This window comes from Pararhodobacter sp. (assembly GCF_036802785.1).
Lineage (GTDB): Bacteria > Pseudomonadota > Alphaproteobacteria > Rhodobacterales > Rhodobacteraceae > Pararhodobacter.
On sequence record NZ_DAIRVN010000022.1, the window covers coordinates 1 to 55,782 of the forward strand.

The window sequence follows — 55,782 nt, forward strand, 5'->3', positions numbered from 1 at the left end:
CCCGGCGCCGGGGCTGGCGCGGGGACTGGCGCCGGCGCCGGCGCGGGCACAGGGGCGGGCGCAGGGGGCGGCGGCGCGGGGCGCGGCGGTGGTGCAACGGGGGCAGGTGTCGGCGCGGGTTCGGGTGTGACCGCGCGCGGCTGACTCAGCGCCTCGAATTCCTGGGCCGAAACCAGCGACACATCGGTCACGGCCGGTGGTGGCCCCCCTTCAGGTGCGGAAAACAGGTCAAACAGCATGACCCAGAGGATCAGCCCGCCATGCAGTACCGCAGAGACCTTGTGCCCCGTGTTCATCGTGCCCTTCATTCCATGCACCCCGGCCCGCGCGCCTTACTCGCTGCGCTCAGAGCCAAAGCCGGGCCCGCCGCTTTCGGTCACCAGACCGATGTTGCGAAACCCGCCGGCATTGAGCGCACCCATAACCTGCACCACCCGTTCATAGGGAATGGCACCGTCGGCACGCAGAAACACCTTGTCATCACGCCGCTCCTCGGCAATCGCCCGCAGGCGCGGGATCAGATCCTCGGCGGCAATCTGGGTATCCTGAACCATCACCAGCCCGTCCGCTGTCAGCGTAACGCTCAGCGGCTCTTCCTGTTCCGAAGGAAGCGCGCCCGCCGCCGTGCGCGGCAGCTCGATCGGCACGCCGACGGTCAGCATGGGGGCGGCAACCATGAAGATGATCAGCAGCACCAGCATGACATCGACAAAGGGTGTCACGTTGATTTCGGACATGCGGGCACCGCCACGCGCGCGCCGCCGCCGCGTGCCTGATCCACCCGTCCGTTTCATGAGTTGCGCGCCCATGTCAGCTGTCCAGATTGCGCGACAGAAGGGTGCCGAACTCATCGGCGAACTGCTCGAACCCGCTGGAGATATGGTCGCTGTCATCCGAGAGCTTGTTGTAGAAGATCGTCGCCGGGATAGCGGCCAGCAGCCCCAGGCCGGTGGCCAGAAGCGCCTCGGCGATACCCGGCGCCACAACGGCAAGGTTGGTCGATTGCGCCAGCGCGATCTCTTCAAAGGCGTGCTTGATGCCCCAGACCGTGCCGAAAAGACCGATGAACGGGCTGGCCGAACCGACCGAGGCAAGGAAGGTCAGCCCCTGATTGAGCTCGCGCACCTCGCGCCCGATGGCAACATCCATCGAGCGGTCGATACGCTGCGCGGCACCGGGGATCAGCGCGCCGTCCTGCCGGTGGGAGCGCTGCCATTCGGCCATACCGGCGGCAAAAACCCGCTCGGGCGCGCTGCCGGGGGTGGCGCCGACGCGGCTGTAAAGCTCGTCCAGCGGCTCGCCCGACCAGAAGGCGGCATCGAATGCCGCTGCCTGCCGGCGGGCACGGCGAAACACCAGATGCTTCTGAATGATGATGGCCCAGGACCAGAACGAGGCGACGATCAACATGATCATCACCAGTTTCACAGTCAGGGTTGCGCGTGCGAAAAGCGCGAGAAGCGAAAAATCGATTTCGCTCGCGGCAGCAAGTGTTGTCGTGTCCATGGGCCTTGGTCCTGCTCGGTCGTCGGGGCGGGCTTGTCAGATTTTGCCGCCATTAGCGCCGATTCTAGCCGCTTTCCAAGTCAAAGGCCAACGAAACCACGCGATTGTGACGCTCAGGCGCGTATTGTGTCAGCCAGCCCCGCCAAAGCCTGCGGCAGGCGCTGCGGCCTGCCCTTTGCATCCAGACAGACAAGGGTTGCCAGAGCGGCGAAAAGCCTTGTTTCAGAACGGAAAACTTCCTGTCGCAGGGTGATGCGGGCGGGGCTGATGGCGATGGGCGCGCTGCGCACCTCGATCACGTCATCGAAATATGCCGGGCTCAGGTAATCGGCCTCGATCCGGCGGACGGCAAAAACCCGCCCGCTGTCGCGCTTCATCGCCTGCTGGTCAATGCCCAGTTCACGCACCCATTCCGAGCGCGCACGCTCGATGAATTTCAGGTAGTTGGCGTAATAGACGATACCGGCAAGGTCGGTATCCTCGTAATACACGCGAAGGGTGAAGCGATGGGTCATGGCGTTTCTCTTTCCCGGGGTCAGCAACCCCCGCTCAGCCCATACGCGCCGCCAGCCGCAGGGCGTGGCTGGGGTCGCGCGCGACAGCGGGCATGACCGGATCATAGGCCGCCCGGATCAGCGCCGCCAGTTCCGGGCGCAGCACCGTCACCCCGTCGGCACCGCCTGCGCGCGCCACCGGCGGGCGGGTGGCAAAGGCCCGGTCCGACCACAGCACGATCACCTGCACCGCCTGAACCAGCGCCAGATCGGCGGCGGGCACCGCGGCCAGCGCCTCATCCATCCGCACGAAGACAAAGGCCGCGCGGATTGTGCCGTTGGCGTCAAACCGGAAGTGGCGGTAGAGATTGGCCCCGCGCGCCTTCAGGTCGCTCACCATCGGCCCCAGCCCTTCAACCAGCCGGTCCAGATCAGGGACCAGAAGCAGTTCCTCCCAGTCACGGAAGAAGAACAGCATCAGGTTGGCGCCCATTTCGGGGTCGGTCTCGGCCATGTGATGGCCCGCAAGCGCCACCACGGCCTCCACTGCGCCCTTGATCACCGGCAGGGTGGCGTCATCGACGCCGAACACCACCGGCACAATGGGCCGCCCCCAGCGGGCGAACAGATAGCTGCCGTCAGAGCGGGTGAAAAACGCCTCAACATCGGCCGGATTGATGGTTTCAGAATGCGGCAGTTTCATGCGGCCTCCTTCAGACTTGCAGGTATTCTGGGGTAGAACAGCGCCATCGTCACCCCGCGCGTGGCATTCAGGACCATATAGGCGGCCCAAAGCCCGTGATTGTCCCAGCCCCGGAACACCCACAGCGCCAGTGCATAGAACGCAACGGAGATGAGCATCGCCCTGAGCATGTCGCGCGTGCGGGTGGCGCCGATGAACACGCCGTCCAGCATCCAGCCCGCGATACTGATCATGGGCGCGGCGACAACCCATGGCAGATAGAGGCGCGCGGCTTCGCGCACCTCCGGCGCGGTGGTCATGACATCAATCACCATGGGGCCGGTTGCCGCGAAAAGCGCCGCCATCAGGACCGCGCCGCCCAGCCCCCATGCCCCCGTCAGCCGCACAGTGCGCCGCAGCGCCGCCACCCGGCGCGCGCCGACCGCCTGCCCCACCAGCGTTTCTGCGGAAAAGGCGAAGCCGTCCAGCAGATAGGCCATCACCTCAAGAAACTGCAGCAGGATCTGGTTGGCGGCCAGCGTGACATCGCCCTTGCCCGCCGCCAGAAAGACGAAACTGGTGATGGAGCCCTGCAACAGCACCGAGCGCAGCATGATATCGCCATTGACCGAGGCCATGCGCCGCAGTTGCGGCCCGTCAAACACCCTGCCCTTCGGCCCGGTAAAGGCAGACCGGCACAGCCAGAGCGCCAGCGCCAGCCCGGTGTATTCGGCCACCAGCGAGGCCGCCGCCACCCCTTCAACACCCCAGTCCAGCCCCAGAACGAAGACCAGATCGAGGCTGACGTTGATCAAGTTGATCACCAGCTGCACCACCAGAACGCCGCGCGTGCGCTCCAGCGCGATCAGCCAGCCGGTCAGCGCATACAGGGCGATGGTGGCGGGGGCGCCGTAGATGCGGATCGCCAGATAGCTGCGGGTCAGATCCTCGACCGCGTCGCTGGCCGGTGCCAGCCGGAACGCGCCCCACAGGAAGTGCGTCTGAAGGGCGATCAGCGTCAGCCCGACCGCCCCGGCAATCAGCAGGCCGCGCTTGAGGATCGCGCCGGTCTCGGCGATGTCACCCGCACCAAAGGCCTGCGCGGTCAGGCCCGTCGTGCCCATGCGCAGAAAACCGAAGATCCAGTAAACGGCGGCCAGAATGACCGCCCCCAGCCCCACCGCCCCAATCGGCGCGGCCTGCCCCAACTGGCCCACCACCGCCGTATCGACCAGCCCGATCAGGGGCACGGTGACATTCGCCAGCACGATAGGCAGCGCGATCCGCAGGACGCGCCGGTTGGTCAGGGCCTCCATGGTGCTCAGCCTGCGGTATCGCGGATGCTGTCGCGGGAAGGGATCAGGAAATGCCCGGTCGCCTGGGCAAACAGCCGCGAACGGTTGTCCTGCCATGCCTCGACATGGACCGAGGCATAACGCCGCCCCGAACGGTTAACACGGGCGCGGGCATAGGCATCGCGCGGCAGGCCCGAGCGCAGGTAATCCACCGTGAAATCAATGGTCTTTGGCAGGCGTGGCAGATGCTTTGCATCCAGCTTCGCCGGGTCCAGCTTGCCGCTTTCCATCTCTTCCCAGAGCATCGACCAGCTCAGCTCGATAATCGCGGTGATCTCAAGGAAGGCCGAGGTGACGCCACCATGCAGCGCAGGCAGAAACGGATTGCCGATCAGCTTTTCGTCAAAGGGCAGCAGTGCCGTCAGCTCATCGCCGCGCCGGTCAAAGCGGATGCCCAGAAACTGGCTGTAGGGAATGCCGTTCACCAGCGCGGCCAGCGCATTGTCGCGGCGCTGCTTGATCACCTGAACGGGCTCAGGGCGTGCATGGCTCATGCCCCGGCCTCCGCCTTGGGGGTCTTGCTGCCCGGCTTTTTGCTTTGCGCGTCCAGCGTGAAGGCGCCGGTGGCGCTGGCCACGGGCAGGCCATCTTCGGCAAGGCTGCTTTCGTCATGCGCAACGGCGCGCACAAAGGCGACCGTGCGGGTGGCGTGGAAACATTCGGCCCGCGCAATGATCCGCTCACCCGGGCGGGCGGCGCGCATGTATTCGATCCGCAGGTCAAGCGTGGCCGTTGCACCCGCGCCGGGTTTGGCCAGCACCGCCGCGCCGCAGCAGGTATCCATCAGCGCCGAGACCGCGCCGCCGCTGATCACACCTGTCACCGGGTCGCCGATGAAGCGCGCGTCATAGGGCATCGACATCACGGCCTTGCCGTCGCCGATGGTCTCCAGCGTCATGCCCAGCGCCTTGGCATGGGGGATCGCCTCGATGAAACGCTGTGCGGGATTGGGTTCTGACATGCGCATTCCTCTGGTTGGCAGACCTGTCGCAAGCGCTCTGCACGACAACCGGGCGGGTTATGACAGCGCGGGCAGGCACGCGTCAAAGGATTTCTTTCTCAACCTCCGGGGCTTGTTGCGCCTGCGGCATGAAGCGCATAGGCTGACATCGTTCATGACGCCAGGAGGAGCGCGATGAGCGACCCGAAGCTGACCTTCAAGGAAATGTGCGCCCGTTTTGACGTGACGCCACGCACCTTGCGGTATTACGAGTATATCGAGCTTCTGCGCCCTGAAAAGGACGGTCGCAACCGGCTTTACGGCCCGCGCGAGGTTGCGCGCATGATCCTTATCCTGCGCGGTCGTCGCTTTGGCTTCAGCCTTGAAGGCATCCGCCAGTGGCTGATGATCTATGAGACCAAGGGCACCCGGCCGCAGATGGAATCCTGGATCGAAGGCGCTGACCGGCAGCTCAGGGAGCTGACGCGCCAGCGCGAAGAACTTGGCCAGACGATCGAGGAACTGCGCGCGCTGCGCGACGAGGCCGTGCGCTTTCTGGACGACGGCGACACCGGCCATTGAGACCCACGCGCCGCTGCTTTCAGCGGGATGGTGCGACCCTGCGTCACAAATGTAAAATGACGCCACGTATGTCATTACGTTTACGTCAACTTTACTGATACCATTGATTTCATGCCCTACATGGATGCCAGGCCAGCGCTGAACAGCCGTCGGCCGGGCACCCCAGCCGAGGTAACGCATGACGAGCGAACTGATGACAATCCGGCAGATGTGCGACGCGTTCGACGTGACGCCGCGCACCCTGCGTTTCTATGAGGCGAAAGAGCTGATCTTTCCGCTGCGCAAAGGCCAGACGCGCCTTTATTCCAAGCGCGATCGCGGGCGGCTGAAGCTGATCCTGCGGGGCAAGCGATTCGGCTTCAGCCTTGAAGAGATGCGCCAGCTTCTGAACCTCTATGACCGTGGCGATGCACAGGAAGAACAGCTGACGCGCACCTATGCCGTGGCGCGCGAGCGGCTGGCGCAGATGGAGCGCCAGCGCGACGAACTGGTTGAAGCCATTGAAGAGCTGCGCGGGCAGCTGGAATGGGGGGCCGACATGATCGCCTCCTTCCGTCGCTCCGCCGCCGAATAAGCTGAAGCGCGCCCCTGCGGCGCCAAAGGGAGAGAGAGATGCCCATCTATACCGCCCCCACCAAAGACATGCAGTTCATCCTGCATGATATGCTCAAGGCCACCGAGACCGGCATTCCCGGCTATGACGACCTTGACCGCGATTTCACCGCCGCCATCCTGGGCGAGGCCGGGAAACTGGCCACCGACGTTCTGGCACCGCTGAACGCCTCGGGCGATGCTGAGGGGTGCCGGCTGGAAAACGGCATCGTTTACACGCCCAAAGGCTTCAAGGCGGCGTTCGAGGCCGTCAAGGAAGGCGGCTGGAACGGGCTGGACCTGCCCGAGGAATTCGGCGGCCAGAACCTGCCCTATGTCATGGGCTGCGCGGTCGGCGAGGTGTTCTGCTCAGCCAATATGGCGCTGAACATGTATCAGGGCCTGACCCACGGCGCGATCAACGCGCTGGTGTCGCATGGCACAGACGCGCAGAAGGCGACCTATCTGCCGAAAATGGTGTCGATGGAATGGACCGGCACCATGAACCTGACCGAGCCGCATTGCGGCACCGATCTGGGCATGATCCGCACCAAGGCCGACCCGCAGGAGGATGGCAGCTATCTGATCACCGGCCAGAAGATCTTCATCTCGGCGGGCGACCATGACATGGCCGAGAACATCATCCATCTGGTGCTTGCGAAGGCCCCGGGCGGCGGTGAGGGCACCAAGGGGATCAGCCTGTTCGTGGTGCCGAAATACGTGATCAACGACGATGGCACCCTTGGCGAGCGCAACGGCGTCAGCGTCGGCAGCATCGAAGAGAAGATGGGCATTCACGGCAACGCCACCTGCGTGCTCAACTACGACGGCGCGCGCGGCTGGCTGGTGGGTGAGCTGCACAAGGGCATGCGCGCCATGTTTGTGATGATGAACGAGGCGCGGCTGGGCGTGGGCCTTCAGGGCTATGCACAGGCCGAAGCCGCCTATCAGAACGCGGTCGCCTATGCCAAGGACCGCCTTCAGGGCCGCGCCGTGACCGGCGCTGTCAACAAGGATGGCCCGGCCGACCCGCTGATCGTGCATCCCGATATCCGCCGCAGCCTGATGGACCAGAAAAGCTTTGTCGAGGGCGCGCGCGCCTTCACCTTCTGGGGCGCGCATCTGATCGACCGCGCGCACCGGCTGGGCGACAAGGAAGCCGACGCGATGATCTCGTTGCTGACGCCGGTGATCAAGGGTTTCCAGACCGATATGGGCTTTGACATGGCGGTGCAGGCGCAGCAGGTTTACGGCGGGCATGGCTATATCGAGGAATGGGGTATGTCCCAGTTCGTCCGCGATGCACGGATCGCCATGATCTATGAAGGCGCGAACGGGGTTCAGGCGCTTGACCTTGTGGGCCGCAAGCTGGCCGTCGATGGCGGCAAACCGGCGATGGCGTTCTTTGAGATGGTCAAGAGTTTCATCAAGGAAAACGAGGGGCAGGAAGCGCTGAAAGCCGATTTCCTTGAGCCGCTGAAAAACGCCTCCAAAGACCTGCAAACCGCGATGATGTACTTCATGCAGAACGGCATGAAGAACCCCAATGCGGCGCTGGCGGGCTCCAATGACTTCATGCACCTGTTCGGCCATGTCTGTCTGGGCCTGATGTGGGCGCGCATGGGCCTTGCCGCGCAGAACGCGCTCGACGCCGGCACCGGCGACGCCGCGTTTTACGAGACGAAGCTGGCCACGGGGCGCTATTATATGGCGCGCCACCTGCCCGCCACCGGGATGCATCTGGCGCGCATACAGTCGGGCGCGGATACGGTGATGGCCCTGCCCGCCGAGGCTTTCTGACAGACGCGCCGCGCCCCTGCCGGGGGCGCGGCGCGAAACCCCAAGGAGACCGGGAATGCCCAAACGCCTGCGCCTGACCCGCCGCTTCCCCGTCGCCATGTCTGAGGACGGCTACCGCCGCCTGAAGCGTTTCGCGCAGGAGGCCGGGCTGGACGAGGGTGAGGCGCTGTCATTCCTTTTTGAACATTTTGACAGCGTCACCCACCGCGAAAACCTGGAACACAGGTTGAGACTATTCAATTCTGAGCTGGAGGCGCGCAAGCGCTGACAGGCTGCTGCCGGGTCTTGGGAGGGACCAAAGCATGACATTTCCGCTGATCGCATCGCCCTGGATGACGGACGAGCACAGAATGCTCGAAGAGATGACCCGCAGTTTCATCACCGAGAAATGGATGCCCCAGTATGAGCGCTGGCGCAATCAGGGCGAGATGGACCGCGACAGCTGGAATCAGGCGGGCGAGATGGGGCTGCTCTGCGCCTCGGTGCCTGAGGAATATGGTGGCGCGGGCGGGGATTTCGGCCATGAGGCGGTGATCTATATGGAAGCCCCGCGCCAGAACCTGTCCAGCTGGGGCAATGCCATCCATTCCGGCATCGTGGCGCATTATATCCTCGCCTATGGCACCGAGGAGCAGAAAAAGCGCTGGCTGCCGAAAATGGCCACCGGCGAGATTGTGGGCGCGCTGGCGATGACCGAGCCTTCGGGCGGCTCGGACGTTCAGAACCTGAAAACCCGCGCGGTGCGCGATGGCAATGTCTACCGGCTGAACGGCTCCAAGACCTTCATCACCAATGGTCAGCACGCCAACCTGATCATCGTCGCCGCCAAGACCGACCCCAATGCCAAGGCCAAGGGCATGTCGCTGGTGGTGGTGGAAACCGAAGGGGCCGAGGGCTTCCGGCGCGGGCGCAACCTTGACAAGGTGGGGCTGAAGGCTGCGGATACGTCGGAGCTGTTCTTTGATGACGTTCCGGTGCCGCCCGAAAACATCCTCGGCGGGCAAGAGGGGATGGGTTTTTACCAGATGATGCAGCAACTGCCGCAGGAGAGGCTGATCATCGGCTGCGGCGCGGTGGGGGCGATCGAGGGCGCGGTGGAGCGCACGATCGCCTATTGCAAGGAGCGCGAGGCCTTTGGCCAGCCGATCATCAACTTCCAGAACACCCGCTTCAAACTGGCCGAATGCAAGACCAACGCCGCCGTGGCCCGCGCCTTTCTGGACAGCTGCATCGTGGCGCATCTCAAGGGTGAGCTGACGGTTGAGATGGCGGCGATGTGCAAGTACTGGCTGACCGATCTGCAATGTTCGGTGATTGATGAATGCGTGCAGCTGCATGGTGGTTATGGTTTCATGACCGAATATGCGGTGGCCGAAATGTGGACCGACGCGCGGGTGCAGCGCATCTATGGTGGCACCAACGAGATCATGAAGGAACTGATCGGGAGATCGCTGTGATCGCGCGCGCGGCGCGAGATTGCCGGACGGGGGAGCGAGGGGCTGCGCGCCCCTCGCGCTCCCCCGCCAAGGGGGACGCACGCGCCCCCCTTGGATCCCCCGTTGGAAAAAAAGATGCGTATTTGGGGCAAGATGAACGGGCCCGGGTACAATGGGAACGGCACAAGGGCACACCCCTTCCCGCCTGTGCATTGCGCTCTCGGACGGGTCGGGGTGGCTTCACCTTGCGCGGTCATCGGCTCGCCAGCCTGTACCGCGCCTGCCAGGTTAGCGGACGTTGGTTAATGAAGCCTGAACGCGCCCCTTCATCTTGCCCCAAATACGCAAAAAAACCTGCCATGCCCACAAGCGCCAGGCTGAAGAGGATCGCGCAATGACCGCCACGCTTTACTGTTTCGGTGAATCCGGCAATGCCTACAAGGCCGCGCTGACGATGCAGCTTTCGGGTTATGACTGGACCCCGCGCTATGTCGATTTCTTCAACGGCGAGACGCGCCGCCCCGAGTTCCGCGCGATCAACCCGATGGGTGAGGTGCCCGTGCTGGTGGAGGGCGATCTGGTGCTGACGCAGTCGGGCACCATCCAGAACCATGTCGCCGCGCGCGCCGGCACACTGGCCGGGGTCGAAAACCCCGAGGTTCTGCGCTGGCTTTTGTGGGACAATCACAAGCTGTCCGGGCAGGCCGGAATGACCCGCTTTCTGGCCAATTTTCTGCCAGAGGACAAGCGCCCCGCCGAAGTGATCGGCTTCATGCAGGGCCGTCTGAAGGCTGCCTATGCCACGCTCAACGGCCATCTGGAGGGCCGCGCGTGGATTGTGGGCGATGCCCCCTCCATCGCCGATACGGCCTGCTGTGGCTACCTCTATTACCCGGAGCCGTTTGGCTTTGAGCGCAAAGACTGGCCCCATCTGGACGCCTGGCTGACGCGGCTCAGTGCCCTGCCCGGCTGGAAACACCCCTATGACCTGATGCCCGGCTCACCCGCCGACCGCATCTGAATGAAGGAGAAACCAATGACCGACGCTTATATCTATGACGCCTGCCGCACGGTGCGCGGCAAGGGCCGCAAGGACGGCGCCCTGCACGAGGTGACCGCGGCGCGCCTGTCCGCGATCGCGCTCAACGCGATCAAGGAGCGCTCTGATCTGGACACCACCGCCATCGAGGATGTCATCTGGGGGAATGTCACCCAGGTGGGGGAACAGGGGGCGTGTCTGGCGCGCACGGCGGTTCTGGCCTCGGATTTCTCGGAATCGGTGCCGGGGCTGAGCGTGAACCGTTTCTGTGCCTCGGGCCTTGAGGCCGTCAACCTTGCCGCCAATCAGGTGCGCGGCGGGGCGGGCATGGCCTATGTCTCGGGTGGTGTGGAATGTATGAGCCGGGTGCCAATGGGGTCAGATGGCGGCGCGATTGCCGTTGATCCGCAGATCGCCTTTGACAACTATTTTGTCCCGCAGGGCATTTCCGCCGATATCATCGCCACCAAATACGGCTTCACCCGCGATCAGGCCGATGCCATGGCGGTGGAAAGCCAGCGGCGGGCCAAGGCCGCCTGGGATGCCGGCCGTTTCAACGGATCGGTGATTACAGTCAGGGATATCAACGGCCTGACCATTCTGGACCGTGACGAATACATGCGCCCTGAGACCGATATGCAAAGCCTTGGCGGGCTGAAGCCCTCGTTCAAGGATATGGGCGAGGTCATGCCGGGTTTCGACAAGATCGCGCTGATGAAATACCCGGAGCTGGAGCGGATCGAGCATATCCACCACGCGGGTAATTCATCGGGCATCGTCGATGGTGCGGCTGCCATTCTGATCGGCAACAAGGAATTCGGTGAGAAATACGGGCTCAAACCCCGCGCCCGCATCCGCGCCACCGCCAAGATCGGCACCGACCCCACCATCATGCTGACCGGCCCGGTGCCGGTCACCGAGAAAATTCTGCGCGAGAGCGGCATGTCGATTGACGACATTGACCTGTTTGAGGTCAACGAGGCCTTTGCCTCGGTCGTGCTGCGCTTTGAGCAGGCCTTTGGCGTTGATCACGCCAAGGTCAATGTCAACGGCGGCTCCATCGCCATGGGCCACCCGCTGGGCGCAACTGGCGCCATCATTCTGGGCACGCTGCTGGATGAACTTGAGCGCACGGGCAAAAGCACCGGCCTTGCCACGCTGTGCATCGGGTCCGGCATGGGCGCGGCCACGATCATCGAGCGGGTTTGAGGAGGATATCATGACCGAATTTCACTATTCAACCGACGCAGACGGCGTTGCCACCATCACATGGGACGTGCCCGGCAAGTCGATGAATGTCATGTCCATCGATGGGCTGCGTGAACTTGACGCATGTATCGACAAGGTGCTGTCGGACCCGGCGGTCAAGGGCGCGATCATCACCTCTGGCAAGGAAGACTTCGCCGGCGGGATGGACCTGAACGTGCTGGCCGCGCTGCATGATCAGGAAAGCGACAACCCGGCAAAGGCGATCTTTGACGGCGTCATGTCCACCCACCATATGCTGCGCAAGATCGAGCGCGCGGGGATGGACCCCAAGACGCTGAAGGGTGGCAAGCCGATGGTGGCGGCGCTGCCGGGCACGGCCATGGGCATCGGGCTGGAACTGCCGCTGGCCTGCCACCGCATCTTTGCCGCCGACAACCCCAGGGCGCGCATCGGCCTGCCGGAGATCATGGTCGGCCTTTTCCCCGGCGGCGGCGGAACCATCCGTCTGGCCTACAAGCTGGGGGCCATGGCGGCCTCGCCCTTCCTGCTGGAAGGCAAGGCGCTGGACCCGCAGAAAATGAAGGCGGCGGGCATCATTGATGAGGTGGTCGCGCCCGATCAGCTGCTGGCCCGCGCCAAGGAATGGGTGCTGGGCGCGAAAGATGCCGATCTGGTGAAGCCGTGGGATGCCAAGGGCTACAAGGTGCCCGGCGGCGCACCCTATCATCCGGCAGGTTTCATGACCTTCGTGGGTGCCTCGGCCATGGTTCATTCCAAGACCTTTGGCGTGTTCCCGGCAGCCAAGGCGCTGTTGTCGGCGGTTTATGAGGGGCTTCAGGTGCCGTTCGATACCGCGCTGAAGATCGAGGCGCGCTATTTCACCAACCTGTTCATGAACCCCTCGTCGGGGGCCATGGTGCGCTCGCTTTTTGTGAACAAGCAAGCGCTGGAAAAGGGTGCGAACCGGCCTGACGTACCCGATGAGCGCGTAAAGAAGGTGGGCGTGCTGGGCGCGGGCATGATGGGTGCGGGTATCGCCTATGTTTCGGCCAATGCCGGGATCGACGTGGTGCTGATCGACGCCAGTCAGGAGGCCGCGGACAAGGGCAAGGCCTATTCCACCGGCATTCTGGACAAGGGCATCAAACGCAAGAAGGTGACCGAGGAGAAGAAGGCGCAGGTTCTGGGCCGGATCGTTGCGACCACCGATTATGCCGCGCTGGAAGGCTGCGATCTGATCATCGAGGCCGTGTTCGAGGATATGGGCGTCAAGGCCGAGGTCACGAAAAAGGCCGAAGCCGTGATTCCCGCGGATGCGATCTATGCCTCCAACACCTCCACCCTGCCGATCAGCGAGCTGGCCAAGGCCAGCGCGCGGCCTGAGCAGTTCATCGGCATTCACTTCTTCAGCCCGGTGGACAAGATGCTGCTGGTTGAGATCATCAAGGGTGAAAAGACCGGCGAGCGCGCGGTGGCCAAGTCGCTGGATTACGTGCGCCAGATCCGCAAGACACCGATTGTGGTCAATGACGCGCGCTTCTTCTACGCCAACCGCTGCATCATTCCCTATATCAATGAAGGGATGCGGCTGGTGAAAGAGGGCACGGCACCGGCGCTGGTGGACAATGCCGCGCGCCTGCTGGGCTTCCCGGTGGGGCCACTGCAACTGGTCGATGAAACCTCGCTTGATCTGGGCGCCAAGATCGCCAAGGCCACCAAGGCGGCGATGGGCAATGCCTATCCCGATGAAGCCGTTGACGAGGTGGTCTTCTGGATGGTCGATGAGGGCCGCCTTGGCCGCAAATCGAACGCCGGGTTCTTTGACTATGACGAGGCGGGCAAGCGGCAGGGTTACTGGCCGGGGCTGGCCGACCGCTTTGAACGGCTGGATGAGCAGCCCGATCTGGCAGAGGTCAAGAACCGGCTGATGATGGCGCAGGTGCTGGAGGCCGTGCGCGCGCTGGAAGAGGGCGTGCTGGAAGACATCCGCGAAGGCGATGTCGGCGCCATTCTGGGCTGGGGCTTTGCGCCCTGGTCGGGCGGGCCGTTCTCATGGCTTGATATCCTTGGCGCGGCCCGTGCGGTTGAGATCTGCGATGATCTGGAGGCCCGTTTCGGCGCGCGGTTCAAGGCACCGCAGATGCTGCGCGACATGGCGGCGAGCGGCGAAACCTTTTATGGCCGCGCGGCCAAAGCCGCCGCCTGAGGGTTCCCTCCCTGCACTGAACAAGAAAAGACTGGCCTGAACAGAAAAAGACTGGCCTGAACAGAAAAAGCCCGGCGCATCCCCGCGCCGGGCTTCCTGCATTTCAGGGGCCCGTTCGTGGCCCGTGTCAACCGTTGCGCAGCGCCATCATCAGCATTTCGCTCTGCGCGCGCGGCAGGCGGAAGTAAAGGGCGTTGTCGTTGAAGCTCATCATCGCATCAGCCGAAGTCACCCGGCCCGGCCGCGCGTTGGGGCAATGCACCAGCGTGGTGCCATTGGCATAGACCACCTCTTCCTCGGCGAATTGCAGCGTGACGATCTTCATCTCGCGGCTTGGCGGCACGCGGGTGATGCCCTTGTAGCCCTCAAGCGAGGCGGCGGTAACCAGCGTGAACGGGTCACCGAACATCGCCTCGGCCTCGTCCGATTCGATCAACACGGCCTGTTCCGGCAGCAGCGTCAGCGCGGTACGGTTGCCCAGCGCGCGTTCCGGCACCAGCAGTGGCCAGACAGCGCGCGGCGCCTGATTGGCCGCAGTCCAGAGCGTGCTGACGCCCACTGCCTTCAGCGGCCGCATGCCGTTGTCAAAGGTCACAACGCGGTCACCCGCCTGCAGATCTTCGACCGGCTGCCACCCCAGATCGGTCGCGACCAGCGTTCCGGCGATCATGCCCTCGGCGATCACGTCATGATCGCTCATGCCCGGCACGGTTGGCGTGGCGTCTGTATCATTCGGCCAGACATCGCTCCGGTCAGACATTGAAAAGGAAGCAAAAGGCTTCCGGTTATCTGCAGTTCCCACCCAGCTATGCAACATGGTTCATTCCTTTCGTGAACGGCCCCGTTCATTCGATGTCCCCAATCAACACCCCGGGCATGGCGAAAGAAGGAGAAGTTTAAGGAATTTTGTGGGTCTTTTCTGTGAGCAATTTTCGTAAAATGCCACAATGCACCCCTGTTTACCTGAGAATGCGGCGCCAATGAGATTTTTTAGCATTTATTGTTGCCATTTACGCCTATCGGCTTCGCATCCTGCAATGACCGGGTTTCCGAACAGGAAACGCACACTCCCGCCATAAACAGTTTGTTTCCGACTCATTCCCGTGCGCGGGCCGCAATCATCGCGCCTGCGGCAAAGATCATGACCATGCCGAGCGCCGCCAACCCGGTGATGACCTCGCTCCACAAGACCCATCCCCACAGCGCCGAAACCGGCAAGACAACGTATTCAAAGATCGATACCCGGTTCGCCTCGGCAAGCTGATAGGCGCGCACCATCAGGCCCACGCCCAGCATCGACCCCGCCGCCTGCACCAGCGTCCACATCCAGAAGGTGGCCGAAGGCGCCACCCAGCCGCGCAGGATGAACCCGTCAGCTCCCGCACCCGCCACCTGCGGGAAGGCGGCCAGCACCCCTATCCCCGCCAGCCCGGCCAGCCCCAGCGCCACAAAGAACCCCAGCGTCAGCGCCGCCGCCGATTCCTGCGCGCACCATTCGCGCGTGGCGATATTGCCCAGCGCATACAGCATCCCCGCCGCCACCGGCAGAACGCTCGCCCAGCCCAGCGGCTGATCTGCTCCCGGCGTCAGCACCAGCACGACGCCCACAAACCCCACCGCCACCGCAGCAATCCGCACCGGCCCCAGCGCATGGCCATAGACGATACGCCCGATCAGCAGCACCCAGATCGGCGCAGTAAACAGGCCCGCAGCAACCTGTGCCACGGTCAGAAAGGCCAGACAGCCGAAATAGATCATCAGTGCCGCGCCATGCACCGCCGAGCGCGCGGCCACCGCGCCCCAGTTCACGGGCCGCAGCCGCAACCCCAGCGGCACCATCGCCAGCGCGAACAACGCCACCGCGATGCACGAGCGCAGGAAATGGAACTGCCACAGCCCCGCCTCCACCGCGATCACCTGCACGAAATTGTCGGTGAAACCGATCAGCACCGCATAGCCCAGTATCGCCGCCATTGCCGCCAGCGTCCGGTTCTCAGGTGCTGCGGGCATGGCGGTATTCTTCCTTGTGCTTGCGGGGGTTGTGCCAGCAATATGGCTGACTGAAGCGGCACGAAGTTGCAAGGGGGGCAAGACATGGGCTGGCTGGATGACGAAACGGGGCTGGAGAAATGCGCCGCCAACCATGTGGCCCTCACGCCGCTCTCGTTCCTGCGCCGCGCCGCCGATGTTTTTGCCACGCGTGAGGCGCTGGTCTATGGCCAGACCCGGCGCAGCTATGCCGACTATGCGCAACGCGCCTCGCAACTGGCCAGCGCCCTCAACCGCGCCGGGGTGCAGCCGGGTGATGTGGTCGCCACCCTTCTGCCCAATGTCCCCGCCCATGCGGAGGCCCATTTTGGCGTCCCGGCCTGCGGCGCGGTGCTCAACGCCATCAATACGCGGCTGGATGCCGATACCGTGCGCTATATCCTCGATCATGGCGGGGCGAAGCTGGTGCTGGTGGACAGCGCGCTTGTCGGGCTGGTGGAAACGGCGCTTGCCGGGCGCCACCCCGCCCCCCGCCTGATCGAAGTGCCCGATGCCGAGGCAGGCATCCCCGCCACCGGACACCATACCACCTATGAGGACTTCCTCGCCACGGGCGATACCGGCTTTGCCTGGCACATGCCGCAGGATGAATGGGAAAGCCTTTCGCTGAATTACACCTCCGGCACCACCGGGCGGCCCAAGGGCGTGGTCTATCATCACCGCGGCGCCTATCTGGCGGCGATGGGGCAGGTGATCAGCTGGCGCATGGTGCTTTACCCGCGCTACCTGACCATCGTGCCGATGTTCCATTGCAACGCATGGTGCCACCCGTGGATGATCCCGCTGATGGGCGGCACGGTGATCTGCCTGCGCGACATTACCGCGCGCGGCATCTACCGGGCGATCGCCGAAGAAAAGGCCACCCATTTTGGCGGCGCGCCGATCGTGCTGAACACGCTCATCAATGCGCGCGAGGATGAGCGCCTGCCCTTTGACCACACGGTCGAGGTGTTCACCGCCGGCGCGCCCCCCGCCGCCGCCACGCTGCAAGCGATCGAGCCGCTGGGTTTCAATGTCACCCAGGTTTATGGCCTGACCGAAACCTATGGCCCCGCCACCGAATGCACCTGGCATGAGGGGTTCGAGGCGCTGCCGCCCGATGCACGCGCCGCCGTCAAAGCCCGTACCGGCGTTCTGATGCCCTTCATGGAAGATATCACCGTCACCGACCCGCAGCTTTCGCCGGTACCGCGCGATGCTGCGGCACTGGGCGAAATCATGCACCGCGGCAACGGCGTGATGAAGGGCTATTACAAGAACCCGCAGGCCACGCAGGAGGCTTTTGCAGGCGGCTGGTTCCGCTCCGGCGACATCGCCTACCGGCATGAAGACGGCTATATCAAGATCGCCGACCGCGCGAAGGACATCATCATCTCAGGCGGTGAGAATGTCAGCTCGGTCGAGGTGGAAGGGGCGCTGATGCACCATCCTGCGGTTTCGCTCGCGGCAGTCGTCGCCAAACCTGACGATACATGGGGCGAGGTGCCCTGCGCCTTTGTCGAGCTGAAACCGGCGCAGCAGATATCCGAGGCCGAACTGATCGCCTTCTGCCGCGCCCGGCTGGCCGGGTTCAAGACCCCGAAACGCGTGATCTTCCTTGATCTGCCCAAGACCGCGACCGGCAAGATCCAGAAATTTGAACTGCGCGAGGCGGCGAAACAACTGTGACGCCCCCTTCTCCCTAAGAACCAGGGGGCCGCGGCGCAAAGGGGTGGCTGCACGACAGCCCGCCATCCGCCACCAGCACCTGCCCATTGACATAAGATGCCGCATCCGAGGCGAGAAAAGCCACCACTTCCGCGATCTCGGCAGCCTCGCCGCCGCGCTGGAGCGGGTTCAACTGCCCGATCCGGTCCTCCCGCCCCCGCGCGCGCGCCGCGTCGTAAAGCGGCGCGGTCATCGGCGTTTCCACCAGCCCCGGCGCCACCGCATTGATGCGGATGCCGGTGCCCGCCAGCGCGCTGGCGGTGGTCTGCACAAGGTTGATCACCCCGGCTTTGGAGGCCGAATAGGGAATGCCGCCCGCCCCCGCCCGCAACCCGGCGACCGAGGCCGTGCAGATGACCGACGCGCCCTTGCCCAGATGCGGCAGCGCGGCGGTGATTGCCAGCCACGGGCCGATCAGGTTGATGCGCAGGATCTCCGCAAATTCCGCGCCGCCGGTGGTCAGGCTGGGCACCAGCGGCCCCGACACCCCGGCATTGGCATGCAGGATATCGAGCCGCCCATAGGCCGCGACCGCCCGCGCCGTGAAGAGCGCCGCGCCCTCCTCGGTAGCGCAGTCGGTCACCACTGCCTCGGCCCTGCCGCCCTCCGCGCGGATCAGCGCGGCGGTTTCCTCTGCCCCCGGGTCGCGGTCTGCCACGACCAGCGCGGCCCCGCGCCGGGCCAGCAGCAAAGCGCTCGCCCGGCCGATCCCGCCCGCAGCCCCCGTGACGATGGCGGCCTTGCCGCCCAGCGTCATTGCGGCAGGCCGCGCGATGTGACCATCGGCTCCCAGCCCGGATGGTTCAGCCCCTTGCGCTTGCGCAGTTCCAGCCGCGCCAGCTGGTCGCGGTGCACCTCATCCGGCCCGTCTGCCAACCGCAGCACTCGGGCGCCAGCATAGTGGATGGCGGTGCCAAAATCATTGCCGGTGCCGCCGCCGCCGAAGATCTGGATCGCCCAGTCGGTCACCTGACAGGCCATGTTCGGCACCGCGATCTTGATCATGGCGATCTCGGCGCGGGCTTCCTTGTTGCCGACCGTATCCATCTTGTGCGCGGCATGCAGGGTCAGCAGGCGGGACTGTTCAATCATGATCCGCGCCTCGGCGATGCGCTCGCGCGTGACGCCCTGATCAGCCACCGGCTTGCCAAAGGCCACCCGTTGCAGCGCCCGGTCCACCATGTTTTCCAGCGTCCGTTCGGCCAGTCCGATCAGCCGCATGCAATGGTGAATGCGGCCCGGGCCAAGCCGCCCCTGTGCAATTTCGAACCCACGCCCCTCACCCAGCAGCATATTCGAGGCCGGAACCCGCACATTTTCAAACTTTACCTCGGATGCCCGGTCCGGCACGCCGTAATAGCCAAACACCGGCAGCGAGCGCACCACCCTGATCCCCGGCGTGTCCATCGGCACCAGAATCATGCTCTGCTGCTTGTGCCGGTCAGGGTTGTCAGGGTCGGTCTTGCCCATGAAGATACAGATCTTACAGGCCGGGTTCGACGCGCCGGTGGTGTACCACTTATGCGCGTTGATCACATATTCATCGCCCTCGCGCCGGATCTCGGCCTCGATATTCGTGGCATCCGATGAGGCCACCGCAGGCTCGGTCATCGCAAAGCAGGAGCGGATCTCACCGGCCAGCAGCGGCGCCAGCCATTGCGCCTTGTGCTCGTCGGAGCCGTAACGCTCGATCACTTCCATATTGCCGGTGTCGGGCGCGTTGCAGTTGAAGATTTCGGGCGCCAGAAGCGAACGGCCCATGATCTCGCACAGATGGCCGTATTCGACATTGCTCAGCCCCGCGCCGCGCTCACTTTCGGGCAGGAACAGGTTCCACAACCCGGCTTCGCGCGCCAGTGGCTTGAGTTCGTCCATGACGGGATAGACCTTGAACGGCCCCAGCTCCTCAGCCTCGCGGAAATAGCGCGCCTCGTTGGGATAGATGTGGCGGTCCATGAAATCCTTTAGCCGGACTTCCAGTTCCAGAACGCGGGCGGATTTGTCGGGGATCATGCGCGGGCCTCCTCTTTCAACCTCCAGCCTAGCGGGCAAATCCACATCTGACAAGATCGTCTGACGATTATTTCTTGCCTTCCGCCGCCCCAACCGGCATTCTGGCAGCAAGAAAACGGGGAGTGGCGGTGATGCCGGAAGCGGAACTCGACATCTGGATGGCGCAGAACGTGCCCGGCTATCGCGGGCCGCTGGTGCTGCACCGGCTTTCGGGCGGGCAATCCAACCCGACATGGCGGGTTGATGCGGCCAGCGGGCAGTATGTGCTGCGCCAGAAGCCGGTGGGCGATGTCCTGCCCTCGGCGCATCAGGTTGACCGGGAGTACCGGGTGATGAAGGCGCTGGCCGATACTCCGGTGCCGGTGCCGCAGGTCTTCGCGCTGTGCGAGGATGCAACGGTCATGGGGTCGATGTTCTTTGTCATGGAATATCTGCAGGGCCGCACCCTCTTTGACCCCCGCCTGCCCGGCCTTGCCGCCGATGAGCGCGCGGCGATCTTTGACCAGATGAACGCGGCCATCGCGGCGATCAGCATGGTTGACCCGGTGGCGGTTGGTTTGGGCGATTACGGCCGCGCGGGCGGCTATGTCGAGCGTCAGATCAAGCGCTGGAGCAAGCAATACCGCGCCAGCGAAACCCGGTCGATCCCGGCGATGGACGCCCTGATCGACTGGCTGCCGCAGAACATGCCCGATACCGCCGAAGAGGTGCGGCTGGCGCATGGCGATTTCCGGCTGGACAACCTGATCCTTCATCCGTCCGAGCCCCGGGTGCTGGCCGTGGTGGACTGGGAGCTGTCAACGCTGGGCTGCCCCTATGCCGATTTCGCCTATAACGTGATGGCCTGGCGCATCGCGCCGGGGCTGTTCCGGGGGCTGGGCGGGGTTGATCTGACGGGCACCGGCATCCCGTCCGAGGATCACTATATCAACCTTTGGTGCCAGAGAACCGGGCGCGAACGGCCTGAAAACTTCGACTTTTACATCATCCTCAGCATGTTCCGCATCGCCGCCATCATCCAGGGTATTGCCCGGCGCGCGCTGGACGGAACCGCAACCGATCCCAATGCAACAGAGATGGGCGCCAAGGCGGCACCGCTGGCCGATATCGCCTGGGCCATGGCCCGGGATGCGAAACGCAAAGGCTAACCCGTGAACGATCAGGCCCGAAAACTGCCCCCCTCCGGCCCCGAGGCGATCATGCGCGACATCCTCCACGGGCTGTCCGACGGACGTTATGCGCCGGGGCAGCGGCTGGTGGAACCGGACCTGATGCTGCGCTACGGCGTCGGGCGCTCGACCGTGCGCGAGGCGCTGGGCAGGCTCGCCGCCGGGGGCGTGGTGGTGCAGGCGCCCCATCGCGGGGCGCAGATCCGGCTTTTGTCGCGGCGCGCCACGCGTGACGTGCTGCGGGTAACCGAAATGCTGCTGGGCCTTGCCGCCCGTCAGGCGGCCGAGGCAGTAGCGCAGGGCGCCGACCCGGCGCCCCTTGCCGAAGCGGCGGAGCGTTACGCCCGGCCTGACAGCGGCTCTGACACCCGGGCGCGGGCGCGTTACTACCGCGCGCTTGTCGCTTTGGGCGGCAATGACGAACTCGAACGCCTGCTGCCCGCGCTTCAGGTTCATCTGATCCGGGCCCAGTTGCGCGCCACCCGGCCCACGGCAGTGGCGGAACGCACGGCACTGGTTGACGCCATCTGCGCCGCCCTGCCGGATGCTGCGGAAAGCGCCGCCCGCGCCCCCGTCGCCCGCCTCCTCGCCAGCCTGGACACCCTCCCCGACAGCGCCTTCGCCCCCGAAAACTGACGCCCCCGACCAGCGCGCCCCATCGCCTCCCTCGGGCACATCTCCCAAGGTGGACAGAAGCGCGGGCCGCCCTCCCTTCACCTGTTCAGAAATATCCCGGGGGGTGAATTGGCCGCAGGCCAAGAGGGGGCCGCGCAGGCCCCCTTCTTTTCCCGCACTAGAACAAAAGCCAGACCAGCCCTAGCGTGATCGACGGCGCGGCCACCAGAATGGCCGTGCGGATCATATCCGAGGCCACGAAGGGCAGCACCCCGCGGTAGGTTTCCATCATCGTCACCCCCCGCGCCATCGAGTTGATGATGAACAGGTTCATCCCCACCGGGGGGGTGATCAGCCCCACCTCCACCACGATCAGCACCAGAATGCCGAACCAGATCGCCGTTTCCTCAGGCGTCATGCCGAAATCAAGCCGCATGATGACGGGGAAGAAGATGGGGATCGTCAGCAGGATCATCGACAGCGAATCCATCACGCAGCCGAAGATCAGATAGATCAGCAGGATCGCCAGCAGCACCAGAAAGGGCGAGGTGCTGAGCCCAGCCACCCAGTCGGCGGCGAAATAGGGCAGGCGCGTAAAGCCAAGGAACGAGTTGAACACCGCCGCCCCCAGCACGATGAAGAAGATCATCCCGGTTGACGCGGCGGTTGAGCGGAAGCAGTCCAGCAGGGCGGCCCAGCCCAGTCTGCCGCGCAGAAAGGCCACCAGCCCGGTTCCTGCCGCCCCCACCGCCGCGCCCTCGGTGGGCGTGAAGACGCCGGTATTCATGCCGCCGATCATCACCACGAAAATCACCACCACCGGCCAGACCTCGCCCAGGGCGCGGAAGCGGTTCAGCAGGCTCAGCCGCGGGGTGCGCACGGCATCCTTCGGGTTGATCCGCACCATCACCGAAACCGTCAGCATATAGCCCAATGCCGCCAGAATCCCCGGCACCATGGCCGCGACAAAGAGCTTGGCGATGTTCTGTTCGGCCAGAATCGCATAGATCACCAGCACGATCGACGGCGGGATCAGAATGCCCAGCGTGCCGCCCGCTGCCAGCGAGCCGGTCGCCAGCGCACCGGAATAGCCGTGGCGGCGCAGTTCGGGCAGGGCCACCCGGCCCATCGTGGCAGCCGTCGCCAGCGACGAGCCGCAGATTGCCCCGAACCCGGCCGAAGCCCCCACACCCGCCATGGCCACCCCGCCCCGCAGATGCCCCAGCCATGCGGCAGCCGCGCGGAACAGCGCCTCGGACAGGCCGCCCTTCATGGCGAATGCGCCCATCAGCAGAAACAGCGGCACCACCGACAGCGAATAGCTGGAAAAGGTCTCTACCGCGACATGCTTGAGCTGGTTGAGCACCGGCGGCCAGCGCCCGCGCACCACATAAAGGCCCAGAATGCCGCAGACCAGCATCGCCAGCCCGATCGGCATGCGCAGCGCGATCAGTACCAGCAGGACGCCAAAGAAGATCGTGGCGATCTGCAGGCCCGACATACCCGCGAAAGCGGCGCGCAGCCCGTCAGAAAGATGCACCAGCCCGAATGCGACCGCATACCAGACCAGCACCGGCACCAGCACAACCGCCAGCGCCGACAGCGCGGCGCGCCCGGCGGGCATGCCCTGAACAAAACGGAGCAGGGCAAACAGCACAAGCGCAAGGCCCGGAAGCACCAGCCAGATCATGCGTTGTTTCCCTTCGGCTCGCCCGCACCCAACGCCTCGTTGAGGCTGCGCCAGACCGTGTAGCCGCTGACCAGCGCAAAGCTGTAAAGACCGACCAACCCGCCCGCATAGCTGTACCAGAGCGGTATCTGAAGGATCAGTGAGGTCTCGCCAAAGCCGCGTTTGTCCACCAGCCCGTCGCCAAGCTGCCGGGCCAGCACCACCACCGCCACTGTCAGCACAAGGTTCATGATGACCGCGATCACGGCCATGCCCCGTTCGCCCAGCGCCGAGACGAAGATATCCACGGTCACATGCCCGCGCGTATATTGTGCCCAGGCCAGAAAGCAGAAGATCGCCATGCCCGCGCCGATCGAGACAATTTCGAAATCGCCGGGGATCGGCCCCACCTTCCCCACAAAGGCCCAGCCGGAACGCGACAGCGCGCGCCCGATGATGGAGACCACCGCGACCAGCATCACCGCCGTCAGGATCACCCCGCCCAGCACCGCCAGCGCATTGGCAAAACGCCCGATCCAGATCCCGACAAAGGCCTCCGCCTCGGGCAGAATGGCGCGGCTGGGCGCGGGTTTGCGAGGGGCACCGGCGCCGGTCATTGGCAATCTCTCATCTCAGGGGTTTCCCGGGCTTGGCAGGTCCAGATATCTTGCGGCGGGGCGGGGGGCTGGCCGCGCGGACCAACATCTCCGGCCCGGGGCCGGGTGATGCCGGGGCGCGCGCGCACAGGCACGCCCCGGCAATGGCGCGGCTCAGCGCGCCTCTTCTTCTTCGAGAAGGGCTTCGAAATCGGCGATCAGGGCAGCACCGTCGATGCCGCGCTCATTCATCTCGACGATCCAGCCGTCACGCACCGGCGCCGCTGCAGCGCGCCATGCATCCAGCGCCTCGCCCTCAACGGTGATGATGGTGTTGCCACGCTCTTCAGCGATGGCGCGCGCCGGGGCGTCAGCGTCGTGCATCACGCGGCCCACCCAGCCCGAGGTCTCGATCCCGGAGTTGGCATCAATCACCGCGCGCAGGTCTTCGGGCAGCGCCTCATAGCTGTCGGGGTTCATGCCGAAAATGAAGAAAGTGGTATAGAGCGAACGATCACCGCCAAATTCTGTATGCGTATCAACAAGTTCGGCCACGCGCAGCGAGGTCGTCACCTCCCACGGGATCACCGTGCCCTCGATCACGTTGCGCGACAATGCCTCGGGCACCTGCGGCACGGGCATGCCGACGGCAGTGCCGCCCAGCGCCTCGATCAGCCGGGTCACCAGCCGGGTGGGGCCGCGCACCGTGCGCCCCTGCATATCGTCCGGGGTTTCAATCGCCGGGCTGCGCATATGCATCTGGCCGGGGCCGTGGACATGCATGGCGATCGGGCGCACGCCTTCGAATTCATCCTGCATATGCATCTCATAGAAACGCCATGCAGCCCGCGACGTGGCCTCGGCATCGCCGCCGATGAACGGCAGGTCAAGCACTTCGGCACGCAGGAAGCGGCCTGGCGTGTAGCCCGTCAGCGTCCAGACGATATCAACGACGCCATCGCGCGCCTGATCGAACAGCGAAGGCGGTCCGCCCCCCAGCGACATGGCCGGATACACCTCGACCGCAATGCGGCCGTCGGATTCCTCCATCACCTTCTGTGCCCAGGGTTCGATGAATTGCGACGGTACGGGGGCCTGCGCGGGCAGGAAATGGTGCACGCGCAGCGTGACCTCCTGCGCGGCGGCACCGGAGACCCCCATCGCACCCGCCAGCGCGGCTGACAGAATCAGTTTCTTGAACATTTTATCCTCCCTTTTTTGCCATGGAAGCAGCCTCCCCGGACCGCCCTTTCATTGCAAACGCAACAATATCTGGCCTTTAATGCGAGTCAAGTCCTCATGTTTCGCAGGGCGCGCCGCCGCATGCGGCCCTGCCCTGTCTAGCGCAAAGAGGGCACAAAGGTCTTGAGGATAATCACCAGATCAAAGCAAAATCCCTGATGGGCCTGATAGATCAGGTCCAGCCGCGCCTTGCGCGGAATGCAGGCGCGGCAATAGATTGCGTCGGTCTCGGCGGCTGAGCGCGATCTGGCCAGAAGCCAGTGTTCGTGCCGGTTGAAATGCACCGTGGCAAGCCCGGTGATACCCGGGCGCGCGCGCAGCACCTGCGCGTAAACATCGGGAAACCGCTCGACATACTGGCGCAACGGCGGGCGCGGCCCGACCGCAGAGATATCGCCGCGAAACAGGTTGAACAGCTGCGGCAGCTCGTCCAGCCGGGTGCGGCGCAGGAAAGCGCCGGTCCGGGTGATACGGTCGGCCTTGTCGCCGCCCGACACGCCACTGTCATTCGGGTCAGGGCGCATGGTGCGGAACTTGTAGAAGCGGAAGCCCTGCGTCGGCGTCTTCATCCGCTCGCCCGAATGAAACACCGGCCCGCCGTCGATCAGCAGAATCAACACCGCGATCACCGCGATGACCGGCAGCACGATGACAGACAGCACACAGGCCGTGAACAGGTCAAAGAGGCGTTTTTGCGGGGTCATGTGGGGGTCCGGCAGTCTTTCCATTGCGCCGCAATCGTTGCGGCGGTGCTTTCAGCGTCATCAAAGGGCACCAGCGCGGCAAGCGCGCGGCAATCAAGGGTGAAACGCGCCACCGCCGAGGGGGGCGCGGGCTGCCAGCGCCAGTCCAGCCCGGCGGCGCTGGCCAGATCGGTCATGGCAACCGGCACCGGCGCGGCGATGTTGAGGGTTTCCGGCAGCGGGCCCGGCGCGCAGGCCAGCGCGCGCAGAACGCGCGCCAGACTGCCCGGCCCGATATACGACCGCACGGGGCCGCCCCCGTCCGCGAAACGGTCAATCGCCAGCGGCCCACCAGCCCTGAGCAAAAGCGCATCTGCCCCGGCGACATTGCCGATGCGCAGGCAACACACCTCCAGCCCGCGCGCGCGCCAAAGGGTGCAGGCAGCCTCTGCCGCCGCCTTCGCCTCGCCATAGGGTGTGGTGGGTTGCGCCGGATCGCTCTCACCCCAGGGTTGCGCGCGCCCGCCGCCATAAACCGCCGAGGAAGAGGTCACCAGCACCCGCCCGATCCCTGCCGCCAGCGCCGCCGCAAGGCAGGCCTCGGTCAGCGGGCGGTTGAGCGACAAATCGCGCCCGGTGCCCGGTGTTGCACCGGCGAGCACCAGCATGGCGCGCGGCGCCCCGTGGCGCTGCACCCGGTCGATGAGCGGCGCCGCGCCCTCCAGCGGTGACCAGCGCAACTCGTCCAGCCCTTGCGTCAACGCCGCATCGCCCCGGCGCTGCAACAGGACAGGCACACCGCTTCGCGCCCAGCCCGCCGCCAGCAACCTGCCGACGCGGCCACTGGCCCCGGTAACAACAAGATCATGCTGGCGTCGCTGTTCGGCTTGCATGGCGCTTTCATGCCATGCCCTGCCGGGCAACGCCAGCAGCCCCGTTTCAGCACGCGCCCCTCCGCCGGATAAAGTTTGACTGGCCGGTCGGCTTATGTAACTGATTCATCCTGTTGCCGCCTTCGGGCGCGCAGATCAGGGGGGAAACCGAGCATGGATATCAGCGCCGCCCCGGCGGCTTCCCTGCCCTCGCGGGCCGGGCGCCCATGGCCATGACACCGCAAGCCCGCGCCGAAGCCAGCGCCCGTGCGATGTGGGAACGCGACGCCGCCTCACAGGGGCTGGGCATGTCCTTGGATGCCATAGCACCCGGCGCGGCAACCCTTTCCATGACGGTGACCGGGGCCATGACCAACGGCCACAAGACCTGCCACGGCGGCTTTATCTTCACGCTGGCCGACAGCGCCTTTGCCTTCGCCTGCAACAGCTACAACCAGAATACCGTCGCGCAGATGGCCTCGGTCACCTTCCTTGCCCCGGCCTTTGCCGGTGACCGGCTGACAGCGCAGGCGCATGAGGTGGCCCGCAGCGGGCGCTCAGGGATCTATGACATCCGGGTCACCAATGCTTCCGGCGCACAGATCGCCGAATTCCGCGGCCATTCGCGCACCATCAAGGGCAGCCATTTCCCAGAACCGGAAACTGAACCGGAAACCGGACCGGAAACCGAAACCTGACACCGAACCCCAACCGCATGAGACCAGAGCCATGGAAGACCTCTCCCCCCGCCCCGGCGATCTGGAACCGATCGAAACCGCCTCACGCGATGAAATCACCGCGCTGCAACTGGAGCGCATGAAATGGTCGCTGCGCCATGCCTATGACAATTCGCCCTTCTACCGCGCGCGCTTCGATGCACATGGCGTGCACCCGGATGATCTGAACGCTCCGTCCGATCTGGCGAAATTCCCCTTCACGCAAAAGACCGATCTGCGCGACACCTACCCTTTCGGCATGTTCGCCACCCCGCGCGAACAACTGGTGCGGCTGCATGCGTCCTCCGGCACCACGGGCAAGCCGACGGTGGTGGGCTACACAAAGCGCGATATCGACACCTGGGCGCATCTGGTAGCGCGCTCGATGCGGGCCTCGGGCGCGCGGGCGGGTGATATGGTGCATGTGGCCTATGGCTACGGGCTGTTCACCGGGGGGCTGGGCGCGCATTACGGGGCCGAAAGGCTGGGTTGCACCGTGGTGCCGGTTTCGGGCGGGATGACCGAGCGGCAGGTGACCCTGATCACCGATTTCAAACCGCGCGTGATCATGGTCACGCCCAGCTACATGCTGTCGATCCTCGATGAACTCCGCCGCGTGGGGATCGATCCGCGCGAAACCTCGCTGGCCGTGGGTATCTTTGGCGCCGAGCCCTGGACCAACGCCATGCGCGGCGAAATCGAGGAGGCGTTTGATATGCACGCCGTTGATATCTACGGCCTGAGCGAGGTGATGGGGCCGGGTGTGGCCAATGAATGCGTGGAAACCAAGGACGGGCTGCATCTGTGGGAAGATCATTTCTACCCTGAAATCATCGACCCGCAAACCGGCGCGGTGCTGCCCGATGGCGAAATGGGCGAGCTGGTCTTCACCACGCTGACCAAGGAAGGCCTGCCGATCATCCGCTACCGCACCCGCGACCTGACGCGGCTGCTGCCCGGCACCGCCCGCTCGATGCGGCGGATGGAGAAAATCACCGGGCGCTCGGATGACATGATTATCCTGCGCGGGGTCAATGTCTTCCCCACCCAGATCGAGGAGCAGATCCTGAAATGCGCAGGCCTCGCGCCGCATTTCCAGATCGAACTGACGCGCGAAGGGCGGATGGACGCCATGACCGTCCATGCCGAGGCGACGCCCGCCGCCGCCGCTGACGCCGCGCGTCAGGCCTCCGGCAAGGAACTGGCGCATCACATCAAAAGCGTGATCGGCATTTCGGCGCGCATCCATATCCACCAGCCCGGCGGCGCGCCGCGCTCCGAAGGCAAGGCCCGGCGCCTCGTCGACAACCGCCCGACTGCGGGCTGAGCGCCTTTCATCTTGCCCCAAATACGCCGGGGGGTGAGGGCCGCAGGCCCGAGGGGGGCAGCGCCCCCCTGCCCCACTTCCCCATCGCCGCGCAGCGACAGACCCGCCGTGCCATCCACGAACAGCCCCCATGGCCCGCAACCCGCACCGCTGATCGGCTTTCATGCGTGGGCGGCGACCTGCCGCCGCTTTGACGACCTGCCTGATTCTGAACGGAATTCGCGGCTTTCCCTGACAGCCCCGCCGGGTTGAGGCTGGCTTTGCAAAGCGTTTTTTGTTATTTCTGCCGGCAACAAGAAAAACACGCAGTACAAAGTACAGGCAGTTCATGGGCAGGAATCCGGGTTTTCGCGGCGTATATGCCGTGGCGTGGTCGCAGACCGAGCTGGGCGAAGAACGCGCGCTGCCGCCGGAGTTCATGTCGGTCGGCATGTCCTGGGCCTGGCGGGGCCGGGCGTGGCGGTTGGACAAGGGGCCTGAAACGCTGTGGCTGGACCGCCCGCTGGAACCCGCCGATCCGCGTGGGCGGGCGCGCGAGCGGATACGGCGGATGAAGGGGCTGGTGCAGATATCGGTGCAGCACGCCACGCCCGCGCCGGTGTTCGCCGCCCGGCCCGATCCCACCGAAGCGACCGCCCATCTGTATGCTGACACCGGCCTGCCGCCGGACAGCTTTGTGCTGACCGATGGCGAGCGGCTGTATCACGCACGCCTGTTGCGCCAGCCCGGCCGCCTGCTGGCCGTGTTCGACCCGCTGATGCCGCCGCCGGGGCGCATGCTGTGGGTCAGCGCCTTCAACCCCGCGCCCGCGACGCCCACCGCACCCGGGCCACGCGCCGGGGTGATCTGCTTTCTGCCCGGCACGCGGATCGACACCGTCGAGGGGTCGCGCCCGGTCGAGATGCTGGCCCCCGGCGACCGGGTGCTGACGCGCGACAACGGGCCGCAGCCGGTGGTCTGGCGGGGTGCCACGCAACTGACGGGGGCTGAGCTGTATCTGCATCCGCATCTGCGCCCGGTCCGCATCCGCGCGGGCGCGCTGGGTACTGTTCAGGGCAGTATTGAGCGTACAGGCCGGCCTGATGCCGACCTGCTGGTCTCGCCCGGGCACCGGCTTTTACTGGGCGGGGCCGGTGATGCCTTCGGCACGCCCGAGGTTCTGGTCGCCGCCGCGGATCTGGAGGACGGGCGCCTGATCCGGCGTGATTTCGCACCCGCGGCGGTGACCTATGTGCATCTGATGTTCGCCCGCCATGAGATCATCACCGCCAATGGCCTGCCCTGCGAAAGCTTCCACCCGGCGCTGGCCGATGCCGGGGTGCTGAAATGGCACGCCCGCGCGCTGGAGCGCGCCGCGCCCGGGCTTCTGAACGACCCTGAGCGCTTTGGCCCCGCCGCGCGGCGCTGCCTTGACCGGGGCGAGGCGCGGATATTGCTGCATGCGGCGGCGCAGGCCGCGTAGGCGCGGACCGTCTGTGCCTTTTGCTGCTGTGGAAGCGGGGGTTTCACACCCCCGCACCCCCGTGGCGTATTTCCGGCAAGATGAAGGGGCGGCAAGATGAAGGGGCGGAAAATTGAAGGGATGCCGGGCGCGGGATGCGGTTGACTCTGACGCGCGGTGGCGTATAAGCCGCCCGTCCCGGGTGCTCGCCCGGGGTTTTCATTGGTGTTGGTGGGCCCCGCAAGGGGAAGCCTGTCGCCGGGGCGACCCGGAAAGGACAACGCCCTATCGTTCTGGGCAGATGCGGGCCGGAAACCACGGCGGGAATGAGCGGCACAGAGCTGTTCGAGACCCGAAAAGTGGGAACCGGTTTTCGGAAAAGCCGAGAAAGCATAAACGAATAGGAGATCAGCGATGACCAAACGCACCGCTGCCAAATACAAGCTTGACCGCCGCATGGGCGAAAACATCTGGGGCCGCGCCAAATCGCCGGTCAACCGCCGCGAATACGGCCCCGGCCAGCACGGCCAGCGTCGCAAGCAGAAGCTGTCGGATTTCGGCACCCAGCTGCGCGCCAAGCAGAAGCTGAAGGGCTATTACGGCGATCTGACCGAGAAGCAGTTCAAGCGCATCTATGCCGAAGCCGCCCGCGTCAAGGGTGACACCGGCGAGAACCTTGTCGGTCTGCTGGAGCGCCGTCTGGATGCGGTCATCTACCGCGCCAAGTTCGTACCCACCATTTTCGCCGCGCGCCAGTTCGTCAATCACGGCCATATCACCGTCAACGGTGGCCGCGTGAACATCGCCTCCTACCGGGTCAAGGAAGGCGACGTGATCGCTGTTCGCGACCGCTCGAAGCAGCTGGCTATCGTGCTGGAATCGGTTGGCCTGACCGAGCGTGACGTGCCCGATTACATGGAAGTTGACCATTCCAAACTGACCGCCACCTTTGTGCGCACCCCCTCGCTGGCGGATGTGCCCTATGCGGTTCAGATGGAGCCCAACCTCGTCGTCGAATATTACGCCAAGAACTGATCCGGCACCGGCCTGACGGTTTCTTGCACGATTGCGGGCCGCGCCGGGGAAACCGGGCGCGGCCTTTTTCTATGTCCGGCCCCCGGGGCGCGGCTTTTCTGGCAACGGCCCCGGCGCGGGCCAAGGAGGGACTATGAGCGACGTTATCCGCCCCCAGCCGGGCATCATGGAGATCGCGCTTTACGAGGGCGGCAAGGCCAAGCTTGACGGCCATGCCGAGGTGCTGAAACTCAGCTCGAACGAGAACCCGCTGGGCGCAGGCCCTGCAGCGCTGGATGCGTTGCGCGGGCTGGTCAGCGGCAACGGCGGCGCCGCGCTGCATCGCTACCCCTCCACCGACCATGCCGGGCTGCGCACCGCCATTGCCGAAACCCACGGGCTGGACCCTGAGCGCGTGATCTGCGGTGTGGGCTCGGACGAGGTCATCGCTTTTCTGTGCCAGGCCTATGCCGGGCCGGGCGATGAGGTGCTTTACAGCGAATACGGCTTCCTGATGTACCGGATTTCGGCGCTGGGGGCCGGGGCCACCCCGGTCGTTGCCTCTGAGGCCGAGCGCCACACCGATGTCGATGCCCTCCTGGCCGCCGCCACGGAACGCACGCGGCTGGTGTTCGTGGCCAACCCCAACAACCCGACCGGCACCATGATCCCTATGTCCGAGATCGAGCGGCTGGCCGAGGGGCTGCCCCCGCAGGCGCTTCTGGTGCTGGATGGCGCCTATGCCGAATATATCGAGGGGTTTGATGGCGGGCTGGCGCTGGTTGAGGCGCGCGCGAATGTGGTGATGACGCGGACCTTGTCGAAAATCTACGGGCTGGGCGGGCTGCGCGTGGGCTGGGGCTATGGCCCGAAAGCCGTGATCGACGTGCTGAACCGGGTGCGCGGGCCGTTCAACCTGTCGGCCATGCAGCAGGATATCGCCAGCGCCGCGCTGCGCGATCAGGGCCATGTCGAACGCTCGCGCGCCGTGAATGCCGAGGCGCGGCGCTGGCTGACCGATGCCCTGCGCACCGCCGGTGCGGATGTTGATGAAAGCGCGGGCAACTTCGTTCTGGCCCGCTTTGACAGCCCGCAAACCGCCGATGCGGTGGACGCGGCGCTGCAGGCCGACGGCATCCTGGTGCGCAAGATGGGCGGCTATTGCATGCCTCACGCGCTGCGCATCACCGTTGGCACCATGCCGGATTGCCAGCGTCTGGCTGCGGTCATCGCCCGCGCCCTGGGATCGGGGCAATGAGCCCGATCTATGACAAGGTGGCACTGATCGGGCTGGGGCTGATCGCGGGCTCCATGGCGCATGCGATGCGCAGGAAGGGGCTGGCGGGCACGATCGCGGGCCACGCGCGCACCGCTGAAACCCGCGAGGCGGCGCAGAAGATCGGGCTGGTCGATACCGTCCATGCCAGCGCCGCCGAGGCCGTTCAGGATGCCGATCTGGTGGTGCTGGCGGTGCCGGTGGGCGCGATGGAGGCGGTCGCGCGCGAAATCGCGCCGCATCTCAAGCCCGGCTGCACGGTAACCGATGTCGGTTCGGTCAAGCAGGCGGTGATCGAGGCCGTGGCGCCGCATCTGCCCGAAGGCGTGCATTTCATCCCCGGCCATCCGCTGGCCGGGACCGAGCATTCCGGCCCCTATTCGGGCTTTGCCACGCTCTTTGAAAACCGCTGGTGGCTGATCACGCCGCTGCCCGAGGCCGATGCCGATGCCACGGCGCGGCTGCGCGCCCTGTGCGAGGGGATGGGCGCGAATGTCGATGAAATGGACGCCGCGCATCATGATCTTGTGCTGGCGGTTGTGTCGCACACACCGCATCTGATCGCCTATACGATGGTGGGTGTGGCAGACCATCTGCGCCGGGTTTCGCAGTCTGAGGTGATCAAGTATTCGGCCTCGGGCTTCCGGGATTTCACGCGGATTGCGGCCTCGGATCCGACGATGTGGCGCGATGTGTTCCTGACCAACAAGGAAGCCACGCTGGATATTCTGGGCCGCTTCACGGAGGAGCTGTTCATGCTGCAGCGCGCGATCCGCATGGGTGACGGCGAGCAGCTTCATGACTATTTCAGCCGCACCCGGGCCATCCGGCGCGGGATCATCGAGGCCGGGCAGGATACGGCGGCACCGGATTTCGGGCGCAGCAAGGTAACCTGACGTGGCATCGTGGCGCAACTGGGCAGGAGGGATCGGGCTGGCGTTGCTGGCCACTGCCGCCGTGGCGCAGGCGCCGGAACGCTCGCAGCGCCCCCCGCCGCGCCCCGTGGCCGGGGCCGCGCCGGCCATCGTTGAGGCCACCCGCCCCGGCACTGTCGCGGGCATACGCATGGACCGCTCAGGCGCGCTGTTGCGCTCCCCCTTGCCGGTGGCGCGACCGGAATTTGACAGCGTGCAGCTGCCCGAAAGCATGATCCCCACCGGATTGCGGCGCGGCGAAGCGGCAGCGGGCGCCGTCACGGGCGAGACCATCGCGGCGCTGCAGCGGGAGGCGACGCCGGATCTGCGCGCTGCGCCCCCGGAAGCAGAGCCCGCACAGCCGCCCGAAGCACAGGTTGAGCCGCCAAGCGCGGCGACAACCGAACCGCCAAGCGTGGCGCAGCCCGAAGCGCAGCCGGAGGCTGAGACCACAGCCGATGCCGAACCCGCACTGGAAGCGGTCACGCTCAGCCCCTATGCTCCCGCGCTGAGCCCGCGCCCGCAGCGGCGCAGCGCCGCCGCCTATACCCGCCATGCCGAGGCGGTCCGCCGCCGGGCGGCGCAGCCCGCGCCGACCACTGTTGCCGCGGGCGGAAGCAGCAGCGGTGGTGGTGTCACCGGCAGGCCGGCAGCCGGGCTCTGCGGCGTCAGCACACTTGAGGGCCAGCCCATGGCGCGCGTCACCTCTGCCGTGCAGGGCTGCGGCATAGCCGAGCCGGTGAGCGTGACCGCGGTTGCAGGCATCCGCCTGTCGCAGCCCGCGACACTGGAATGCGACACCGCGCGCGCTTTTGACCGCTGGGTGCGGCAGGTCATGCTGCCTGCGATGGGCAACGCGGGCGGCGGCGTCACGCAGATCAGGGTTGCCGCGCATTACACTTGCCGCCCGCGCAACAACCGTGCCGGGGCGCGGGTTTCGGAACATGGGCGGGGCCGGGCGATTGATGTCGCCGGCTTCCGGCTGGCCAACGGGCAAACGGTGATGGTGCTGAGCGACTGGCCACGCGGCCCCTATCGCAACGCCCTGCGGCAGATGCATACCAATGCCTGCGGCATATTCCGCACCACGCTTGGCCCCGGCTCGGACGGGCACCACGAAGATCATTTCCACTACGACATGGCCATGCGCGGCAATAACAGCACCTATTGCCGCTAGACCCTGCCGCGCAAAAGGTGGAGCCGGTTTTTCGCTTCCCTGACATATGAAAACAACAGGTTACCTGTTCAGCAGGGCCATAATTTCATCGCGATGCTGATCGCGCGCGGGGATATCACCCGGCTTTGCCGCCCGGCCATCAAAGCGCGGTGCGGGCGAGGGCTGCAACAGATCGCCCGTGGCCCAGCTTACGCGCGCTGCCATATGCGGGTCGCGCGCGGCCTCGAACGGGCTCAGCACCGGGGCCACACAAGCATCCGATCCGGCAAAGAGCGCCGTCCAGTGATCACGCGGGCGGGTGGTGAACAGGGCCTCCAGCCGCCCGGCCAGCGCGGGCCACAATTCGCGGTCATACTGGCGCGCGAAATCGGCATCCTTCTCAAGGCCCAGCAGGCGCAGGAAGGCCGTGTAGAACTTCGGCTCAAGGCATTGCACCGACATCCAGCCGCCATCGGCGCACAGGTAGCTGCGCGACCAATGCGCCCCGTCAAGCAGGCTTTGCCCGCGTGCCAGCTGGAACATGCCCGATGGCAGCATCGAGGCCACCAGCGCCATCATATGCGCCGAGCCGTCAACGATGGCCGCATCCACCACCGTGCCCTGCCCGGTGCGCCCGGCGCGCAACAGCCCCGCCAGCATCCCCGCCACCAGATACATCGCCCCGCCGCCGATATCGCCCACCAGCGTGGGCGGGGTCTGCGGTGGCTGACCGGGCGGCGATGCATACCAGAGCGCGCCTGAGAGGGCAATATAGTTAAGGTCATGCCCGGCCTCTGCCGCGCGCGGGCCGCTCTGCCCCCAGCCCGTCATCCGCCCGTAAACCAGCGCGGGGCGCAGCGCGTGGCACGCATCCGGCCCCAGCCCCAGCCGCTCCATCACGCCCGGGCGCATCCCCTCGATCAGCCCGTCGGCGGTGGCGATCAACGCCTTGACCACCGCCAGATCATCGTCTGATTTGAGATCCAGCGCGATGGTGCGCTTGCCCCGGTCCAGCAGGTTCGGCCCTTCCATGCCCGGCAGTGACGGCCCCTCAGGGCGCTGAATGCAGATCACATCAGCCCCCATATCGGCCAGCCACATGGCGGCAAAGGGCCCCGGCCCGATCCCCTCGATCTCGATGATCCGCAAACCTTCCAGCACTCTCAGCTCCCTCTCCACGCGCCCCGTCCCTCCAGCACCTGCCGCAGCAGCGCGGGGCGGTCGGTCATCAACCCGTCCACGCCCATATCCAGCAGGCGCACCATGGCATCGGCTTCATTCACGGTCCAGACCTGTACCAGAACCCCGGCGCGGTGCGCGGCGCGCACAAAGCGGCGGGTGACAACGCGCGCGCCCCGGTAATGCTCCGGCACCTGCACCACCGGGAACCCCGCCAGTGGCACCGGCAGCCCCCAGCCGCGCAGCCACAGGCCCAGCACCGCCCCATGCGCGGGCGACCAGCAAAGCCGCTCGCCCAGCAAGGCCCGGAGCCCGGTAATGCGCGCCGGCCGGAAAGAGCCCGTGCCGATCCGCTCCAGCACCCCCATGCGCCGGATCAGTGCCGCCAGGGGCTCAACCACCGCGTCCGATTTGGCCTCGATATTGATGAACAGCGCCGGATGTTCCTCAAGCAGCGCATCCAGCCGGGGAATCGCGGCACCGCGATGGGTGCGGATGCCGCTCAGCTCGCGCCAGCTCAGTTCGGCGATGGCGCGCGGGTCGCCGGTCATGCGCTCAAGCGTGGGGTCATGGTGCACCACCACCACCCCGTCGCGCGTAGCATGCACATCCAGCTCGACATGGGTGTAACCCAGCGCAACCGCATGGGCAAAGGCGGGCAGCGTGTTTTCCTCACCCTCCAGCGAACCGCCGCGATGGGCAATCGCGGTCGGGCGCGGGTGATCAAGAAACGGAAAGCGATGGGTCATGGCGTATCATGCGACTTTCTGCCGGTCTGTCGAGGGGCGCGTGGGGCGCTTCACTTCCGTTCCCGTCCGCGTTACTCAGGTGCACGAAGGAGTGCTGCCCATGTCAACCATCCTCGACCGTATCAAGGCCTACAAGCTGGAAGAAGTTGCCGCCGCCAAAGCAGCGATCCCGCTTGCCGATCTGGAGGGGCTGGCCCGCGCGGCCTCGGCCACGCGCGGCTTTCAGGAGGCACTTCATCAGGCCACGCGCAACGCCTATGGGCTGATTGCCGAGATCAAGAAGGCCAGCCCCTCAAAAGGCCTGATCCGCGCAGATTTCGACCCGCCCGCGCTGGCGCAGGCCTATGCCGCCGGGGGGGCAACCTGCCTGTCGGTCCTGACCGACGCGCCCAGTTTTCAGGGGGCCGACAGCTTTCTGACCGAGGCCCGCGCCGCTGTGACACTGCCCGCCCTGCGCAAGGATTTCCTCTATGATCCCTGGCAGGTGACGCAGTCGCGCGCGCTGGGGGCGGATTGCATTCTGATCATCATGGCCTCGGTCTCGGATGCGCAGGCGACTGAACTGGAAGAGGCCGCGATCAGCTGGGGTATGGATGTGCTGATCGAGGTGCATGACCAGACCGAACTGGAGCGCGCGGTGATGCTCAAATCACCCATGATCGGCATCAACAACCGCAACCTCAACACCTTTGAGGTCACGCTGGACACCACCCGCCAGCTGGCACGCCTTGTGCCCGATGACCGGATGATCGTCTGTGAAAGCGGGCTGAACACGCCCGCTGACCTGTCGGATATGGCGATGTACGGGGCGCGCAGCTTCCTGATCGGCGAAAGCCTCATGCGGCAGGCGGATGTCACCGCCGCCACCCGCGCCCTGCTCGCCAACCCGCTGACCGCCGACGGAGCCTGAACCATGGCCGGTCTGACACATTTTGACGCCGAGGGCCGCGCGCAGATGGTCGATGTCGGCGCCAAGGCGGTAACGGCGCGCACCGCCGTCGCCTGCGCGCATGTGGTGATGAAGGCTGAAACGCTGGCCCATGTCACGCAAGGCACCGCCAAGAAGGGCGATGTGCTGGGCGTGGCGCGGCTGGCCGGGATCATGGCGGCCAAGAAATGCGCTGATCTCATTCCTCTGTGCCATCCCTTGCCGATCACCCATGTCGCGGTTGATCTGGTGGCCGACCCTGCCCTGCCCGGCGTTCGGATCACCGCCGAGGTGCGCACCACCGGCCATACCGGCGTTGAGATGGAGGCGCTGACAGCGGCCTCGGTCGCCGCGCTGACCGTCTATGACATGCTCAAGGCGGTGGAGAAATCCATGACCATCGGCGGCATCGAGGTCATGCGCAAGGAAGGCGGCAAATCCGGCACCTATACCCGCGGGGAGAGCGCATGATCACCGTCGATGAGGCGCTGGCCCGGATCTTTGCGCTGTGCGCGCCGCTGAGCACTGAAAAGGTGCCGCTGGCGCAGGCGGCAGGCCGTGTGCTGGCCGGGCCCGCCCGCGCCCTGCGCGACCAGCCGCCGTTTGCCGCCTCGGCCATGGATGGCTATGCGCTGAGCGGGCCTGCCAGCCCCGGCGACAGCCTGCGCGTGGTGGGCGAGGCGCTGGCAGGTCACGCCTTTTCGGGCCGGATCGCACCGGGCGAGGCGCTGCGCATCTTCACCGGCGCGCCACTGCCCGAAGGGGCCGACCGGGTGGTGATTCAGGAAGATGTCACGCGCACGGATGACCGTATCACCCTGCGCGAAAGCCCTGAGGCGAACAGTCATATCCGCGCTGCCGGGCAGGATTTCCGCGCAGGCGATGTGATGAGCGCCCCGCGCCGCCTGCGCCCGGTCGATGTGGGGCTTCTGGCCTCGATGAACATCGGCGAGGTCAGCGTCACGCGCCGCCCGCTGGTGGCGATCATCGCCACAGGCGACGAGCTGGTGATGCCCGGCGAGGAGCCGCGCCCTGACCAGATTGTGGCCTCCAACAGCTTTGCGATCAAGGCGATGGTGGAGGCCGAGGGTGCCGCCACCCGCCTGCTGCCCATCGCCCGCGATGACGAGGCACGGCTGGGCGCCGTGCTGGAAATGGCGCGCGGGGCGGATGTGATTGTCACCATCGGCGGGGCGTCGGTCGGCGATCATGATCTTGTCGCCGCCACCAGCCAGGGGCTGGGCGCCGAACAGGCGTTCTACAAGATCGCGATGCGCCCCGGCAAACCGCTGATGGCTGGGCGGCTCTTTGAGGGGCTGATGCTGGGGCTGCCCGGCAACCCGGTTTCGGCCATCGTCTGCGCGCATCTCTTTCTGCTGCCCGCGCTGCGTGCTCTGCTGGGGCTGGGCGCATGGCCCGCGCCCACCCGCTCGGCCTCGCTGGCCGAAGAGGTGGCGGCAAACGGGCCGCGCGCGCATTACATGCGCGCCCGGCTTGAACCCGGCGGGCTGATCCGGCCCTTCGCCAATCAGGACAGCGCGCTGTTGGGGGTGCTGAGCGAGGCAGACGCGCTGCTGATCCGCCCCGCCGATGACCCGGCGCGCCCGCAGGGCCATCCGGCGCGCTACATTGCGCTATAGGCGGTTGACTTGCGCGCGGAACATGCGTAGAACTTAAGGTGAACTTTCGGCCACAGGGGGCCGGATCCTCAACCGCCGGGAGAAACGCGCGCATGCTGACCCGAAAGCAGCTTGAATTGCTTGAACTGATCGACACCTGCATGAAGCGCGATGGTGTTCCACCCTCCTTTGACGAAATGAAGGACGCGCTGAACCTGCGCTCCAAATCCGGCATCCACCGGCTGATCACGGCACTGGAAGAGCGTGGCTTCATCCGCCGCCTTGCCCACCGCGCCCGCGCCATCGAAGTGCTGCGCATGCCCGAGAATGTCGAACCGCGCGTGGTTCCCCGGGTGATCGAGGGTGGCGCGCAGGGCCGTGCCGCGCCCGCTGGCGGCAGGGTGGTGCACGCGATGGAGCTGCCGGTCATGGGCCGCATTGCCGCAGGCACCCCGATCGAGGCCATCTCGGAAGTCTCGCATATGATGGCGGTGCCCGGCGCGATGCTGTCCGGGCAAGGCCAGCATTACGCGCTGGAAGTGCGCGGCGATTCGATGATCGAGGCCGGGATCAACGATGGCGATATCGTGGTGATCCGCGAACAGACCACCGCCGACAACGGCGATATCGTTGTTGCGCTGGTCGAAGGGCAGGAAGCGACGCTGAAACGGTTCCGCCGCATGCGCGGCATGATCGCGCTGGAAGCGGCAAACCCGGCCTATGAAACCCGCATTCTGCGCGATGATCAGGTGCAGGTGCAGGGCCGCCTTGTCGGGCTGATCCGCAGCTACTGACCCCGTTTCAGCCGAAGCATGCTCTGGCTGGCCGGGCAAGGGGGCTTTTGCAGCCCCCTCTGGCCTGCGGCCATTCACCCCCGCAGCGTATTTCCGGCAAGATGAAGGAGCGGGCGCGAGGGACTTCGCCACCAGCACGGATTCCTGAAGGAGGGCGGTGGGTCGGTGTCGGCGGGTCCGGGGCCTGTCGCCCGCAAGCGGGGGGACGGGGCACTGCGCCGCCCGCTTTGCGGGTTCCGGAGGGATCGCGGGGCGAAAGCGTCAGCGCTGACGGGTTCAGGGCCTGTCGCCTGCACCTGAGGGGCGCGGGGCGGCGCCAGCCGCTTGAGGGATTCCTGATTCAGCGTGGGGCGGAGGCGTCAGCGCTGACGGGTCCAGGGCCTGTCACCTGCGGCCTGGTGGGCGTGGCGCCAGAGAACCTCGGTACCGTGAAAACTGGCAGCGCGCGCGCCCGTGACCGCCAGCGCGCGTGTATCGATCACCTGACAGCCGCCCGGAACAGGGCCATCCAGCCGGAAATCCACCACGATCACCACCCCGGGGCGGCAATACCTGCTCAGCAGGTCCGGCGCGTGACGCCCGACAAGATGAACCCATTGCGCACCGGCAAAGGAAAAGCCCGCAGCCCCGCCCTCAATGGAATCAAGCCGGGCAGCGGCCTGCGCCTGATCGGCGGCGTCGCCGTCCGACTCCAACCAGTTGCGGGCGACAAAGCCCTCCCCGCGCGGCCGGGTCAATGCCCTGCCCTGCGGGCCAAGAACACCGACCAACGCGCCGGAGTCGGCGATCAGCAATGCCGGGCGCTCGCTCAGCCCCCAACTTCCGATCCCCGCCACCGCAACGAAAACCCCCAGAAAGCGCGCGCGGCCCGGCCAGAGGATCAGCCAGAGGCAACCCAGCGCCAGAACCGGCAGGGTCACTGCCGGAGGTGCAGTGACGCTGCGCACCGCCCCCTCCAGCCCCGCGACGCCATGGGCGACCATCAGTATCCAGCGCGTGCCCGCCTCCATCAGCGCCAGACCGATCCAGTCCAGCCCGACCGGCCAGAGGACGGCGGCCAGAACCGCCGCCGGCATCACCAATGTGCCCATCAACGGCACGCTGAGCAGGTTCGCCACCAGCCCGTATTCAGCGATCCGGTGGAAATGCGCGGCTGCGACCGGCGCCGTGGCCACGCCCGCCACCAGCGAACACAGCGCCACCCCCGCCACCGCGCGCAGCCAGCGCGGCGCGCGCGGCTTCTTTTGCCCGGCCGATGCGCGGTGCCGGCGCATCCAGCCGAAGACCGCCACCAGCGCAACGGTCGCGGCAAAGGACATCTGGAAGCCGGGCGACAGCAGGGCCTCCGGCCGCCAGATCAGGATCACCATAGCCGCCAGCGCGACCGAGCGCAGCGACAGCGCCCGGCGGTCAAACAGAACCGCCCCCAGCATGACCGCCGCCATGACAAAGGCGCGCTGAGTGGCGACATTGCCACCGGACAGCAGCAGGTAGAAAATGGCCGCCGCAAGCGCCCCCAGCGCCGCCCATTTGCGGATTGGCCAGCGCAGGGCCAGAACCGGGATCAGCGCCAGAACCGCACGCAGCGCGCCGTAAACCACGCCGGTCAGAAGCCCCATATGCAGCCCCGAAATGGCCAGCAGATGCGCGAGATTTGAGCGCCTCAGGGCCTCGGTCGTGGCCTGCCCGACGCCGGAGCGGTCGCCGGTGAGAATGGCCGCAACGAAGCCCCCCGGCTCACCGGGCATGGCCGCGCGGATCCCCGCGCTCATCCGCATGCGCAGCCGGGTAATTGCCAGCACCGCACCGGGTGCAGGCGCCTCAAGCGCCAGAACCGGGCTGCGGGTGTAGCCGACAGCGCCCAATTGGTCAAACCAGGCCAGCCTGCGGAAATCAAAGCCGCCGGGTTCCACCGGGCCGCCGGGCGGGCCCAGATGCCCGGTCAGGATCACCCGTGTTCCCGGCACGGGCGCCATTTCCGGCCCCTCACCATGGATCGACACGCGCACCCGCAGCGGAACGCGCGCTACGGCGACGTTGTGCAGCACCACCTGGTCCAGCGTCAGGCGCAGCGCGTCGGAAACCGAGCGGTCCACCGTCACAATCCGCCCCTCCACCGGCCCGTAATAGCGCCAGCCCAGCACAGGGGCGGCGACGGAATGCGCGCGCCAGCCCGCAAGCAACGCCCCGCCAAGGACCAATGCCAGCGCAAGGGCCGGGATGCGCAGGGCCTCAGGCCCTGTCACCGCAAACGCGGCGAGCCCCGCGCAAAGCAGCGCCAGCCCTGCCCAGAGGCGCAGGGGCGGCTCAGACGGCAAAGCGAAATACAGGCCGATCCCCACCGCCAGAAGAACCGGCACAAAAGGAAACAGATGCCCGCGCGCCGCTCCCAGCGCGGCCAGCGGCAGCATCAGGGCCCCGTGCCATGGCCATTGCCGTGGCATCAGGGCCGGAAAGGATGCCGGGCTGCGCACTTGTTCTCGCCTGCGTCATTGCCTAGAGCTTCCGCAAGCCTATCTGCAGAATGCTTTCCGAAAGGTTAACGCCGCATGTCCCATCCCGTTGTCACCCGTTTCGCCCCCTCGCCCACCGGCTTTCTGCACATCGGCGGGGCACGGACGGCGCTGTTCAACTGGCTGTATGCCCGCAGCCGGGGTGGCAAGTTCCTGCTGCGGATCGAGGATACTGACCGCGCGCGCTCAACACCCGAGGCGACCGAGGCAATTCTCAAGGGCCTCACATGGCTGGGGCTGGACTGGGACGGCGAGGCGGTCAGCCAGTTCGAACGCGCCCCCCGCCATGCCGAGGTCGCCCATGAGATGCTGGCGCGCGGCCATGCCTATAAATGCTTCGCAACGCAGGAGGAGATTGAGGCCTTCCGCGAAGCGGCGCGCACCGAGGGGCGCTCGACCCTGTTTCAGAGCCCCTGGCGCGATGCGGACCCCACGCAGCACCCTGATGCGCCCCATGTGATCCGGCTGAAGGCCCCGCACGAGGGCGAGACGGTGATCGAGGATGCGGTTCAGGGCCGGGTGGTGTTCCGAAACGACCAGCTTGACGACATGGTTTGTTTACGTTCCGATGGTACGCCCACCTATATGCTGGCCGTAGTGGTGGATGACCATGACATGGGCGTGACACATATCATTCGTGGCGATGACCACCTCAACAACGCGGCGCGTCAGGTGCAGGTGTATCAGGCGATGGGCTGGCGCGTGCCGGTCTTCGCCCATATCCCGCTGATTCACGGTGAAGATGGCAAGAAACTGTCCAAGCGCCACGGCGCGCTTGGGGTGGAGGATTATCAGCGCATGGGCTACCCGGCCGCCGCGCTGCGGAACTATCTGGCGCGGCTGGGCTGGAGCCATGGGAATGACGAGTTTTTCAGCGATGCAAAGGCGCTGGAATGGTTCGATCTGTCCGGGATCAACCGCGCCCCGGCCCGGCTGGACCTGAAGAAACTGGACCACCTGACAGCGCAGCATTTTTCCGGAATGGATGATGCCGCAACGCTGCAGGAACTGGAACTTTACCTTGCCGCAACCGGGGCTGAACCGCTGTCAGAAACCCAGCGTGAGGGGCTATTGAAAGCCATGCCGCTGGTCAGGGACAAGGCGAAAAGCTTTGGTCAGATCCTTGAAAAGGCGTACTTTATTCTCACTACGCGGCCTTTGGTGCCGGACGAGAAAGCGGCGGCCGCGCTCAGCGATGTATCCCGTGGTATACTGGGCGAATTGACGCCGCAGCTGCAAAATGCTAGCTGGTCGCGTGAGAGACTCGAAGCGATCGTGAGCGCGTGCGCCACAGGGCACGGACTTGGCCTTGGCAAGCTCGCTCAGCCCTTGCGGGCGGCATTGGCCGGGCGCATGGTTTCGCCAAGTGTATTCGACATGATGCTGATTCTGGGACGAGAAGAGACCTTGGCGCGCCTGGCCGATGCCTGCGGCAGTGACACCTGCTGAGTGGGCGCCGAGCCTGGGTCTGCAGACAACATAGCGAGGGAAGCGATGGCTGACACAACGAAAACTGCAACACTGGCGATTGACGGGAAGACGCTGGAACTGCCGATGCTTTCACCGACGCTCGGCCCCGATGTCATCGACATCCGCAAGCTTTATGCGCAGGGCGATGTCTTCACGTTCGATCCCGGCTTCACCTCGACCGCCTCCTGCTCTTCGACGATCACCTATATCGACGGCGACAAGGGCGAGCTTCTGTATCGCGGCTATCCGATCGAACAGCTGGCCGAAAAGTCGCACCATCTTGAGGTCTGCTACCTGCTTCTCTACGGCGAACTGCCCAGCGCGCAGCAGATGATCGACTTTGAAACCCGGGTCACCCGGCATACGATGGTGCATGAACAGATGCACTATTTCTTCCGGGGTTTCCGCCGCGACAGCCACCCGATGGCCACCATGGTGGGTGTCGTCGGAGCGATGTCGGCCTTCTACCATGACTCGGTCGATATCAACGACACCTGGCAGCGTGAGGTTGCCGCGATCCGGATGATCGCCAAGCTGCCGACGATCGCCGCCATGGCCTACAAATATTCAATCGGCCAGCCCTTCGTCTATCCGAAGAACTCGCTCGATTATGCGGGCAATTTCCTGCACATGTGTTTTGCGGTTCCGGCCGAGGAATATGTCGTCGATCCGATCCTCGCCAAGGCGATGGACCGGATCATGATGCTGCATGCCGACCATGAGCAGAACGCCTCCACCTCGACCGTGCGGCTGGCGGGCTCCTCGGGGGCCAACCCCTTTGCCTGCATCGCCGCCGGTATTGCCTGCCTCTGGGGCCCGGCGCATGGCGGCGCAAACCAGGCCTGCCTGGAAATGCTGCGCGAAATCGGCACGGTTGACCGCATCCCCGAATTCATCAAGCGCGCCAAGGACAAGGATGATCCGTTCCGGCTGATGGGCTTCGGGCACCGGGTTTACAAGAATTTCGACCCGCGCGCGAAAGTCATGAAGGAGTCGGCCGACGAGGTTCTGGGGCTTCTGGGGATTGAGAATAACGAGACCCTCGCCGTGGCCAAGGAACTGGAGCGGATTGCGCTTGAAGATGCGTATTTCGTCGAGAAGAAGCTCTATCCGAATGTGGACTTCTATTCGGGCATCATCCTTGAAGCGATGGGTTTCCCGACCTCGATGTTCACGCCGATCTTTGCGCTGTCGCGCACGGTGGGCTGGATTTCGCAGTGGAAAGAGATGATCGCCGATCCGCAGCAGAAGATCGGCCGCCCGCGCCAGCTTTACACCGGCGCACCGCGCCGTGATTACAACGAAGTCGAAACGCGCTGAGGCGCTGATCCGCTTCGCAGCAAGAGAAACGCCGCCCTGAAGGGCGGCGTTTTGTGTTCCTGGGGCGTGGGCTTTGCCAAGGGGCGCCGCCCCCCGGCAAAGCCCACAGGGTTCGGCCGCGTTGCGGCCAAACCCCGCGGTCAGCCGCACCGCATGACGCTGGGCACAGCGCCACTGAGAAGCAGACCTGTCAGCCGCGTGGCAATGCCTGTTCGACAAGGCGGGCGAAGAAGCTCGCGCCCACCGGGGCGATAGCGTCGTTGAAATCGTAGCGCGGGTGATGCAGACCGGCGCTTTCACCCTGCCCAAGGAACAGATACGCCCCGGGGCGGCGCTCCAGCATGAAGGCGAAATCTTCCGCGCCCATCACCGGCGCGCACTCGCCCGCATCGCCGCTGACCTCTTGCGCGACGGAAAGGGCGAAGGCGGTTTCGGCCTCGTGGTTGATAGTCGCCGGGTAGCCGCGTTCAAAGTTGATCTCGGCCCGCACGCCCATCGCCTGCGCAATCCCGTTCACGATTGCGCTGCAGCGTTCCTCGACCATGGCCTGAACCGCTTTGTCATAGGTGCGGACCGTCGCGCAGAACCAGCCGGTTTCGGGAATGATATTGTCGGCGCTGCCGGTATGGATCTGCGTGACCGACAGCACCAGCGCATCCGTCCCCTTGCGGTTGCGGCTGACGATGGTTTGCAGCGCGCCCACCATGGCAACGATCGCCGCGACAGGGTCAGCGGTATCCTCTGGATGCGCGCCGTGACCGCCGCGCCCGGTGACGGTGACCGTCAGCGTGTCAACAGCCGCCATCAGCGGCCCCGGGCGGGTTTCAAACCGGCCGGCGGGCAGGCCGGGAGCGTTGTGCAAGGCGTAGATCTGCGCGATATCGAAGCGCTCCATCACACCTTCCTCCACCATGACACCCGCGCCGCCACCCCATTCTTCGGCCGGCTGGAAGATCAGTGCCACGCGGCCCGCGAAATTGCGGGTTTCCGCCAGATAGCGCGCGGCGCCCAGCAGCATCGTGGTATGCCCGTCATGACCGCAGGCATGCATCTTGCCCGCGACGACCGAGGCATGGGGCAGCCCGGTTTCCTCGGTGACCGGCAGCGCGTCGATATCGGCGCGCAGGCCTATCGTCGGTCCCGCGCCCTGCCCTTCGATAATCGCCACGATCCCGCTTTCGGCAATACCCGTATGCAACGCATCCACGCCGAAATCGAGCAGCCGCTCGGTGATGAAAGCCGCCGTCTGATGGCAGTCGAACCGGGTTTCGGGATGCCTGTGCAGATGGCGCCGCCACTCGGCCAGATCGGGGGCGAATTCGGCGATGCGGTTGAGGACGGGCATAGTGGACTCCGGTTGAGGCTTGGGCGATACCGGGGCATCTTCACCGAAAACGGGGCAGGCGCAATGGCCGACGAAACGCTGATCAACGACCCTCAGGGCGGTTTGCCCCGGCTGGCTGAGATCATGCGCCGCCTGCGCGCGCCCGAGGGGGGCTGCCCCTGGGATATCGAGCAGGATTTCGACACGATCGCGCCCTATACGATCGAAGAAGCCTATGAGGTGGCCGATGCGATTGCCCGGCGCGACTGGGACGGGCTGAGGGGTGAGCTGGGCGATCTGCTGTTTCAGGCGGTCTATCATGCCCAGATGGCCAGCGAGGCCGGGCATTTCACGCTGGATGATGTGGTGCGCGCCATTTCCGACAAGATGATCACCCGTCATCCGCATGTCTTTGGTGACACGCAGATCAACAGCGCCGATGCCCAGACGCAGGCCTGGGAGGTGATGAAGGCGCGCGAGCGGGCTGCACGGGCGCAAACCGGTGTGCTGGATGATGTGCCGCTGGCTCTGCCTGCGCTGATGCGCGCCCTCAAGCTGCAGAACCGCGCCGCGCGGGTGGGCTTTGACTGGCCGGAGATCGGTCAGGTGGTGGACAAGATCGCGGAGGAAGCGCGGGAGCTGGCCGAGGCGCGCGAAAGCCTGTCTCCGGGTGAGATTGCCGAGGAATACGGCGATCTGCTGTTTGTCATGGCCAATCTGGGGCGGCATCTGAAGATTGACCCGGAAACCGCGCTGCGCGCCGCCAACGACAAATTCACCCGCCGCTTCCGCTCGGTCGAGGCAGCGCTTCTGGCGCAGGGCCGCAGCCCTTCTGAGAGCACGCTGGAAGAGATGGATGCGCTGTGGGATGCGGCGAAGGCCGCCGAGAAACGCACCGCTCCGGACAAAAGCTGAAGCAGGAAAGGACGGACCATGCGCAATGTCACCCTCGCCGCGACGCAATTCGCCTGTTCGTGGGATATCGACGACAATCTTGCCAAAGCCGAGGCGCTGGTGCGCAGCGCAGCCCGGGACGGCGCGCAGATCATCGTGCTGCAGGAGCTTTTTCAGACGCCGTATTTCTGCGCAGAACAGCACTCCCGCCACTTTTCTCTGGCCGAAACCACCCCGGAAGCCCGGGTTGTCCAGCACTTTTCCAACATTGCGCGTGAACTGGGCGTGGTGCTGCCGGTCTCGTTCTATGAGCGCGCGGGCATGGCACTGTTCAATTCGGTGGCGATGATTGATGCCGACGGGACGGTGCTGGGCCTCTATCGCAAAACCCATATTCCGCAAAATCCGGGCTATGAGGAGAAGTTCTATTTCACCCCCGGCGATACCGGCTATGTCACCTTCCGCACACGGTTTGCCACCATCGGCTGCGGCATCTGCTGGGATCAGTGGTTTCCGGAATGCGCCCGCGCGCTGGTGCTGAACGGGGCGGAGGTGCTGCTTTACCCCACCGCCATCGGCTCGGAACCTGCCGACCCGGGTTATGACAGCGCCGGCCATTGGCAACGGGTGATGCAGGGGCATGCGGCGGCGAATATGGTGCCGGTGGTGGCATCGAACCGGGTGGGCACTGAGAACGAGGGGAAAACGCCGATCAGTTTTTACGGCAGCTCCTTCATCGCGGATGCGACCGGGGCGACGCTGGCGCAGGCCGACCGCAGCAGCGAAACCCATATCACCGCGCGCGTCGATCTGGACGCGCTGCGCGATTTCCGCGCCGGTTGGGGCACCTGGCGCGACCGCCGCCCGGAAACCTATGCCGCGCTCTGCGGTCACGGTCAGGGATGACTTCGATGACGCAGCGCATTGCCATGTGGTCCGGCCCGCGCAATCTTTCGACGGCGATGATGTATGCCTTTGCCGCGCGCGACGATTGCGCGGTGGTGGATGAGCCCTTTTATGCCGCCTATCTGGCGCGCACCGGGCTTGATCATCCGATGCGCGCGGCGGTGCTGGCAGCGCAGCCGTCTGATCCGGAGCAGGTTGCCGAAACGCTTGCCGGAGACGGGCCGGAGGGGGGCGGCAAGCCCCTTTTCTACCAGAAGCACATGAACCAGCACATGATCGACGCCATACCGCGGGGCTGGATGGCCGCCTGCACCCATGTTTTCCTGATCCGGCATCCGGCGCGGGTGGTGGCGTCCTATGCGAAAAAGCGCGAGGGGCCGTCGCTGGCGGATCTCGGTTTCCTGCAGCAGGCCGCGTTGTTTGATGCACTGGCGCAGCGCGATGGCACCGCGCCGCTGGTGATCGACAGCACCGATATCCGCGCCCGCCCGGGGCCGATGCTGCAAAGCCTGTGTCGCGCGCTGGGCATTCCCTTCACCGCCGCGATGCTGTCCTGGCCCGCCGGGCCAAAGCCCTTCGATGGCGTCTGGGCACCGCATTGGTATGGCGCCGTGCATCGCTCAACCGGGTTTGATAGCGCCGAGGGGCCGTTGCCGGTGCTTGAGCCGCGCTATCAGGCGCTGGCCGAGGAAGCACTGCCCGCCTACACGCGCCTTGCGCAATACCGGCTGCGGCCCGCGGCTGACGAAAGCGCCTAGAGCATATCGCGCAAAAGCAGGAACCGTTTTGCGCTTCTCGGATATGCGAAAACAACAGGTTAGAGTGTGTCGCGTTCACGCGATACGCTCTAGAAAAACTGCTCGCGGATCAGCCGTTCTTCCAGCCCGTGCCCCGGATCGAACAACAGCCGGTGGCGGATTTCGGGGTCTGAGCGTATCTCGACCGAGGCGACATCGCGCACCGGCTGGGCATCGGCATCGGCCATGACCGGGCGCTTGGCCGGGTCCAGCACATCAAACCGCACCCGCGCCGATTTCGGCAAAAGCGCGCCGCGCCAGCGACGCGGGCGAAAGGCGGCCATGGCGGTCAGGGCCAGAACATCGGCGCCGATCGGCAGAATCGGGCCATGCGCGGAATAGTTATAGGCAGTGGAGCCGGCAGGCGTGGCCAGCAGCGCCCCGTCGCAAACCAGCTCTTCCATCCGCACCCGCCCATCCACCGTGATCCGCAGCCGCGCGGTCTGCGGCCCGGCGCGCAGCAGTGAGACCTCGTTGATCGCCAGCAGCTCATGCACCTCGCCCGCCACGGTGGTCGCGCGCATCCTCAGCGGGTTCAGCACTTCTTCCCCCGCAACCTCCAGCCGTTCGTCCAGCCGGTCCGCGCTATAGGCATTCATCAGAAAGCCCACCGTGCCCCGGTTCATCCCGTAAACCGGCGTGTCCAGCGACTGGCTGGCATTGAGCGTTTCCAGCATGAATCCGTCGCCGCCCAGCGCCACGATCACGTCGGCATCATGCAGCGGCACATCGCCATAGCGCTCGGAAAGGGCCTCGCGCGCGCTGATCGCCATCGGCGCGGAACTGGCCAGAAAGGCGATCGCCTTCTTGCGTTTTGCTGTCATGGTCTGCGCCCTTCCTGACACCGCCCGCATCAGGCTGGCGCCTGCGGTCAGGTTTCGCAAATGCGCACCATGCATGCAATCGGAAAGGCACAAACCGCCAAAGGTGCGAAAAGCGTCGTTTTCCTTGCTTTCCGCGCGCGCAGGCTTGCGCTAAACAGCGGCCAGACAATTCTCGGCGCGGGAGATCCGGATGACCACCACCGACAAGGGCTTTTTCACCGAAACGCTGGCCAGCCGCGATGCCGCGCTGTTCGGGGCGATCCAGAAGGAACTCGGCCGCCAGCGCGACGAGATCGAACTGATCGCGTCCGAGAACATCGTCAGCCGCGCCGTGATGGAGGCGCAGGGTTCGGTGATGACGAACAAATACGCCGAAGGCTACCCGGGGAAGCGCTACTACGGTGGCTGCGAATATGTCGATATCGCCGAAAATCTGGCGATCGAGCGCGCCTGCCAGCTGTTCGGCTGCAGCTTTGCCAATGTGCAGCCCAATTCCGGCTCTCAGGCCAATCAGGGGGTTTATCAGGCCCTTCTGCAGCCGGGCGACACCATTCTGGGCATGAATCTGGCCTCCGGCGGGCATCTGACGCATGGCGCGGCGCCCAACCAGTCCGGCAAGTGGTTCAACGCGGTGCAATATGGCGTGCGCCAACAGGATCAGCGCATTGATTATGATCAGGTCGCGGAACTGGCGGCTGAGCACAAGCCGAAGATGATCATCGCAGGCGGATCTGCCATCCCGCGTGAGATTGATTTCGCCCGCTTCCGCGAGATTGCCGACAGCGTGGGCGCGTATCTTCTGGTCGATATGGCGCATTTCGCCGGTCTGGTGGCGGGCGGCGTGCATCCCTCGCCCTTCCCGCATGCCCATGTCGCCACCACCACCACGCATAAGACCCTGCGCGGCCCGCGCGGCGGCATGATCCTGACCAATGACGAGGCGCTGGCGAAAAAGATCAACTCGGCCATCTTCCCCGGCATTCAGGGCGGCCCGCTGATGCATGTGATCGCCGCCAAGGCCGTCGCCTTTGGCGAGGCACTGCGGCCCGAGTTCAAGGAATATTCGGCGCAGGTGGTCAGGAATGCCCGGGCGCTGGCCGATCAGTTGCAGAAGGGTGGCCTTGATATCGTCACCGGCGGCACCGACACGCATGTCATGCTGGTTGATCTGCGGCCCAAGGGTGTGAAGGGCAATGCCACGGAAAAGGCCCTGGGGCGCGCCAATATCACCTGCAACAAGAACGGCATTCCGTTTGACCCTGAAAAGCCCATGGTCACCTCCGGTGTGCGCCTTGGCACGCCCGCAGGCACCACGCGCGGCTTTGGCGAGGCCGAGTTCCGCCAGATCGGCGACTGGATCGTCGAGGTGGTCGACGGGCTTGCCGCCAATGGCGAGGATGGCAACGCCGAGGTGGAGGCCAGCGTGAAGGCGAAGGTTGCCGGTCTTTGCGCGCGCTTCCCGCTCTATCCGGGCCTCTGAGCCTGATACCCGCAGCCAGACAGCACCCCGTGTCCTTGAGCGCCAGCTTGGGGACGCGGGACACGCACCTGGAACCGCACAGGCATGCGCCCGCGATTTTCGTGCTCAGCCTTTACCCGGTGCCGCTGGTCTGTCGGTCAGCAAGGGGCACCCGCTCAAAGATAGCCACGCCAGCGCAGCACCGCGATCACCCCGGCAACCGTCACCAGAAACGCGAAAGACATCGACGCCGCGATGCTGAGGAACAGGCGCCAGCGGCGGTCAGCGGCACCAAGCGGGGCCAGATGGTTCACCACCAGCCGCCCCAGATGATCAAGCCGCGCATTGTCCAGCCGCAACCGCAGGCGCGGATGGTCCGCCATCTTTTCGGCCATGGCCAGTTCCTCGGCGGCGCGGCGGATCTTGCGGGGCAGGCGTCTGCCCCGCTGCCGCAAGGTCTGCTCAAGGGTATCGCCGCGCGCGCCCAGACGCTGGCGCATCAGGGCGGCTGAACGCCGGGCAAGGCCGGAGATGTCGTGCACAGACATGGGATACCGCATGATGAGGGGCAGCAAGCGGCAAGGGTAGCGCGCCGTCGCGGGGATTCGCAATCGCCTTCGCGCCCGGGGTTGTATCAGTGCCTTGCACCAGAACCGTGCCCCGGAAGCTTGCACCAGGACCTTGAACTGCCGCTCCGCCCGGCTTATCGCTACGGGCACCAGCGCCGGAATGGAAAGGAACCGCCATGCTGCACCGGGTCCGCCACGGGGTCGGCACCGCCCTGCCCCCGCTTCTGATCGTGCATGGCCTGTTCGGCTCGGCGCGCAACTGGGGGGCGATTGCCAAGCGGATATCCGATTCGCGCGCGGTTCTGACGGTCGATATGCGCAACCACGGCAGCAGCCCCTTTGCCGACAGCCACAGCTACGCCGATATGGCGCAGGATCTGGCCGAGGTGATCACGGCTGACGGGCAAGCGATGGATGTTGTCGGCCATTCGATGGGCGGCAAGGCGGCGATGGTTCTGGCGTTGACCCGGCCCGAACTGGTGAACCGGCTGGTGGTGGCGGATATCGCCCCGGTTGCCTATGACCACAGCCAGTCGCATTACATCGCGGCGATGCGTGCCCTGCCGCTGGAAGGCCTGACCTCTCGCACCGAGGCCAATGCGCGCTTCACCCCGCTTGTCGCCGATCCAGGGGTCCGCGCGTTCCTGTTGCAGTCGCTTGACCTCAAGGCCAACCCGCCCGCCTGGCGGCTGAATCTGGACGTGCTGGAGCGTGAGATGGCGCGCATTACCGGCTGGCCCGATGACGCAGGCTATGTGCCCTTTTCCGGCCCGACGCTGTTTCTGAGCGGCGGCAGCTCAGACTATGTCCTTGCCGGGCACCGGCCCGGCATCCGGGCGCTGTTCCCCAATGCGCGCATGGCCAAGCTTCCCGGCGCGGGGCATTGGCTGCACGCCGAAAAGCCCCGCGAATTTGAGCAGACATTGCGCGTATTTCTGGACTGAGGCCGCGCGCGCAGGGGCGCTCAGGTAATCCCCCCCGAAAGTAAGGGGCTGCATAAGTAGAATTTTCTCGCCAAGATGAACGAGGAGATTCTGAATGAAGACAAGCAGATACACTGAAGCGCAGATCCTTGCGATCCTGCGGCAAGCCGAAGGGGGTGTGCTGGTGGCCGAGCTGTGCCGCGAGCATGGCATGAGCAACGCGTCGTTTTACAAATGGCGGGCGAAGTATGGCGGCATGGATGCGTCGCTGATCAGCCAGATGAAGGCCATTGAAGAGGAGAACCGGCGGCTGAAGCGGATGTATGCGGACCTGAGCATGCAGGCCGATCTGCTGAAGGAGGCTCTGGGAAAAAAGTGACGCGGCCATCTCAACGCCGCGAGATGGCCGAGAAGGCGGTGGCACGCTACCAGGTCAGCATTGCGCTGGCTTGCCGGGCCTTTGGGGTCAGCGAGACCTGCTATCGCTACAGCCCGAAGCTGAAGGACGAGAACGAAGAGATTGCCGATCTGCTGGTCGGTCTGACCGATGCCCGCAAGACCTGGGGTTTCGGCCTGTGTTTCCTGCACCTGCGCAACGTGAAGGGGCATCCGTGGAACCGCAAACGCGTCTATCGCATCTATTGCGCTTTAGAACTGAATCTGCGGATCAAGCCGCGCAAGCGGCTGAAGCGGGACAAACCCGACGTGCTGGCTGTGCCGGACGCGCCGAACATGACCTGGTCCATGGACTTCATGGCCGACCGGCTGGGGGATGGCCGCCAGTTCCGGCTGCTCAACGTGCTGGATGACTTCAACCGTGAGGGATTGGGCATCGAGGTCGACTTTTCGCTGCCAGCGGAGCGGGTCATCAGGAGCCTCGACAGGATCATCGAATGGCGCGGCAAGCCAGGCACCATTCGGGTCGACAACGACCCGGAATACATCAGTGGCAAGCTGCTGATCTGGGCCGAGAAACGCGGCATCACGATCCAGCACATCCAACCCGGACAGCCGCAGCAGAACGCCTACATCGAGCGCTACAACCGCACCGTCCGGCATGAATGGCTCGATCAATACATCATCGAAACCATCGAGGAGGCTCAGGACTTCGCCACGCAATGGCTATGGACTTACAACAACGACCGCCCGAACATGGGTATCGGCGGCATCACACCCGCCCAGAAACTGAAAATGGCCGCGTGAATTCTACGGATGCACCCCGCTAAGAATGGGGGGATTACCCTCAGGCCTCCTGCAACCGGCTTGCCACCAGCCAGCTGATCACCACGCCCAGCACCGCGCCCACACCGGCGGCAATCAGGATCGGGCGCGTTTCATAGAAGCCCATGGTCAGCGCGGCGACCACGCCGATACCGGCCAGCGTGGAGCCGATGAACAGAAACAGGATCAGACGAAGCATTTTTCACCTCGGAATGGACAACACCGCCACGCTAGGCGCCCCCCTGGTGCCGCGTCCTTGATATGGCGCAAGCCGGTACGAAAATTGCCTTTCATTGGGCGCAGCGGATGCGGGCATTGATCACGCCCGTATCGCCCTCCACACTGGCCGGAACCACGGCGCAACCCGTCGCCTGTTCTGCCGCCGCAACCATAGCGGCCTGTATCCCCCCGTGGCCCGAGCGCGGCACATAGCCCATGCGCACCACCTGCACCTGCCCGCCCGCGCCAGAGCGGCGCGACCAGACCCGGTATTCCCGCCCCTCGATCTGCACGGCAACCGGCGACTGCCCCAGATAAAGCCGCCCGGGCGAGGCCCCGCAGCCTGCCAGCACGGTAAAGATAAGCGTGGTCAGGCAAAGCAGAGCGGGTTTCATCCCCCCAGCCTGCCGCACAGGTATTAAGAGAAGATTAACCGAAACCGGACAACTCCCCCTTGCCCCGGCACCAAGCCATTTGCTAAGAGGCGCGCGAGGGTGATTAGCTCAGTTGGTAGAGCGTTTCGTTTACACCGAAAATGTCGGCGGTTCGAGCCCGTCATCACCCACCATTCCCCACCCCTTCCCCGGCACGAAAGCACACCCATACGGGGCACAGATCTGCTTGCCTCGTGCCTGAGCATCGCGTATCAGACAGGTACTTCGGTGCAGGCTTACGGGCCTGCTAATAGGGAACGCGGTGCGGCCGGTGGGCCAACTCCGTGACTGCCCCCGCAACTGTAAGCGGCGAGCACTGTCGGAACATGCCACTGTGGCGCAAGCCATGGGAAGGCCCGGCAAGGCGATGACCCGCAAGTCAGGAGACCTGCCGAAGTGTTCACCCTATCCCGGCGCGGGCGGCGTCGCGGTTAACGGTCTTTCCGTAGAGGTGACGCAACTCACCGTCTGCGGAGGCACTTCTCCCAGACCTTTTGATCAACGGGCGCGGATGCGCCGAAAAGAAGGATGGCAGACGTGATGTCCGACATTCCACGCAGTATTTCCACGACAGCATGGCGCGCGAGCCTGACAGGGATGACCAGCGCGCTGGCCCTCGCCGTCTCGTTCCCGGCACTGGCACAACAGGTTTTCGAGCTTGATGAAATCACGGTAACCGCCAACCGCGTTCCCACCGACATCCAGCGCTCGGGCGCGTCCGTCACCGTGGTCTCGCGCGAGGAACTGGAAGCGGGCGGCGAAACCCGCCTTTCCGAGGCCCTCAACCGGCTGCCGGGTATCAGCGTCACCCAATCGGGCGGCTTTGGCACCACGGCGCAACTGACCATCCGCGGGGCGGGGCCGCGCTATGTGGCGGTTTACGTCGATGGTGTGCGCGTGGATGACCCCACCGGCATTACCACCGAGACCGATTTCGGCGCCTTCGCCATTGATGATGTCGAGCGGGTGGAAGTGCTGCGCGGCACGCAGTCGGCGCTCTACGGCAGCTCGGCGGTGGGGGGTGTGATCAGCATCACCACCCGGCGCCCGCAGCGCGACGGCTTCAGCCAGGAAGCGGCGGTCGAGGGCGGGTCGAACAGCACCTATGGCGGGCGCTATACGCTGGCCTTCCGCGATCACCGCATGGAAGCAGCGCTGACCCTTGCGCACCGGCGCAGCGAAGGTTTCTCGGCATGGGAAGGGCTGCTGCCCGCACCAACGGGGCTGGAGCGGGACGGGTTCGAGATGACACGCCTGTCGTCCAGCTTCCGCTATCAGGCAAGCGAGGCACTGGCCTTTGGCTTTTCAGCCTTCGCGCAACGCACCGACGCCGATTATGAC

55 protein-coding genes, 1 tRNA gene, 1 pseudogene and 1 riboswitch (1 of these 58 only partly in view) are annotated in these 55,782 nt (G+C 65.4%); of the genes and pseudogenes, 32 read left to right on the plus strand and 25 right to left on the minus strand.

Annotation, left to right across the window (positions count from 1 at the left end; all coding sequences use genetic code 11):
- The 8 genes and pseudogenes from V7Q53_RS09700 to V7Q53_RS09735 form a co-directional block, all read right to left on the minus strand.
- Nucleotides 1–296, minus strand: a pseudogene (locus V7Q53_RS09700) (cell envelope biogenesis protein TolA); the annotation flags it as partial.
- A 36-nt stretch (nt 297–332) separates the two neighbouring features.
- Entirely contained in the window at nt 333–809 is a 477-nt protein-coding gene (tolR, locus tag V7Q53_RS09705) for a protein TolR (protein WP_333828339.1), read from the minus strand.
- 1 nt (nt 810) lies between these two features.
- Nucleotides 811–1,506 carry a protein TolQ gene (gene tolQ / locus V7Q53_RS09710; RefSeq protein ID WP_333828340.1) on the minus strand — a complete coding sequence of 232 codons (696 nt, stop codon included), beginning with the start codon at nt 1,504–1,506 and terminating at the stop codon, nt 811–813.
- A gap of 113 nt (nt 1,507–1,619) precedes the next feature.
- Nucleotides 1,620–2,021 (minus strand): tol-pal system-associated acyl-CoA thioesterase, encoded by a 402-nt coding sequence (ybgC, locus tag V7Q53_RS09715; RefSeq protein WP_333828341.1) that lies wholly within the window; start codon nt 2,019–2,021, stop codon nt 1,620–1,622.
- Between the two features lie 34 nt (nt 2,022–2,055).
- Nucleotides 2,056–2,703, minus strand: coding sequence for a hypothetical protein (locus V7Q53_RS09720; protein WP_333828342.1), 648 nt, complete (start codon nt 2,701–2,703; stop codon nt 2,056–2,058).
- Nucleotides 2,700–3,998 carry an MATE family efflux transporter gene (locus tag V7Q53_RS09725; RefSeq protein WP_333828343.1) on the minus strand — a complete coding sequence of 433 codons (1,299 nt, stop codon included), beginning with the start codon at nt 3,996–3,998 and terminating at the stop codon, nt 2,700–2,702. The genes V7Q53_RS09720 and V7Q53_RS09725 overlap by 4 nt, the downstream gene beginning before the upstream one ends.
- 5 nt (nt 3,999–4,003) lie before the next feature.
- Complete coding sequence (locus V7Q53_RS09730; protein WP_333828344.1) at nt 4,004–4,531, minus strand: PaaI family thioesterase; 528 nt, start codon at nt 4,529–4,531, stop codon at nt 4,004–4,006.
- A complete protein-coding gene (locus V7Q53_RS09735; RefSeq protein ID WP_333828345.1) occupies nt 4,528–4,998 on the minus strand; it encodes a PaaI family thioesterase in 471 nt (156 codons plus the stop codon). Before V7Q53_RS09735 ends, V7Q53_RS09730 begins: the two co-directional genes overlap by 4 nt.
- A 174-nt stretch (nt 4,999–5,172) precedes the next feature.
- On the opposite strand from V7Q53_RS09735, the gene V7Q53_RS09740 reads away from it, so the two are divergent.
- From V7Q53_RS09740 to V7Q53_RS09775, 8 genes are all read left to right on the plus strand, one after another.
- Nucleotides 5,173–5,559, plus strand: coding sequence for a MerR family transcriptional regulator (locus tag V7Q53_RS09740; protein WP_333828346.1), 387 nt, complete (start codon nt 5,173–5,175; stop codon nt 5,557–5,559).
- A gap of 178 nt (nt 5,560–5,737) precedes the next feature.
- Nucleotides 5,738–6,133, plus strand: a complete 396-nt coding sequence (locus V7Q53_RS09745; protein ID WP_333828347.1) for a MerR family transcriptional regulator — start codon at nt 5,738–5,740, stop codon at nt 6,131–6,133.
- A gap of 38 nt (nt 6,134–6,171) precedes the next feature.
- Nucleotides 6,172–7,950: an acyl-CoA dehydrogenase C-terminal domain-containing protein gene (locus tag V7Q53_RS09750; protein ID WP_333828348.1), complete on the plus strand. Its 1,779-nt coding sequence runs from the start codon at nt 6,172–6,174 to the stop codon at nt 7,948–7,950.
- 55 nt (nt 7,951–8,005) lie between these two features.
- The gene (locus V7Q53_RS09755; RefSeq protein WP_333828349.1) at nt 8,006–8,218 is read left to right on the plus strand and encodes a hypothetical protein; all 213 of its coding nucleotides are present in this window, start codon (nt 8,006–8,008) and stop codon (nt 8,216–8,218) included.
- Nucleotides 8,219–8,252: 34 nt separating this feature from the next.
- The gene (locus V7Q53_RS09760; protein WP_333828350.1) at nt 8,253–9,407 is read left to right on the plus strand and encodes an acyl-CoA dehydrogenase family protein; all 1,155 of its coding nucleotides are present in this window, start codon (nt 8,253–8,255) and stop codon (nt 9,405–9,407) included.
- A 373-nt stretch (nt 9,408–9,780) separates the two neighbouring features.
- A complete protein-coding gene (locus V7Q53_RS09765; RefSeq protein WP_333828351.1) occupies nt 9,781–10,407 on the plus strand; it encodes a glutathione S-transferase family protein in 627 nt (208 codons plus the stop codon).
- Nucleotides 10,408–10,422: 15 nt separating this feature from the next.
- Complete coding sequence (locus tag V7Q53_RS09770; RefSeq protein WP_333828352.1) at nt 10,423–11,634, plus strand: acetyl-CoA C-acetyltransferase; 1,212 nt, start codon at nt 10,423–10,425, stop codon at nt 11,632–11,634.
- Between the two features lie 10 nt (nt 11,635–11,644).
- Nucleotides 11,645–13,840 carry a 3-hydroxyacyl-CoA dehydrogenase NAD-binding domain-containing protein gene (locus V7Q53_RS09775; RefSeq protein WP_333828353.1) on the plus strand — a complete coding sequence of 732 codons (2,196 nt, stop codon included), beginning with the start codon at nt 11,645–11,647 and terminating at the stop codon, nt 13,838–13,840.
- Nucleotides 13,841–13,967: 127 nt separating this feature from the next.
- On the opposite strand, the gene V7Q53_RS09780 is transcribed toward V7Q53_RS09775, so the two are convergent.
- Nucleotides 13,968–14,540, minus strand: a complete 573-nt coding sequence (locus V7Q53_RS09780; RefSeq protein WP_333828354.1) for a Hint domain-containing protein — start codon at nt 14,538–14,540, stop codon at nt 13,968–13,970.
- A 395-nt stretch (nt 14,541–14,935) separates the two neighbouring features.
- On the minus strand, nt 14,936–15,850 hold the full coding sequence (locus tag V7Q53_RS09785; protein WP_333828355.1) for a DMT family transporter: 915 nt from the start codon (nt 15,848–15,850) through the stop codon (nt 14,936–14,938).
- 84 nt (nt 15,851–15,934) lie between these two features.
- On the opposite strand from V7Q53_RS09785, the gene V7Q53_RS09790 reads away from it, so the two are divergent.
- A complete protein-coding gene (locus tag V7Q53_RS09790; RefSeq protein ID WP_333828356.1) occupies nt 15,935–17,557 on the plus strand; it encodes an AMP-binding protein in 1,623 nt (540 codons plus the stop codon).
- Between the two features lie 13 nt (nt 17,558–17,570).
- On the opposite strand, the gene V7Q53_RS09795 is transcribed toward V7Q53_RS09790, so the two are convergent.
- On the minus strand, nt 17,571–18,353 hold the full coding sequence (locus V7Q53_RS09795; RefSeq protein WP_333828357.1) for an SDR family NAD(P)-dependent oxidoreductase: 783 nt from the start codon (nt 18,351–18,353) through the stop codon (nt 17,571–17,573).
- On the minus strand, nt 18,350–19,609 hold the full coding sequence (locus V7Q53_RS09800; protein ID WP_333828358.1) for an acyl-CoA dehydrogenase family protein: 1,260 nt from the start codon (nt 19,607–19,609) through the stop codon (nt 18,350–18,352). The genes V7Q53_RS09795 and V7Q53_RS09800 overlap by 4 nt, the downstream gene beginning before the upstream one ends.
- 131 nt (nt 19,610–19,740) lie before the next feature.
- Here V7Q53_RS09800 and V7Q53_RS09805 point away from each other — a divergent pair, with 131 nt between their 5' ends.
- Both V7Q53_RS09805 and V7Q53_RS09810 read left to right on the plus strand, forming a co-directional pair.
- The gene (locus tag V7Q53_RS09805) at nt 19,741–20,757 is read left to right on the plus strand and encodes a phosphotransferase (protein ID WP_333828359.1); all 1,017 of its coding nucleotides are present in this window, start codon (nt 19,741–19,743) and stop codon (nt 20,755–20,757) included.
- A gap of 3 nt (nt 20,758–20,760) precedes the next feature.
- Nucleotides 20,761–21,414, plus strand: a complete 654-nt coding sequence (locus V7Q53_RS09810; protein WP_333828360.1) for a GntR family transcriptional regulator — start codon at nt 20,761–20,763, stop codon at nt 21,412–21,414.
- A gap of 157 nt (nt 21,415–21,571) precedes the next feature.
- Here V7Q53_RS09810 and V7Q53_RS09815 read toward each other — a convergent pair whose 3' ends face one another.
- The 5 genes from V7Q53_RS09815 to V7Q53_RS09835 form a co-directional block, all read right to left on the minus strand.
- On the minus strand, nt 21,572–22,894 hold the full coding sequence (locus tag V7Q53_RS09815) for a TRAP transporter large permease (RefSeq protein WP_333828394.1): 1,323 nt from the start codon (nt 22,892–22,894) through the stop codon (nt 21,572–21,574).
- A gap of 185 nt (nt 22,895–23,079) precedes the next feature.
- Complete coding sequence (locus V7Q53_RS09820; RefSeq protein WP_333828361.1) at nt 23,080–23,679, minus strand: TRAP transporter small permease; 600 nt, start codon at nt 23,677–23,679, stop codon at nt 23,080–23,082.
- A 153-nt stretch (nt 23,680–23,832) separates the two neighbouring features.
- Nucleotides 23,833–24,861 (minus strand): TRAP transporter substrate-binding protein, encoded by a 1,029-nt coding sequence (locus tag V7Q53_RS09825; protein ID WP_333828362.1) that lies wholly within the window; start codon nt 24,859–24,861, stop codon nt 23,833–23,835.
- 137 nt (nt 24,862–24,998) lie between these two features.
- On the minus strand, nt 24,999–25,604 hold the full coding sequence (locus tag V7Q53_RS09830) for a sugar transferase (protein ID WP_333828363.1): 606 nt from the start codon (nt 25,602–25,604) through the stop codon (nt 24,999–25,001).
- Nucleotides 25,601–26,476, minus strand: coding sequence for an NAD-dependent epimerase/dehydratase family protein (locus V7Q53_RS09835; protein WP_333828364.1), 876 nt, complete (start codon nt 26,474–26,476; stop codon nt 25,601–25,603). The genes V7Q53_RS09830 and V7Q53_RS09835 overlap by 4 nt, the downstream gene beginning before the upstream one ends.
- A gap of 212 nt (nt 26,477–26,688) precedes the next feature.
- On the opposite strand from V7Q53_RS09835, the gene paaI reads away from it, so the two are divergent.
- From paaI to V7Q53_RS09870, 7 genes are all read left to right on the plus strand, one after another.
- Complete coding sequence (gene paaI / locus V7Q53_RS09840) at nt 26,689–27,153, plus strand: hydroxyphenylacetyl-CoA thioesterase PaaI (RefSeq protein WP_333828365.1); 465 nt, start codon at nt 26,689–26,691, stop codon at nt 27,151–27,153.
- A gap of 31 nt (nt 27,154–27,184) precedes the next feature.
- Nucleotides 27,185–28,498 (plus strand): phenylacetate--CoA ligase PaaK, encoded by a 1,314-nt coding sequence (gene paaK, locus V7Q53_RS09845; RefSeq protein ID WP_333828366.1) that lies wholly within the window; start codon nt 27,185–27,187, stop codon nt 28,496–28,498.
- Nucleotides 28,499–28,826: 328 nt separating this feature from the next.
- Complete coding sequence (locus V7Q53_RS09850) at nt 28,827–29,960, plus strand: Hint domain-containing protein (protein WP_333828367.1); 1,134 nt, start codon at nt 28,827–28,829, stop codon at nt 29,958–29,960.
- Nucleotides 29,961–30,353: 393 nt separating this feature from the next.
- Nucleotides 30,354–30,974, plus strand: coding sequence for a 30S ribosomal protein S4 (gene rpsD, locus V7Q53_RS09855; protein ID WP_333828368.1), 621 nt, complete (start codon nt 30,354–30,356; stop codon nt 30,972–30,974).
- Nucleotides 30,975–31,107: 133 nt separating this feature from the next.
- Nucleotides 31,108–32,211, plus strand: coding sequence for a histidinol-phosphate transaminase (hisC, locus tag V7Q53_RS09860; RefSeq protein ID WP_333828369.1), 1,104 nt, complete (start codon nt 31,108–31,110; stop codon nt 32,209–32,211).
- Complete coding sequence (locus tag V7Q53_RS09865; protein WP_333828370.1) at nt 32,208–33,125, plus strand: prephenate/arogenate dehydrogenase family protein; 918 nt, start codon at nt 32,208–32,210, stop codon at nt 33,123–33,125. The genes hisC and V7Q53_RS09865 overlap by 4 nt, the downstream gene beginning before the upstream one ends.
- 1 nt (nt 33,126) lies before the next feature.
- The gene (locus tag V7Q53_RS09870) at nt 33,127–34,320 is read left to right on the plus strand and encodes an extensin family protein (protein ID WP_333828371.1); all 1,194 of its coding nucleotides are present in this window, start codon (nt 33,127–33,129) and stop codon (nt 34,318–34,320) included.
- A 60-nt stretch (nt 34,321–34,380) separates the two neighbouring features.
- Here the strand turns inward: V7Q53_RS09870 and V7Q53_RS09875 are convergent, their stop codons facing one another.
- Together V7Q53_RS09875 and V7Q53_RS09880 are read right to left on the minus strand one after the other, a co-directional pair.
- Nucleotides 34,381–35,460 carry a CaiB/BaiF CoA transferase family protein gene (locus V7Q53_RS09875; protein ID WP_333828372.1) on the minus strand — a complete coding sequence of 360 codons (1,080 nt, stop codon included), beginning with the start codon at nt 35,458–35,460 and terminating at the stop codon, nt 34,381–34,383.
- 2 nt (nt 35,461–35,462) lie between these two features.
- Nucleotides 35,463–36,227 (minus strand): glycerophosphodiester phosphodiesterase, encoded by a 765-nt coding sequence (locus tag V7Q53_RS09880; protein WP_333828373.1) that lies wholly within the window; start codon nt 36,225–36,227, stop codon nt 35,463–35,465.
- 100 nt (nt 36,228–36,327) lie between these two features.
- On the opposite strand from V7Q53_RS09880, the gene trpC reads away from it, so the two are divergent.
- The 4 genes from trpC to lexA all read left to right on the plus strand — a co-directional run bounded on the left by trpC (nt 36,328) and on the right by lexA (nt 39,568).
- A complete protein-coding gene (trpC, locus tag V7Q53_RS09885) occupies nt 36,328–37,137 on the plus strand; it encodes an indole-3-glycerol phosphate synthase TrpC (protein WP_333828374.1) in 810 nt (269 codons plus the stop codon).
- 3 nt (nt 37,138–37,140) lie between these two features.
- A complete protein-coding gene (moaC, locus tag V7Q53_RS09890; protein WP_333828375.1) occupies nt 37,141–37,626 on the plus strand; it encodes a cyclic pyranopterin monophosphate synthase MoaC in 486 nt (161 codons plus the stop codon).
- Entirely contained in the window at nt 37,623–38,795 is a 1,173-nt protein-coding gene (locus tag V7Q53_RS09895) for a molybdopterin molybdotransferase MoeA (RefSeq protein WP_333828376.1), read from the plus strand. The genes moaC and V7Q53_RS09895 overlap by 4 nt, the downstream gene beginning before the upstream one ends.
- A gap of 92 nt (nt 38,796–38,887) precedes the next feature.
- Nucleotides 38,888–39,568 carry a transcriptional repressor LexA gene (gene lexA / locus V7Q53_RS09900; RefSeq protein WP_333828377.1) on the plus strand — a complete coding sequence of 227 codons (681 nt, stop codon included), beginning with the start codon at nt 38,888–38,890 and terminating at the stop codon, nt 39,566–39,568.
- Nucleotides 39,569–39,927: 359 nt separating this feature from the next.
- Here lexA and V7Q53_RS09905 read toward each other — a convergent pair whose 3' ends face one another.
- Entirely contained in the window at nt 39,928–41,979 is a 2,052-nt protein-coding gene (locus tag V7Q53_RS09905) for a ComEC/Rec2 family competence protein (protein ID WP_333828378.1), read from the minus strand.
- A gap of 138 nt (nt 41,980–42,117) precedes the next feature.
- Here V7Q53_RS09905 and gltX point away from each other — a divergent pair, with 138 nt between their 5' ends.
- Together gltX and gltA are read left to right on the plus strand one after the other, a co-directional pair.
- Complete coding sequence (gene gltX / locus V7Q53_RS09910) at nt 42,118–43,530, plus strand: glutamate--tRNA ligase (RefSeq protein ID WP_333828379.1); 1,413 nt, start codon at nt 42,118–42,120, stop codon at nt 43,528–43,530.
- Nucleotides 43,531–43,575: 45 nt separating this feature from the next.
- A complete protein-coding gene (gene gltA / locus V7Q53_RS09915) occupies nt 43,576–44,871 on the plus strand; it encodes a citrate synthase (protein ID WP_333828380.1) in 1,296 nt (431 codons plus the stop codon).
- Between the two features lie 190 nt (nt 44,872–45,061).
- Here gltA and V7Q53_RS09920 read toward each other — a convergent pair whose 3' ends face one another.
- Nucleotides 45,062–46,216, minus strand: coding sequence for a M20 aminoacylase family protein (locus V7Q53_RS09920; protein ID WP_333828381.1), 1,155 nt, complete (start codon nt 46,214–46,216; stop codon nt 45,062–45,064).
- A 63-nt stretch (nt 46,217–46,279) separates the two neighbouring features.
- Between V7Q53_RS09920 and mazG the strand changes: the two genes are divergently transcribed.
- Genes mazG through V7Q53_RS09935 form a run of 3 tightly spaced genes read left to right on the plus strand, consistent with a single transcriptional unit; the run spans nt 46,280 to nt 48,753 of the window.
- Nucleotides 46,280–47,110, plus strand: a complete 831-nt coding sequence (mazG, locus tag V7Q53_RS09925) for a nucleoside triphosphate pyrophosphohydrolase (protein ID WP_333828382.1) — start codon at nt 46,280–46,282, stop codon at nt 47,108–47,110.
- Between the two features lie 18 nt (nt 47,111–47,128).
- Nucleotides 47,129–47,995: an N-carbamoylputrescine amidase gene (aguB, locus tag V7Q53_RS09930; protein ID WP_333828383.1), complete on the plus strand. Its 867-nt coding sequence runs from the start codon at nt 47,129–47,131 to the stop codon at nt 47,993–47,995.
- A gap of 23 nt (nt 47,996–48,018) precedes the next feature.
- Complete coding sequence (locus V7Q53_RS09935; protein WP_333828395.1) at nt 48,019–48,753, plus strand: HAD family hydrolase; 735 nt, start codon at nt 48,019–48,021, stop codon at nt 48,751–48,753.
- Between the two features lie 89 nt (nt 48,754–48,842).
- On the opposite strand, the gene V7Q53_RS09940 is transcribed toward V7Q53_RS09935, so the two are convergent.
- Nucleotides 48,843–49,616, minus strand: a complete 774-nt coding sequence (locus V7Q53_RS09940) for an NAD kinase (RefSeq protein WP_333828384.1) — start codon at nt 49,614–49,616, stop codon at nt 48,843–48,845.
- Between the two features lie 190 nt (nt 49,617–49,806).
- Here V7Q53_RS09940 and glyA point away from each other — a divergent pair, with 190 nt between their 5' ends.
- Entirely contained in the window at nt 49,807–51,096 is a 1,290-nt protein-coding gene (gene glyA / locus V7Q53_RS09945) for a serine hydroxymethyltransferase (RefSeq protein WP_333828385.1), read from the plus strand.
- 155 nt (nt 51,097–51,251) lie between these two features.
- Here glyA and V7Q53_RS09950 read toward each other — a convergent pair whose 3' ends face one another.
- The gene (locus V7Q53_RS09950) at nt 51,252–51,623 is read right to left on the minus strand and encodes a hypothetical protein (protein WP_333828386.1); all 372 of its coding nucleotides are present in this window, start codon (nt 51,621–51,623) and stop codon (nt 51,252–51,254) included.
- A 197-nt stretch (nt 51,624–51,820) separates the two neighbouring features.
- Here V7Q53_RS09950 and V7Q53_RS09955 point away from each other — a divergent pair, with 197 nt between their 5' ends.
- Nucleotides 51,821–52,588: an alpha/beta fold hydrolase gene (locus V7Q53_RS09955; protein WP_333828387.1), complete on the plus strand. Its 768-nt coding sequence runs from the start codon at nt 51,821–51,823 to the stop codon at nt 52,586–52,588.
- A gap of 94 nt (nt 52,589–52,682) precedes the next feature.
- Nucleotides 52,683–53,770 (plus strand): IS3 family transposase gene (locus tag V7Q53_RS09960; RefSeq protein ID WP_333828388.1). Its coding sequence is split into 2 segments (ribosomal slippage): nt 52,683–52,944 and nt 52,944–53,770, totalling 1,089 coding nucleotides; the frame shifts between segments, so codons are not numbered across the junction.
- Between the two features lie 40 nt (nt 53,771–53,810).
- On the opposite strand, the gene V7Q53_RS09965 is transcribed toward V7Q53_RS09960, so the two are convergent.
- Nucleotides 53,811–53,987 (minus strand): CTP synthetase, encoded by a 177-nt coding sequence (locus V7Q53_RS09965; RefSeq protein ID WP_333828389.1) that lies wholly within the window; start codon nt 53,985–53,987, stop codon nt 53,811–53,813.
- A gap of 91 nt (nt 53,988–54,078) precedes the next feature.
- The gene (locus tag V7Q53_RS09970; RefSeq protein ID WP_333828390.1) at nt 54,079–54,402 is read right to left on the minus strand and encodes a hypothetical protein; all 324 of its coding nucleotides are present in this window, start codon (nt 54,400–54,402) and stop codon (nt 54,079–54,081) included.
- A 97-nt stretch (nt 54,403–54,499) separates the two neighbouring features.
- Between V7Q53_RS09970 and V7Q53_RS09975 the strand changes: the two genes are divergently transcribed.
- A tRNA-Val gene (locus V7Q53_RS09975) sits at nt 54,500–54,575 on the plus strand.
- A 75-nt stretch (nt 54,576–54,650) separates the two neighbouring features.
- A riboswitch (cobalamin riboswitch) is annotated at nt 54,651–54,851 on the plus strand.
- 130 nt (nt 54,852–54,981) lie between these two features.
- A protein-coding gene (locus V7Q53_RS09980; protein ID WP_333828391.1) for a TonB-dependent receptor plug domain-containing protein crosses the window boundary here: on the plus strand, nt 54,982–55,782 show its 5' portion. The gene runs 1,140 nt beyond the window's last position; only the first 801 of its 1,941 coding nucleotides appear in the window; its start codon is at nt 54,982–54,984; its stop codon lies off the right edge, out of view.

Bases quoted from the DNA above. Each gene is read 5' to 3' on its own strand.
- hisC (WP_333828369.1), top strand. From the start codon at position 31,108: ATGAGCGACGTTATCCGCCCCCAGCCGGGCATCATGGAGATCGCGCTT.
- V7Q53_RS09730 (WP_333828344.1), bottom strand. From the start codon at position 4,531: ATGAGCCATGCACGCCCTGAGCCCGTTCAGGTGATCAAGCAGCGCCGC.
- tolR (WP_333828339.1), bottom strand. From the start codon at position 809: ATGGGCGCGCAACTCATGAAACGGACGGGTGGATCAGGCACGCGGCGG.
- V7Q53_RS09820 (WP_333828361.1), bottom strand. From the start codon at position 23,679: ATGACCGGCGCCGGTGCCCCTCGCAAACCCGCGCCCAGCCGCGCCATT.
- V7Q53_RS09735 (WP_333828345.1), bottom strand. From the start codon at position 4,998: ATGTCAGAACCCAATCCCGCACAGCGTTTCATCGAGGCGATCCCCCAT.
- gltA (WP_333828380.1), top strand. From the start codon at position 43,576: ATGGCTGACACAACGAAAACTGCAACACTGGCGATTGACGGGAAGACG.
- tolQ (WP_333828340.1), bottom strand. From the start codon at position 1,506: ATGGACACGACAACACTTGCTGCCGCGAGCGAAATCGATTTTTCGCTT.
- V7Q53_RS09830 (WP_333828363.1), bottom strand. From the start codon at position 25,604: ATGACCCCGCAAAAACGCCTCTTTGACCTGTTCACGGCCTGTGTGCTG.
- V7Q53_RS09825 (WP_333828362.1), bottom strand. From the start codon at position 24,861: ATGTTCAAGAAACTGATTCTGTCAGCCGCGCTGGCGGGTGCGATGGGG.
- V7Q53_RS09750 (WP_333828348.1), top strand. From the start codon at position 6,172: ATGCCCATCTATACCGCCCCCACCAAAGACATGCAGTTCATCCTGCAT.
- V7Q53_RS09905 (WP_333828378.1), bottom strand. From the start codon at position 41,979: ATGCTGCCGCTGGCCGCGCTGGGAGCGGCGCGCGGGCATCTGTTTCCT.
- V7Q53_RS09805 (WP_333828359.1), top strand. From the start codon at position 19,741: ATGCCGGAAGCGGAACTCGACATCTGGATGGCGCAGAACGTGCCCGGC.
- aguB (WP_333828383.1), top strand. From the start codon at position 47,129: ATGCGCAATGTCACCCTCGCCGCGACGCAATTCGCCTGTTCGTGGGAT.
- V7Q53_RS09895 (WP_333828376.1), top strand. From the start codon at position 37,623: ATGATCACCGTCGATGAGGCGCTGGCCCGGATCTTTGCGCTGTGCGCG.
- V7Q53_RS09865 (WP_333828370.1), top strand. From the start codon at position 32,208: ATGAGCCCGATCTATGACAAGGTGGCACTGATCGGGCTGGGGCTGATC.
- V7Q53_RS09880 (WP_333828373.1), bottom strand. From the start codon at position 36,227: ATGACCCATCGCTTTCCGTTTCTTGATCACCCGCGCCCGACCGCGATT.
- rpsD (WP_333828368.1), top strand. From the start codon at position 30,354: ATGACCAAACGCACCGCTGCCAAATACAAGCTTGACCGCCGCATGGGC.
- V7Q53_RS09950 (WP_333828386.1), bottom strand. From the start codon at position 51,623: ATGTCTGTGCACGACATCTCCGGCCTTGCCCGGCGTTCAGCCGCCCTG.
- V7Q53_RS09720 (WP_333828342.1), bottom strand. From the start codon at position 2,703: ATGAAACTGCCGCATTCTGAAACCATCAATCCGGCCGATGTTGAGGCG.
- paaK (WP_333828366.1), top strand. From the start codon at position 27,185: ATGGAAGACCTCTCCCCCCGCCCCGGCGATCTGGAACCGATCGAAACC.
- V7Q53_RS09815 (WP_333828394.1), bottom strand. From the start codon at position 22,894: ATGTCGGGCCTGCAGATCGCCACGATCTTCTTTGGCGTCCTGCTGGTA.
- V7Q53_RS09965 (WP_333828389.1), bottom strand. From the start codon at position 53,987: ATGCTTCGTCTGATCCTGTTTCTGTTCATCGGCTCCACGCTGGCCGGT.
- trpC (WP_333828374.1), top strand. From the start codon at position 36,328: ATGTCAACCATCCTCGACCGTATCAAGGCCTACAAGCTGGAAGAAGTT.
- paaI (WP_333828365.1), top strand. From the start codon at position 26,689: ATGACACCGCAAGCCCGCGCCGAAGCCAGCGCCCGTGCGATGTGGGAA.
- moaC (WP_333828375.1), top strand. From the start codon at position 37,141: ATGGCCGGTCTGACACATTTTGACGCCGAGGGCCGCGCGCAGATGGTC.
- V7Q53_RS09790 (WP_333828356.1), top strand. From the start codon at position 15,935: ATGGGCTGGCTGGATGACGAAACGGGGCTGGAGAAATGCGCCGCCAAC.
- lexA (WP_333828377.1), top strand. From the start codon at position 38,888: ATGCTGACCCGAAAGCAGCTTGAATTGCTTGAACTGATCGACACCTGC.
- V7Q53_RS09920 (WP_333828381.1), bottom strand. From the start codon at position 46,216: ATGCCCGTCCTCAACCGCATCGCCGAATTCGCCCCCGATCTGGCCGAG.
- V7Q53_RS09940 (WP_333828384.1), bottom strand. From the start codon at position 49,616: ATGACAGCAAAACGCAAGAAGGCGATCGCCTTTCTGGCCAGTTCCGCG.
- glyA (WP_333828385.1), top strand. From the start codon at position 49,807: ATGACCACCACCGACAAGGGCTTTTTCACCGAAACGCTGGCCAGCCGC.
- V7Q53_RS09755 (WP_333828349.1), top strand. From the start codon at position 8,006: ATGCCCAAACGCCTGCGCCTGACCCGCCGCTTCCCCGTCGCCATGTCT.
- V7Q53_RS09775 (WP_333828353.1), top strand. From the start codon at position 11,645: ATGACCGAATTTCACTATTCAACCGACGCAGACGGCGTTGCCACCATC.
- V7Q53_RS09765 (WP_333828351.1), top strand. From the start codon at position 9,781: ATGACCGCCACGCTTTACTGTTTCGGTGAATCCGGCAATGCCTACAAG.
- V7Q53_RS09800 (WP_333828358.1), bottom strand. From the start codon at position 19,609: ATGATCCCCGACAAATCCGCCCGCGTTCTGGAACTGGAAGTCCGGCTA.
- V7Q53_RS09760 (WP_333828350.1), top strand. From the start codon at position 8,253: ATGACATTTCCGCTGATCGCATCGCCCTGGATGACGGACGAGCACAGA.
- V7Q53_RS09740 (WP_333828346.1), top strand. From the start codon at position 5,173: ATGAGCGACCCGAAGCTGACCTTCAAGGAAATGTGCGCCCGTTTTGAC.
- V7Q53_RS09795 (WP_333828357.1), bottom strand. From the start codon at position 18,353: ATGACGCTGGGCGGCAAGGCCGCCATCGTCACGGGGGCTGCGGGCGGG.
- V7Q53_RS09780 (WP_333828354.1), bottom strand. From the start codon at position 14,540: ATGAGCGATCATGACGTGATCGCCGAGGGCATGATCGCCGGAACGCTG.
- V7Q53_RS09785 (WP_333828355.1), bottom strand. From the start codon at position 15,850: ATGCCCGCAGCACCTGAGAACCGGACGCTGGCGGCAATGGCGGCGATA.
- V7Q53_RS09955 (WP_333828387.1), top strand. From the start codon at position 51,821: ATGCTGCACCGGGTCCGCCACGGGGTCGGCACCGCCCTGCCCCCGCTT.
- V7Q53_RS09850 (WP_333828367.1), top strand. From the start codon at position 28,827: ATGGGCAGGAATCCGGGTTTTCGCGGCGTATATGCCGTGGCGTGGTCG.
- V7Q53_RS09770 (WP_333828352.1), top strand. From the start codon at position 10,423: ATGACCGACGCTTATATCTATGACGCCTGCCGCACGGTGCGCGGCAAG.
- V7Q53_RS09935 (WP_333828395.1), top strand. From the start codon at position 48,019: ATGTGGTCCGGCCCGCGCAATCTTTCGACGGCGATGATGTATGCCTTT.
- V7Q53_RS09725 (WP_333828343.1), bottom strand. From the start codon at position 3,998: ATGGAGGCCCTGACCAACCGGCGCGTCCTGCGGATCGCGCTGCCTATC.
- V7Q53_RS09970 (WP_333828390.1), bottom strand. From the start codon at position 54,402: ATGAAACCCGCTCTGCTTTGCCTGACCACGCTTATCTTTACCGTGCTG.
- gltX (WP_333828379.1), top strand. From the start codon at position 42,118: ATGTCCCATCCCGTTGTCACCCGTTTCGCCCCCTCGCCCACCGGCTTT.
- mazG (WP_333828382.1), top strand. From the start codon at position 46,280: ATGGCCGACGAAACGCTGATCAACGACCCTCAGGGCGGTTTGCCCCGG.
- V7Q53_RS09835 (WP_333828364.1), bottom strand. From the start codon at position 26,476: ATGCAAGCCGAACAGCGACGCCAGCATGATCTTGTTGTTACCGGGGCC.
- V7Q53_RS09745 (WP_333828347.1), top strand. From the start codon at position 5,738: ATGACGAGCGAACTGATGACAATCCGGCAGATGTGCGACGCGTTCGAC.
- ybgC (WP_333828341.1), bottom strand. From the start codon at position 2,021: ATGACCCATCGCTTCACCCTTCGCGTGTATTACGAGGATACCGACCTT.